53 protein-coding genes, 3 tRNA genes and 1 pseudogene (2 of these 57 running past the window's edge) are annotated in these 57455 nt (G+C 41.5%); 33 read left to right on the forward strand and 24 right to left on the reverse strand.

The window, feature by feature from the left end:
• The 4 genes from oxyR to rubA form a co-directional block, all read right to left on the reverse strand.
• Positions 1–70, reverse strand: partial view of a LysR family transcriptional regulator OxyR gene (oxyR, locus tag AC4MBN_RS03945; RefSeq protein ID WP_491880709.1) — the 5' end (the start) only. Its footprint begins 839 nt before the window's first position; 70 of the gene's 909 nt are visible here — the first part of the coding sequence; its start codon is at positions 68–70; its stop codon lies beyond the left edge, outside the window.
• A gap of 13 nt (positions 71–83) precedes the next feature.
• On the reverse strand, positions 84–1022 hold the full coding sequence (estB, locus tag AC4MBN_RS03950; protein ID WP_034704187.1) for an esterase EstB: 939 nt from the start codon (positions 1020–1022) through the stop codon (positions 84–86).
• 57 nt (positions 1023–1079) lie between these two features.
• Complete coding sequence (gene rubB, locus AC4MBN_RS03955; RefSeq protein ID WP_491880710.1) at positions 1080–2258, reverse strand: rubredoxin reductase RubB; 1179 nt, start codon at positions 2256–2258, stop codon at positions 1080–1082.
• A gap of 88 nt (positions 2259–2346) precedes the next feature.
• Entirely contained in the window at positions 2347–2511 is a 165-nt protein-coding gene (gene rubA, locus AC4MBN_RS03960) for a rubredoxin RubA (protein WP_004783011.1), read from the reverse strand.
• A gap of 478 nt (positions 2512–2989) precedes the next feature.
• Here rubA and AC4MBN_RS03965 point away from each other — a divergent pair, with 478 nt between their 5' ends.
• On the forward strand, positions 2990–3532 hold the full coding sequence (locus AC4MBN_RS03965) for an adenine phosphoribosyltransferase (RefSeq protein ID WP_004783009.1): 543 nt from the start codon (positions 2990–2992) through the stop codon (positions 3530–3532).
• Between the two features lie 38 nt (positions 3533–3570).
• On the opposite strand, the gene AC4MBN_RS03970 is transcribed toward AC4MBN_RS03965, so the two are convergent.
• A complete protein-coding gene (locus tag AC4MBN_RS03970) occupies positions 3571–4065 on the reverse strand; it encodes a YqiA/YcfP family alpha/beta fold hydrolase (RefSeq protein ID WP_034704192.1) in 495 nt (164 codons plus the stop codon).
• A 387-nt stretch (positions 4066–4452) separates the two neighbouring features.
• Here AC4MBN_RS03970 and lysS point away from each other — a divergent pair, with 387 nt between their 5' ends.
• Positions 4453–5979, forward strand: a complete 1527-nt coding sequence (gene lysS, locus AC4MBN_RS03975; protein WP_034704199.1) for a lysine--tRNA ligase — start codon at positions 4453–4455, stop codon at positions 5977–5979.
• A gap of 273 nt (positions 5980–6252) precedes the next feature.
• Positions 6253–7705: pseudogene (locus tag AC4MBN_RS03980) on the forward strand (capsule assembly Wzi family protein).
• Positions 7706–8052: 347 nt separating this feature from the next.
• Here the strand turns inward: AC4MBN_RS03980 and trpS are convergent.
• Positions 8053–9066, reverse strand: a complete 1014-nt coding sequence (gene trpS, locus AC4MBN_RS03985; protein WP_005234596.1) for a tryptophan--tRNA ligase — start codon at positions 9064–9066, stop codon at positions 8053–8055.
• 190 nt (positions 9067–9256) lie between these two features.
• On the opposite strand from trpS, the gene AC4MBN_RS03990 reads away from it, so the two are divergent.
• Together AC4MBN_RS03990 and ypfJ are read left to right on the forward strand one after the other, a co-directional pair.
• Positions 9257–10183: a DUF808 domain-containing protein gene (locus tag AC4MBN_RS03990; RefSeq protein WP_491880711.1), complete on the forward strand. Its 927-nt coding sequence runs from the start codon at positions 9257–9259 to the stop codon at positions 10181–10183.
• Between the two features lie 48 nt (positions 10184–10231).
• The gene (gene ypfJ, locus AC4MBN_RS03995) at positions 10232–11134 is read left to right on the forward strand and encodes a KPN_02809 family neutral zinc metallopeptidase (RefSeq protein ID WP_284879837.1); all 903 of its coding nucleotides are present in this window, start codon (positions 10232–10234) and stop codon (positions 11132–11134) included.
• A 49-nt stretch (positions 11135–11183) separates the two neighbouring features.
• Here the strand turns inward: ypfJ and AC4MBN_RS04000 are convergent, their stop codons facing one another.
• Positions 11184–11738 (reverse strand): hypothetical protein, encoded by a 555-nt coding sequence (locus AC4MBN_RS04000; protein WP_419374365.1) that lies wholly within the window; start codon positions 11736–11738, stop codon positions 11184–11186.
• Positions 11739–11954: 216 nt separating this feature from the next.
• Between AC4MBN_RS04000 and AC4MBN_RS04005 the strand changes: the two genes are divergently transcribed.
• Positions 11955–13454: a cation:proton antiporter gene (locus AC4MBN_RS04005; RefSeq protein WP_179992115.1), complete on the forward strand. Its 1500-nt coding sequence runs from the start codon at positions 11955–11957 to the stop codon at positions 13452–13454.
• A gap of 65 nt (positions 13455–13519) precedes the next feature.
• Positions 13520–13816, forward strand: a complete 297-nt coding sequence (locus AC4MBN_RS04010) for an MGMT family protein (RefSeq protein WP_419363530.1) — start codon at positions 13520–13522, stop codon at positions 13814–13816.
• A gap of 40 nt (positions 13817–13856) precedes the next feature.
• On the opposite strand, the gene AC4MBN_RS04015 is transcribed toward AC4MBN_RS04010, so the two are convergent.
• A complete protein-coding gene (locus tag AC4MBN_RS04015; RefSeq protein WP_004782991.1) occupies positions 13857–14297 on the reverse strand; it encodes a universal stress protein in 441 nt (146 codons plus the stop codon).
• A 240-nt stretch (positions 14298–14537) separates the two neighbouring features.
• A complete protein-coding gene (locus AC4MBN_RS04020; protein WP_491880712.1) occupies positions 14538–14942 on the reverse strand; it encodes a hypothetical protein in 405 nt (134 codons plus the stop codon).
• Positions 14943–15118: 176 nt separating this feature from the next.
• Here AC4MBN_RS04020 and AC4MBN_RS04025 point away from each other — a divergent pair.
• Positions 15119–15195: transfer RNA gene (locus AC4MBN_RS04025), tRNA-Met, on the forward strand.
• A 204-nt stretch (positions 15196–15399) separates the two neighbouring features.
• Here AC4MBN_RS04025 and AC4MBN_RS04030 read toward each other — a convergent pair.
• From AC4MBN_RS04030 to gltA, 3 genes are all read right to left on the reverse strand, one after another.
• On the reverse strand, positions 15400–17025 hold the full coding sequence (locus tag AC4MBN_RS04030; protein ID WP_491880713.1) for an NAD+ synthase: 1626 nt from the start codon (positions 17023–17025) through the stop codon (positions 15400–15402).
• Between the two features lie 373 nt (positions 17026–17398).
• Positions 17399–17902, reverse strand: a complete 504-nt coding sequence (locus tag AC4MBN_RS04035; RefSeq protein ID WP_419363264.1) for a hypothetical protein — start codon at positions 17900–17902, stop codon at positions 17399–17401.
• 169 nt (positions 17903–18071) lie between these two features.
• Positions 18072–19346 carry a citrate synthase gene (gene gltA, locus AC4MBN_RS04040; protein WP_004782984.1) on the reverse strand — a complete coding sequence of 425 codons (1275 nt, stop codon included), beginning with the start codon at positions 19344–19346 and terminating at the stop codon, positions 18072–18074.
• Positions 19347–20349: 1003 nt separating this feature from the next.
• On the opposite strand from gltA, the gene sdhC reads away from it, so the two are divergent.
• From sdhC to sucD, 9 genes are all read left to right on the forward strand, one after another.
• Positions 20350–20748, forward strand: coding sequence for a succinate dehydrogenase, cytochrome b556 subunit (gene sdhC / locus AC4MBN_RS04045; protein WP_419363266.1), 399 nt, complete (start codon positions 20350–20352; stop codon positions 20746–20748).
• A complete protein-coding gene (gene sdhD / locus AC4MBN_RS04050) occupies positions 20748–21110 on the forward strand; it encodes a succinate dehydrogenase, hydrophobic membrane anchor protein (protein WP_067728971.1) in 363 nt (120 codons plus the stop codon). The genes sdhC and sdhD overlap by 1 nt, the downstream gene beginning before the upstream one ends.
• Before the next feature lie 12 nt (positions 21111–21122).
• Positions 21123–23021: an FAD-binding protein gene (locus AC4MBN_RS04055; RefSeq protein ID WP_419363269.1), complete on the forward strand. Its 1899-nt coding sequence runs from the start codon at positions 21123–21125 to the stop codon at positions 23019–23021.
• Positions 23022–23035: 14 nt separating this feature from the next.
• Positions 23036–23746 (forward strand): succinate dehydrogenase iron-sulfur subunit, encoded by a 711-nt coding sequence (locus AC4MBN_RS04060; protein ID WP_004782977.1) that lies wholly within the window; start codon positions 23036–23038, stop codon positions 23744–23746.
• Between the two features lie 822 nt (positions 23747–24568).
• Positions 24569–27391: a 2-oxoglutarate dehydrogenase E1 component gene (locus tag AC4MBN_RS04065; protein WP_005234618.1), complete on the forward strand. Its 2823-nt coding sequence runs from the start codon at positions 24569–24571 to the stop codon at positions 27389–27391.
• Positions 27392–27409: 18 nt separating this feature from the next.
• Positions 27410–28630: a 2-oxoglutarate dehydrogenase complex dihydrolipoyllysine-residue succinyltransferase gene (odhB, locus tag AC4MBN_RS04070; RefSeq protein WP_005234619.1), complete on the forward strand. Its 1221-nt coding sequence runs from the start codon at positions 27410–27412 to the stop codon at positions 28628–28630.
• 60 nt (positions 28631–28690) lie between these two features.
• Positions 28691–30124: a dihydrolipoyl dehydrogenase gene (lpdA, locus tag AC4MBN_RS04075; protein WP_419374367.1), complete on the forward strand. Its 1434-nt coding sequence runs from the start codon at positions 28691–28693 to the stop codon at positions 30122–30124.
• Positions 30125–30308: 184 nt separating this feature from the next.
• Complete coding sequence (sucC, locus tag AC4MBN_RS04080) at positions 30309–31475, forward strand: ADP-forming succinate--CoA ligase subunit beta (protein WP_004782971.1); 1167 nt, start codon at positions 30309–30311, stop codon at positions 31473–31475.
• Between the two features lie 11 nt (positions 31476–31486).
• Positions 31487–32377: a succinate--CoA ligase subunit alpha gene (gene sucD, locus AC4MBN_RS04085; protein WP_005234623.1), complete on the forward strand. Its 891-nt coding sequence runs from the start codon at positions 31487–31489 to the stop codon at positions 32375–32377.
• Positions 32378–32478: 101 nt separating this feature from the next.
• Here the strand turns inward: sucD and AC4MBN_RS04090 are convergent, their stop codons facing one another.
• The 4 genes from AC4MBN_RS04090 to AC4MBN_RS04105 all read right to left on the reverse strand — a co-directional run bounded on the left by AC4MBN_RS04090 (position 32479) and on the right by AC4MBN_RS04105 (position 36747).
• Positions 32479–34197, reverse strand: coding sequence for a flotillin family protein (locus tag AC4MBN_RS04090; RefSeq protein ID WP_034704966.1), 1719 nt, complete (start codon positions 34195–34197; stop codon positions 32479–32481).
• A gap of 51 nt (positions 34198–34248) precedes the next feature.
• Positions 34249–34884 carry a YqiJ family protein gene (locus tag AC4MBN_RS04095; protein ID WP_419363275.1) on the reverse strand — a complete coding sequence of 212 codons (636 nt, stop codon included), beginning with the start codon at positions 34882–34884 and terminating at the stop codon, positions 34249–34251.
• Between the two features lie 267 nt (positions 34885–35151).
• On the reverse strand, positions 35152–36084 hold the full coding sequence (locus AC4MBN_RS04100) for an IS5-like element IS17 family transposase (protein ID WP_491880714.1): 933 nt from the start codon (positions 36082–36084) through the stop codon (positions 35152–35154).
• A 120-nt stretch (positions 36085–36204) separates the two neighbouring features.
• Positions 36205–36747, reverse strand: coding sequence for a hypothetical protein (locus tag AC4MBN_RS04105; RefSeq protein WP_419363277.1), 543 nt, complete (start codon positions 36745–36747; stop codon positions 36205–36207).
• A gap of 317 nt (positions 36748–37064) precedes the next feature.
• Between AC4MBN_RS04105 and cysD the strand changes: the two genes are divergently transcribed.
• From cysD to AC4MBN_RS04135, 6 genes are all read left to right on the forward strand, one after another.
• Positions 37065–37979: a sulfate adenylyltransferase subunit CysD gene (cysD, locus tag AC4MBN_RS04110; RefSeq protein WP_491880715.1), complete on the forward strand. Its 915-nt coding sequence runs from the start codon at positions 37065–37067 to the stop codon at positions 37977–37979.
• Positions 37980–38094: 115 nt separating this feature from the next.
• Positions 38095–39708, forward strand: a complete 1614-nt coding sequence (gene cysN, locus AC4MBN_RS04115; RefSeq protein ID WP_491880716.1) for a sulfate adenylyltransferase subunit CysN — start codon at positions 38095–38097, stop codon at positions 39706–39708.
• 145 nt (positions 39709–39853) lie between these two features.
• Positions 39854–40120 carry a hypothetical protein gene (locus tag AC4MBN_RS04120; protein WP_419374371.1) on the forward strand — a complete coding sequence of 89 codons (267 nt, stop codon included), beginning with the start codon at positions 39854–39856 and terminating at the stop codon, positions 40118–40120.
• 255 nt (positions 40121–40375) lie between these two features.
• Positions 40376–40891 (forward strand): PadR family transcriptional regulator, encoded by a 516-nt coding sequence (locus AC4MBN_RS04125; protein ID WP_419374372.1) that lies wholly within the window; start codon positions 40376–40378, stop codon positions 40889–40891.
• A 9-nt stretch (positions 40892–40900) separates the two neighbouring features.
• Positions 40901–41212, forward strand: coding sequence for a DUF3861 domain-containing protein (locus tag AC4MBN_RS04130; protein ID WP_491880717.1), 312 nt, complete (start codon positions 40901–40903; stop codon positions 41210–41212).
• 18 nt (positions 41213–41230) lie between these two features.
• The gene (locus AC4MBN_RS04135) at positions 41231–41491 is read left to right on the forward strand and encodes a DUF2798 domain-containing protein (RefSeq protein ID WP_312332494.1); all 261 of its coding nucleotides are present in this window, start codon (positions 41231–41233) and stop codon (positions 41489–41491) included.
• A gap of 18 nt (positions 41492–41509) precedes the next feature.
• On the opposite strand, the gene AC4MBN_RS04140 is transcribed toward AC4MBN_RS04135, so the two are convergent.
• Together AC4MBN_RS04140 and AC4MBN_RS04145 are read right to left on the reverse strand one after the other, a co-directional pair.
• The gene (locus AC4MBN_RS04140; protein ID WP_491880718.1) at positions 41510–41854 is read right to left on the reverse strand and encodes a thioredoxin family protein; all 345 of its coding nucleotides are present in this window, start codon (positions 41852–41854) and stop codon (positions 41510–41512) included.
• Between the two features lie 24 nt (positions 41855–41878).
• On the reverse strand, positions 41879–42319 hold the full coding sequence (locus AC4MBN_RS04145; protein WP_491880939.1) for an N-acetyltransferase: 441 nt from the start codon (positions 42317–42319) through the stop codon (positions 41879–41881).
• Positions 42320–42448: 129 nt separating this feature from the next.
• Between AC4MBN_RS04145 and AC4MBN_RS04150 the strand changes: the two genes are divergently transcribed.
• From AC4MBN_RS04150 to AC4MBN_RS04160, 3 genes are all read left to right on the forward strand, one after another.
• Positions 42449–43441 (forward strand): NAD(P)H-quinone oxidoreductase, encoded by a 993-nt coding sequence (locus AC4MBN_RS04150; RefSeq protein WP_419363293.1) that lies wholly within the window; start codon positions 42449–42451, stop codon positions 43439–43441.
• Positions 43442–43678: 237 nt separating this feature from the next.
• Entirely contained in the window at positions 43679–43879 is a 201-nt protein-coding gene (locus tag AC4MBN_RS04155; RefSeq protein ID WP_491876035.1) for a hypothetical protein, read from the forward strand.
• A 139-nt stretch (positions 43880–44018) separates the two neighbouring features.
• On the forward strand, positions 44019–44924 hold the full coding sequence (locus tag AC4MBN_RS04160) for a helix-turn-helix transcriptional regulator (RefSeq protein ID WP_491876034.1): 906 nt from the start codon (positions 44019–44021) through the stop codon (positions 44922–44924).
• Positions 44925–45055: 131 nt separating this feature from the next.
• Here the strand turns inward: AC4MBN_RS04160 and AC4MBN_RS04165 are convergent.
• Positions 45056–45141: transfer RNA gene (locus AC4MBN_RS04165), tRNA-Leu, on the reverse strand.
• A gap of 11 nt (positions 45142–45152) precedes the next feature.
• A tRNA-Cys gene (locus AC4MBN_RS04170) sits at positions 45153–45226 on the reverse strand.
• 153 nt (positions 45227–45379) lie between these two features.
• Here AC4MBN_RS04170 and folD point away from each other — a divergent pair.
• On the forward strand, positions 45380–46228 hold the full coding sequence (folD, locus tag AC4MBN_RS04175) for a bifunctional methylenetetrahydrofolate dehydrogenase/methenyltetrahydrofolate cyclohydrolase FolD (protein ID WP_004782941.1): 849 nt from the start codon (positions 45380–45382) through the stop codon (positions 46226–46228).
• 161 nt (positions 46229–46389) lie between these two features.
• Positions 46390–47058 (forward strand): class I SAM-dependent methyltransferase, encoded by a 669-nt coding sequence (locus AC4MBN_RS04180; protein WP_491880719.1) that lies wholly within the window; start codon positions 46390–46392, stop codon positions 47056–47058.
• Positions 47059–47114: 56 nt separating this feature from the next.
• On the opposite strand, the gene AC4MBN_RS04185 is transcribed toward AC4MBN_RS04180, so the two are convergent.
• The 3 genes from AC4MBN_RS04185 to AC4MBN_RS04195 form a co-directional block, all read right to left on the reverse strand.
• A complete protein-coding gene (locus AC4MBN_RS04185; protein ID WP_171431238.1) occupies positions 47115–47537 on the reverse strand; it encodes a hypothetical protein in 423 nt (140 codons plus the stop codon).
• Positions 47538–47673: 136 nt separating this feature from the next.
• Positions 47674–49026 (reverse strand): MFS transporter, encoded by a 1353-nt coding sequence (locus tag AC4MBN_RS04190; RefSeq protein ID WP_491880720.1) that lies wholly within the window; start codon positions 49024–49026, stop codon positions 47674–47676.
• Between the two features lie 356 nt (positions 49027–49382).
• Positions 49383–51212 (reverse strand): phosphoenolpyruvate carboxykinase (GTP), encoded by a 1830-nt coding sequence (locus tag AC4MBN_RS04195; protein WP_034706283.1) that lies wholly within the window; start codon positions 51210–51212, stop codon positions 49383–49385.
• A gap of 414 nt (positions 51213–51626) precedes the next feature.
• Here AC4MBN_RS04195 and AC4MBN_RS04200 point away from each other — a divergent pair, with 414 nt between their 5' ends.
• The 4 genes from AC4MBN_RS04200 to groL all read left to right on the forward strand — a co-directional run bounded on the left by AC4MBN_RS04200 (position 51627) and on the right by groL (position 55495).
• Positions 51627–52565: a diacylglycerol/lipid kinase family protein gene (locus AC4MBN_RS04200; protein ID WP_419374381.1), complete on the forward strand. Its 939-nt coding sequence runs from the start codon at positions 51627–51629 to the stop codon at positions 52563–52565.
• The gene (locus tag AC4MBN_RS04205) at positions 52546–53322 is read left to right on the forward strand and encodes a metallophosphoesterase family protein (RefSeq protein ID WP_491880721.1); all 777 of its coding nucleotides are present in this window, start codon (positions 52546–52548) and stop codon (positions 53320–53322) included. The genes AC4MBN_RS04200 and AC4MBN_RS04205 overlap by 20 nt, the downstream gene beginning before the upstream one ends.
• A gap of 178 nt (positions 53323–53500) precedes the next feature.
• Entirely contained in the window at positions 53501–53791 is a 291-nt protein-coding gene (locus AC4MBN_RS04210) for a co-chaperone GroES (protein WP_004646315.1), read from the forward strand.
• Positions 53792–53860: 69 nt separating this feature from the next.
• Positions 53861–55495, forward strand: coding sequence for a chaperonin GroEL (groL, locus tag AC4MBN_RS04215; RefSeq protein WP_005234685.1), 1635 nt, complete (start codon positions 53861–53863; stop codon positions 55493–55495).
• 70 nt (positions 55496–55565) lie between these two features.
• On the opposite strand, the gene AC4MBN_RS04220 is transcribed toward groL, so the two are convergent.
• Complete coding sequence (locus tag AC4MBN_RS04220; RefSeq protein ID WP_491876031.1) at positions 55566–56072, reverse strand: copper resistance protein NlpE; 507 nt, start codon at positions 56070–56072, stop codon at positions 55566–55568.
• 230 nt (positions 56073–56302) lie between these two features.
• Between AC4MBN_RS04220 and AC4MBN_RS04225 the strand changes: the two genes are divergently transcribed.
• Positions 56303–57455 carry the 5' portion of a helix-turn-helix transcriptional regulator gene (locus tag AC4MBN_RS04225; RefSeq protein ID WP_419363314.1) on the forward strand. It continues 2 nt past the right edge of the window, so the window shows 1153 of its 1155 coding nt (coding positions 1–1153); it begins with the start codon at positions 56303–56305; its stop codon straddles the right edge of the window (only 1 of its three bases is visible, at position 57455).

A 57455-nucleotide genomic window follows, 5' to 3' on the forward strand; every position in this document is an offset into this window, starting at 1 on the left:
CTGTAAAATGCAGCGTCTCAGACAGTGTTACGAGGTATGACAGCTGTCTTAGGGATGGTAATGCAGCCATAGTGTCCTAATGTTTATGATTTAAAATGATCAGCAAATAATTCGCTAAGATATGGAATAAAATGCGGAGGGATATCATGCCCCATTCCATCAATTAATTCAAATTTAGCCCCTGAAATTGCTTTTGCAACAGCCTTACCATGACTAGGAGGCAGCAATCTGTCACGAGCACCATGAACCACCAGGGTCTCTTGTTGGATTTGCTTGTCCAGTTGCAGCAATGAACCCGTACATAATATTGCTAAAAACTGTTGAAGTACACCCGCTGGATGGTAACTTCGCTTATATAACTTACGGGCGGTCTGAATCGCTTCCAGATGATTCACATAACCCGGCGAGCCAATAATATTAAACAGCTTCAAGCTATGATCGACAATGCCATCTTCATCTGTGGAAGCGGGTTTGTCAATTAAACTAAAGAGTTGCTTTGGAAAAGGCGGAGGTAACAGTGGCTGGTTATTACTGGTAAACAGTAAACCCATTTTTTTAACTTTGTCAGGATAACGTGCGGCCAGAATCTGGGCAATCATGCCGCCCATAGAGGCACCGAGCACATAGACCTGACCTAATCCCATTTTTTCAATCAGAAGATGTACATCATCTGCCATATCGTACAGCGTATAAGGCGCGCCCTGATTGCCTAAACCCAGTACAAAACGGCTCATCATTTTTAAGGTGTTTAAGCGAGGCCCTTTATGGTGAATCTTGGAAGATAAACCAATATCCCGGTTATCAAAACGCACCAGATGATAGCCCTGATCAATGAGTGATTTACAGAAGAAGTCCGGCCAGTACAGCATCTGTGCCCCAAGCCCCATAATCAGCAGAATAGTCGGGTGTTCAGGATTTCCGCCGACTTCTACGTGCAATTCGATGCCATTGCCAAGATCGACCTTGGTTTCACGCATGAAAGCGGTATACGGAGAATGATTGAACTGCAGGGCACTATGCATGATGTATTTCCTGATTAAAGGACATTTCGCTTAAAAAATGTCCTTTGTATTAAACATCTAAACTGTAGCTGGAATCAAGTCAGGAACCTGCTTGGTCAATGCCAGACGTTGTTTGGCAGCAGTGGCCCCGAGTAAGACAAAACCACGTAAAGTACCGCTAGCATCAAAGGCTTTGGCCAGCATACCGTCATCAAACTCTTCATTTTCCCAAGTTACTTCGACATTAACCGGAGCGGGAAGGACAGTCAATGGCGCAGCTGGGGTTTTGACCGCTACAGGCATCGCTGGATAGTGGACTGCAGTATGTTCGCCATTTAATGTTTTAGACAGAGCGCGAGCCTGCTGCATGATTGGCATGACATATGGCAAAAGCATGCCATTTACTTCCGCACAGTCGCCTACTGCATAAATGTCTGGTTGATTGGTTTCTAGTTTTGTATTGGTCAGAATCCCACGACTGGTATGGATATCGGCTTCTTTTGCGACAGAAATATTTGGTTGTAAGCCCACAGCAGACAGCACCACATCAGCCACTACCGACTGGCCATTGGCAAGTGTGACCAGATAAACACCATTTTCAACTTTAGAGACTTTTTCGACTGTTGTCCTCAGTACAAAATGAATGCCTGTCTCTTCAAGATTTTGCTGGAAAGCATCTGCGACATGAGCTGGTAATAAGCGACCCAACGGTTGAGGTGCCAGATCAATCACGGTGACCTGATGATTGGTATGCTGCAAGTCATTGGCAAATTCACAGCCGATCAGGCCTGCGCCTAGAATCACCACACGTTTATCTTCACGGGCTGCCAGATTATGACGGAAAGCTTTATAGTCAGTCAGGTTATTGACCATATGAATGTCATCGCTCGCATCACCAGCAATGGCAAGACGGACCGGATTGGCACCCACAGCCAACACCAATTTAGAATAATCCTGTGTGCTTTCCTCACCATCTTTTTCTAAAGTGAGCTGATGCTGTTCAGGATGAATCGTTTTGACCCAGGTATTTTTTTCGATGCGCATTTTCAGCTGCGCTGACATTTTTTCTGCATCACCCAAAGGGATGTGTTCTGGTGCTTTGTTTCCTGCTAAAGCATTAGAAAGCGTAGGTTTTGCATAATTAGTCGCATCATCAGCACAAATCATAACAAGTTCATGGTCTGGGTTGAGTTTGCGAAACTCACGAGCAACAGCATAACCCGCCATGCCCGAACCAATGATGACGATAGGATGCATACGATTCTCCATGCTTTTTTAAATTAGTTTTTTTCAGGTATAAAGGACATAAAAAAGACCATTCAATATGGTCTTTAAAAGAACATGATTAGATTTCAATCATTTCAAAATCGACTTTAGAAACACCACAATCCGGACAAGTCCAGTCATCAGGAATATCTTCCCATTTGGTTCCAGGAACGATTCCGTCCTGAGGCCAACCTTCTGCCTCGTCATAAATCCATCCACAAACGATGCATTGATATTTTTTCATATAACTCTCCAAAACTGACCAACTGTAGCTGTCAGCTTAAAATCCACAAATGGCAAGACCCTAAAGAATATGACTTTTAATAGTAAACATATTTGGCTAAATTTTTACGCAGTTCTATTCATAAAGTAAAGCGAATAAAAGTTTAATCAGTGAAATTAACAGCAGAAAGGTCAGTCTCTAGATATTTCATTACTAGAAATATATTTAAGGTTAGGCAAAGAGTTGTATTTTTAGTTTTATAAAATACGCTTCTGGCTTAGATTTTAAGTTGTAGACCAAAGTCGGGCAGAAAAAATGATTAAAATCAGTTAACTTAGACTTAGCAAAGTCTTTATTAAATATTTTTTAAAATAAATTTATATATTTAAATCAATTGGTTATTATTATTTTCTGCTTTAATATTGCACAGTCGCTGTTGTTACACATTGTTAATTTAGTTTAAAATTCACCTATTCCTTTCCTTGTTTAAAGATCTCCCATGAGCAATTTGTCTACTTCTCTGTGGTCTCACATTCGTACTGTCCAGAATTTTCCAAAACCAGGCATTTGTTTCTTCGATTTGACTCCATTATTCATGAATAATCTGGGGCCATTAACTGATGCTTTGATTGCCAGCATTCCTGAAGAAAAGCTTGCTGAAGTAGACAGCTTTGTGGCAGTGGAAGCACGTGGTTTTGTGCTGGCAAGCCTGTTGGCGCAGCGTACTGGCAAAGGCTTATTACTGGTTCGTAAAGCAGGTAAATTGCCGCCTCCAGTCGTAGGGGTAGGTTATAGCCTTGAATATGGTCTGGACCGTCTGGAAATGTCTGCAGAAGTTCAGGGACAAAAAGTGATTATTGTGGATGATGTACTGGCAACTGGTGGTACATTGAAAGCAGTTCATGAATTGGCTGAAAAATGTCAGCATCAGGTTCTAGGTGCGAGTATCTTCCTTGACTTGCCAGATTTACACGGTGAATTAGGTTTAGATATCTGGTCAGTACTTGATGATAAATCTCAGCCTGAAGCTGCAGTTGCTTAAGTCTGGATGATCAAAAAGCCCCAACTATTGGGGCTTTTTTATTGCCGGATAAAATGATATTCAATTTCCTGAATCAGGTCGTTAATCTGTTCGGGGTGTTCCAGACGATGATGTCCACCTTCAATGGCATGAATTTGCATATAGTCTTCAAGCTGAGCTTGTGCCGCATGCATATCCAGAATTTCATCACCTAATTCCAGGTAGGCCATTTGCGGAATATCATGCTGCAAATCACTGTCACAAATCGCAGGATAATCATCGCGGAAATTCGGTTGCAAGCTAGGATTTGCGATCACACAAGGGATCTGATGAGCTTGTGACATTTTTAGCGCCCAATAACCGCCCAGACTGTGTCCGACCAGAATATCCGGTTTAATGGTTTCAACCATTTCGTGGTAGAAATCGGCTACCGACTGGTAGCTCAGATTACGATAATCCACATCTATACAATATTTATGCATTGCATCAATTGCATGAAATTTCGTGGACTGTTTTGACGAATCCAAGCCATGAAAAAACAATATTTTAGACATATTTTTACTCATTTTTATCGGACATGGCAAAGTCGTGGTCAGGGTGTTAAGACACCACCTTCTAATATGGTCATTATTGTAAAACGTCTATTTCGAGGAGGCAGTTAGCTATTGGTCTAAGCTGATACTGGATATAAAGGCATAATTTGTGCAGAAGGTTGGGATCTTGGACTTTCATCTAATAAAAGTTTGGCAATATTTTTAAAAAACCAATCATAAAATTCGAAACTGAAAATAATGCAAAGCATTTGCCTTTAAGAATTTCATATATCCAGAAATTTTTCTCAAGAAAAGCCACGTGTGGGAAGTCTTTACGCTACGATTTGATGCAGATTTCTGCTATTCTATGCAACTTCTATTTTTTAACTAATCTTATCCGAGGCAGAGATGACGCAAAATAACGCTCAATCGACTTCTGAACAAATCATTTCCGAAAACGATTTAATTGCACAGCGTCATGCCAAGTTAAAGCAGATTCAAGACCACGCAAAAGAAACTGGTGTTAGCCCATGGCCAAACACATTTAAACGTGAACATTATGCGCAAGATTTACAAGACCAGTTTGCTGATAAATCTAAAGAAGAAATTGAAGCTGGCGAACACGTTCATGTAAAAGTAGCAGGTCGTGTGATGTTGAACCGCGGTTCATTCATCGTGATTCAGGATATGACCGGTCGTATTCAGCTTTATGTTCCACGTAAAGAGCTTGAGCCAGAAGTACTTGCAACGATCAAAGGCTTGGATCTGGGCGATATCATTGCAGTTGAAGGTTATATCGGTCGTTCTGGTAAAGGTGACCTGTATGTTCATATCGAACATTTTGAATTACTGACAAAATCATTACGTCCACTTCCAGACAAGTTCCATGGTTTAACTGATACTGAAGTGAAGTATCGTAAACGTTATCTTGATCTGATCGTAAATGAAGAAACCCGTAAAACTTTTGAAGTTCGTGCCAAAGTTGTTGCCGGTATTCGTAGCTTCCTGAACGACAAACGTTTTATGGAAGTTGAAACCCCGATGATGCACGTAATTCCTGGTGGAGCATCTGCGCGTCCATTTGAAACGCATCATAATGCGCTTGATATGCCATTGTTCTTGCGTATTGCACCTGAGCTTTATTTGAAACGTCTGGTTGTGGGTGGTTTTGAACGTGTGTTCGAAATTAACCGTAACTTCCGTAACGAAGGTGTTTCAACTCGTCATAACCCTGAATTCACCATGATTGAATTCTACCAGGCGTATGCAGATTACAAAGACCTGATGGAATTGACTGAGCAAATGCTGGAAAAATTGGCAATTGATATTCTGGGTACCACTGATGTGCCTTATGGCGATGAAGTCTTTAGCTTCAAAGGACCATTCAAAAAGATCTCAATGTTTGATGCCATTCTTGAGCACAATCCACAGTTCACTCCAGAAAATGTCAATGACCGTGAGTTCCTAGCGAAATTCATTCAGGAAGAACTGAAAGAACAGGTAAAACCAGGTTTTGGTCTGGGTAAACTGCAAACGATCGTGTTTGAAGAAACGGTAGAAACTCAACTACGTCAGCCTACATTCGTGACTGAATATCCAGCAGAAACTTCCCCATTAGCACGTCGTAATGATCAAAACCCGCATATTACAGACCGTTTTGAATTCTTTATCGGTGGTCGTGAACTGGCAAATGGATTCTCGGAATTAAATGACCCGATTGATCAGGCTGAACGCTTCCAGGCGCAGGTCGCTGAGAAAGATGCGGGTGATGATGAAGCAATGCACTATGATGCTGACTTTATTGAAGCCCTGGAATATGGTCTGCCTCCTACAGCAGGTGAAGGGATTGGTATTGACCGCCTAGTAATGATCTTTGCGAATGCACCAAGTATCCGTGATGTAATTTTATTCCCGCATATGCGTCATAAACACTAATGACTTATTCGAAAAAAGGCAGTTTTTAAAACTGCCTTTTTATGTGTTCAGTATTTATCTTAAATAAAATTAAAACCCAGCACTATTTAGATCTATTTTTTTTATATTAGTGATTTCATTTTTTGTATTTCTATCTCATTTTTCGAAGCGATTTATTATTTTAAAAGTCAATTAAATCTAGGGTTTCATATTATACTGATACAGTTTCGCCATTGAATATTGTTTTTGAAATATCTATGGTTAGGCAAAAATAAACTTGAGAATATTGATCCCATGTTTCTAAAAAAACCATTATTAAGTGTACTTCTTACGACACTTTCACTTCCTGTTTTTGCTCAAGGGCTGGTTCTGAATGATGCAAATCTTCGTACTGACTTGAACTGGTTAAACCAGCAAGGGGTGATCCAGATCAGTACCTCGACCTGGCCGCTCAGTGGTGATGAAATTCAACGAGCTCTATCCAATGCACAAGTGAGTAACAAAGTACAACAACGTGTTATTGATTCAGTTCTGGCAAAATTAACAGCAGACAATCAGCAGCTCAAAGTAGGCTTATTTGCGGAAAGTGATCCAAAAGATATTCCTCAAGCCTTTGGCGATCAGCAAAAGGCACAATTTCAGGCAGCTTTAGAGTTTAATGCAGGTGGCGAAAACTGGGATGCCAAGCTCCGGGTTAATGCCGAAAAAGATCGACAAATTGAGAATGATCAGGATGTGAATCTGGAAGGATCTTATCTAGCAGGGGAAACTCTGGAATCAATGGCTGATTGCCGGCCAAATTCCGACCTATTGGGGTCCAGGACATGATGGCAGCTTGATTCGTGGCGATGCTAGCCGCCCAGTATATGGCTTTATGGCACAGCGTGCAGAACAAACAGCTTTTGAAACTAAATGGCTGTCCTGGATTGGACCGTGGCAATATCAGGCTTTTGCAGGCCAATTGGATGATTATACTGCCGTTCCAGATGTCAAACTTATTGGTCTTCGTGTAACAGCACAACCTTTATCTTACCTGGAGCTAGGTGCTTCTCGTGCGATTCAATGGGGTGGGGAAGGACGTCCTGAAAGCTTAAGTTCACTATGGGATGCTTTTGTCGGGAATAAAGATAACGGTGGTACGGGTAAACCTGACCCATCGAACCAGATCGCGGGTTTTGATGCACGCCTGAACCTGTTTCCTTTGACACAGGTGCCTATGGGCTTCTATGGACAATATATCGGTGAAGATGAAGCAGGTGGTCTGCCTGCGAAGAAAATGTATCTGGCTGGGATAGACTATTCTGCAACTGTAAGAAATATGCCATATCAACTTTATACAGAATGGGCAGATACACGTACTAACGGCAAGGTGCGAGGTATTTCTTATAACCATACCAATTACACTTATGGTTTTTATCAGCATGGTTATCCGCTGGCACATGCTTTAGGTGGCGATGCACAGATGGTTTCAGTAGGTGGTGATATCCGTTTTGATCCGATGAACCGTTTATCTGGGCGGGTATTGTTTGCTGAAGTGAATCAGTCCGAACGTGCAAGTGCAAATAATGCTGGTTTTGCTTTTGATGATGAAATTAAAGCATTAGATGTCACCTGGTCGCATTATATTCGACCAGAAATGCCACTTAAAATTAATGCCTGGATAAGTGACTCAGATGTAAATGGTCAGGATGGCGGTGCCTCTATTGGAATTGAAATTCCATTAGAAAAAGGCTTGTTCAAATATTAATATTCAAGACACAATAAAATCCTGCTCATCTGGCAGGATTTTTTATTTTTTCAAAAATTTCAGACAAAAAAAACGCAATGATTGGGGTTGTCATTGCGTAGAAAAAGGAAGTTTCTTTCAAAACTAAATCAAGATTAACTGTGGAGAGAGTTAAATTTGATTCCTTACTGTATGTAAGTATAGTAGGACTCATTCTCATGTGACTCATCAGTATTCATGTTAATAGATGTTAAGTAAGGTTAAAACTATGAAGAATCTGTGTGGAAACTTGCCTTATTTTTGCGCATTTTGGCCTTAAATAAAAAAAGCCCTTCATATGAAGGGCTTTTTTTTAAATATTGTCTAGCTTAGAAATGGAAAACACCTAAGCCTGTTTTCACTTCATCTAAAGTGGCCTGTGTAATATCACGGCATTTGTCTGTACCCGTTTTCAAAATATCCATGATGTAATCTGGATCTTTGGCCAGTTCCATACGACGTTCACGAATCGGACCGATCAGCTCTTTCAGAATACCTTCCAGACGTTTTTTCACCGTACCATCACCCAAACCACCACGGCGATAATGTGCTTTCAGTTCTTCCAGTTCTTCTTTATTGGTGTCGAATGCATCAAGGTAAGTAAATACCACATTGCCCTCAACCTGGCCAGGATCTTCGATGCGCAGGTGATTCGGATCGGTATACATCGCATTGACAGCTTTTTTGATGTCTTTATCAGAAGCATCCAACACAATGGTATTGCCTAGAGATTTAGACATTTTTGCTTTGCCGTCAAAACCTGGTAAGCGTCCCACATTAGAAAGCAGCGCCTTACATTCAGGCAGTAATTCACGGCCAATCTGACGGTTAAGGCGACGTACGATTTCGTTGGTTTGTTCGATCATTGGAATCTGATCTTCGCCCACCGGAACTACAGTTGCTTTAAAGGCTGTGATATCTGCTGCTTGAGCCACTGGATAGCATAAGAAACCTGCAGGAATATCACGCTCAAAACCACGCATCTGAATTTCTGATTTAATAGTCGGGTTGCGCTCTAGACGTGAAACTGTCACAAAGTTCAGATAGAGCATAGTCAGTTCGTTTAAGGCTGGCAGGCAAGACTGAACACAGATAGTAGTTTTGGTTGGATCAATACCGACAGCCAGATAATCTGTTGCTACTTCAATAATATTGCGACGTACTTTTTCAAAGTTGTCTGCATTATCTGTCAAGGCTTGAGCATCAGCGAGTAACAAATGTTGATGGTGAGAATCTTGTAAACCTACGCGAGAGCGTAATGAACCGACAAAATGGCCAAGGTGAAGCTGTCCGGTAGGACGGTCGCCAGTCAAGATTACTGGACGATTATCTTGATTACTCATTATCTATTCCAAAAAGTAGTCTGTACTACATCAATATTTTAACGAATGGCCACATTGTACGGCATTCTGTTTTTGAATGTCAGCCAGAAAAAAAAGCCGTAGTAAAAAATCTTATTAATTAAACAAGTGAATACAATATTTTTTTAATATTTTCATTAAAATATGTCTAAAGGTGATAAGGATAACAAGAATGGCGAGCAGCTTATTAATATTATTGGATGATATTGCGACTGTTTTAGACGATGTTGCCGTGATGAGTAAGATGGCTGCAAAAAAGACAGCAGGTGTCTTGGGGGATGACTTGGCATTAAATGCCCAGCAAGTCAGCGGTGTACGGGCAGAACGTGAACTTCCTGTGGTGTGGGGAGTAGCCAAAGGTTCTTTTATTAATAAGCTGATTCTTGTTCCTTTGGCTTTACTTATTAGTGTGGTTGCACCCTGGTTAATTAATCCTTTACTGATGATTGGTGGTCTATTTCTCTGTTATGAAGGCGTAGAAAAAGTCCTGCATAGCTTAAAGCATAAGAAAGCTAAGACTGAAGAAGATGCTGAGGCTGAATTCACTACGATCGAAACCGATTTGGCTACATTTGAAAAAGAGAAAATTAAGGGTGCGATCCGAACTGATTTCATTCTGTCAGCGGAAATTGTAGTGATTTCTTTGGGCACCGTGGCAGCCGCAGCTTTTACCACCAAGGTCATCGTACTGGCAGGGATTGCCATATTAATGACAGTCGGGGTGTACGGCTTCGTTGCCATGATTGTTAAAATTGATGATCTAGGTTTGTACCTGACTAAGCAGGCATCCAGCTTCAAGCAAAGTATAGGCCGTGGATTACTGGCTTTTGCTCCTAAATTAATGAAAACCCTGACGATTGTAGGTACGATTGCGATGTTTCTGGTCGGTGGCGGGATTATTGCCCATACCATTCCATGGTTTCATCATTTTACTGAAGATTCGGTTGAGTATGTAGAGCATATTCCTAGCCTAGGAAGTATTGTAGGGGCTGTTACGCCTACACTGATTAATCTGATGATTGGTTTTGTGGCAGGGTTAATTGTATTTATCTTGATTGGCTTTATTCAAAAAATCAGATCGAAACCAAAGCAAGCATAAATCAGGCTCGTTAAAATAAGCTGAATTTAAACTATAAGGAATCTCACTATGCGCTGGAAAGGACGTCGTGTTAGTAGCAATGTAGAAGACCGTCGTGGCGGTGGTGCCAAAGCCGGTGGAATCAGTATTCTCGGGTTAATTATTGCTTTCGTGGCCTGGAAATTTTTTGGTGTTGATCCACAGCAAGCCTATCAAACTACCAAGCAGGTCACGCAAGGTGTTTCTAGTGCAGAAACACGAGGTCTGGAAAATCCAACGCCAGAGCAGCAAGAAGCGATCGATTTTGTAGGAACTGTCCTTGCCGATACAGAAGATACCTGGTCTCAAGTATTTCAGCAGCAGCTGAACCAGCAATATACTCCGCCTAAACTGGTTCTATTTAGTGGGGTAGTAAATTCTGGTTGTGGTACAGCGCAATCGGCCATGGGACCTTTCTACTGTCCGGCAGACCAGAAAGTTTATATTGATACGGCATTCTTTAAAGATATGCGTACTCAAATGGGAATCAGCGGGGAACAGAACTCAACCGAGTTATCTCGCAATGATCAGGCAGGCGATTTTGCTCAAGCCTATGTGGTAGCACATGAGGTGGGTCATCATATCCAGACCATTTTAGGTATTTCTTCAGAGGTACAGCAGGCACGTCAACAAGCCACTCAAGCTCAGGGCAATCAGCTTTCTGTACGTCAAGAACTACAGGCGGATTGTCTGGCTGGGGTATGGGCTTATCATAACCATGAGCGTACGCAGTTCCTGGAGCAGGGTGATGTACAAGAAGCTATGGATGCGGCACACAAGATCGGTGATGACTATCTGCAGAAAAAGGCACAAGGCCATGTCGTGCCGGACAGCTTTACGCATGGTACCAGTGCACAGCGGGTAAAATGGTTTAATACCGGTCTGAAATCAGGTCAAATGTCTGCTTGTGATACTTTTAATCAAAATATCTAAAACTAAAGATCAAAAAAGGGGAGCAAATGCTCCCCTAATGATTGAATAGTTATTTTTCCAGAAAACGACGGAAGTTTTTCAAAATCTTGATACTGACAAATAAGGCAGCCAAGGCAAATAGCGAAATCGCAAAGAGAATATATTTTAAATTGCTGATGTCATTATTATAAAATTGCTTCAGTTCATTTCTGGAATAGCTGAGTTTAGTGATCTGACCAGTTCGACTATCTTGGAACTGAATATTTTCAATATAAAAATAATTTCTCACTTTTACTAAATTAACATTCTGAATCTGCCGGGTATGTGATTGATTATAGTCATCAGTACATAGGGCTGCATAATGCTCACAGCTGATTTTTGCTACATAACCATTTCCAGCAATCAGGATAAACATTGCGTTGTCTGGACGTTGATTATTAGACACCAGTACATATTGTGCTTTGGCACTGCTTTTTAAAGGAATGCTCACGGCTTGCTGATAATATTGATCTGCTTTCAGAATTTCCTGAACTTTGGCAACACAGGTAAATATCAAGGAGAGTGTGACCAGAAAAATGACAGCAGCGAGACACAGACGGAATATGGTTTTGACAGTTTGATGCATGGGAGAAAATTTCTAAATATAAAGAAGAGGTGAGCAATAAAGTGCTTTAAGGCTGTATGTTAAATCATCAGTTGTGAATATTGAAAAGAAACTTAACTTAATTCGAAAAAAAATGGGACTAAACTTGATCCGCTAAAATATACTGTTTTTTTAAATTTATATTTCAAGTAAATCTTTCAGCTCACGGCTGCAAATTGCCAAATCTTAGGAAACCTAATGGGAAGTTTCTTTTTTTTACAACTGTTGACAGTGGTCTTTGCTCTGTCAATTGCCACTACCATGTTCAACAAACGTGTTCTAAGTTTTCCTCAAGCCATTGGTGTGCCGATTGTTTCCGCTATTTTTGTTTTTATCCTGCAATGGTGTGCAAGTCTGCTACAGGGTAATCCATTTTTTAGCATCAATATTGATAATATTGAGAAAGCAGTCCGCCATGTCGATTTTTATGACTTCCTGATTAATGGGGTGATCTGTTTCATTCTGACATCATCCGCATTGAAGTTTAAGGTTTCAGATTTACGCAATCACTGGCGGCCGATTGGTATTCTGGCCAGTCTGGCATTAGTTTTCTGTGCAGTTTTCTTTGGTATTGCGCTATACGGTTATCAGTTCCTGATTGGTAACCACGTCGATATATTGGTCCTACTATTGCTGGGTGCTGCGCTCGGAGCAACGGATCCAATTGGGATTAAAGGTGTACTCAGTTCGGTACGCGCACCCCATCATTTGATCGTGAAGCTGGAAGGTGAGTCGCTGTTTAATGATGCGATGTGTATTGCATTATTTATGACCTTACTGAATGTACTGCAAGGTGAAAACTTTACCGTACTCGCCGTCCTGCAAACATTGCTTTATGAAATTGTCGTGGCAGTCTTGATCGGGATCGGTTTTGGTCTGGCGATTCTACGTATTCTGCGCGGTAAACATGAAATGGAATCACTGATATTAACTACTGCACTGTTGGCTTGTGGTTCATATCTGATTGCTTTACTGGCGCATGCTTCTGCACCAATTGCCTGTGTAATTGGCGGCTTGATCGTCGGTAATAAATGGAAAGAAATTCTGGCTGATGCAGACATCGGTGATGTAAACCATTTCTGGCATACGGTAGAGGGGATTATCAATTCCTTCCTGTTCACCTTGATTGGTCTGGAACTGTTCATTATTGATCTAAGTACCAGTCTGGTTCTAGGCGGAATTGTTGCTTTCATAATTCTGCATTTGGCGCGATTCCTGGCCAATCATCTGTCTTTTGCATTATTCCCTAGAATGCGCAAGAAGAGTTATAACGGCAGTTTAACCATTCTGTCTTGGGGTGGGGTACGTGGCGGGATTTCCTTAGCCCTGATTCTGGCAGTGGCCAATATTCCACAACTGGAAGCGTATAGCAGTATTCTGATTGGATATACCTTCATTGTGGTACTTCTTTCCGGGGTGGTTTGTGGCCTAGGTTTGCCAGCCGTAATGAATGCCTTTTATTACAACCCGAATGAAGAAACCCAAGGCTTTAAAGGCTGGTATCAGCGGATGTGCCACAAGATGAACCGTCGCGGTTTTCAGTATATTGTAGGAGAGGATGCAAATGGAAATGAAACCATCACCATCTTCCAGCCAGAAATGCTGATTGATAAGAAGGATGCAGATGGTGTAGCAACGGTGCATCATCCTGACAAAGTACAGGAAGTAAAACGTTTAGAAAATCCAGAGAATTTCTAATTTTTAGATTTTTCTATCAAGATTGAAAGCCTATGACATCAAGTGCAAGCCAGGAAATGGCACAAATGATTCTGAGTGTGGTCAGTCAGATTCCTTATGCGAAGGTAACGACCTATGGACAGATCGCTAAACTGGCTGGCTTACCCAAACATGCGCGTCTGGTGGGTAGGGTTTTAAGTCAGCTTGATACAGAAACCGATTTGCCTTGGCATCGTGTCCTGAACGCTCAAGGTAAGATCAGTCTCAATAAACTGGATGAATATGGACATAATATTCAACAGCAAAAATTAGGCGCAGAAGGGATCCTATGTGCTGGAAATCGGGTCAGCTTAAAGCAGTATCAATGGGATGGATTTGTTTGAAAGAGAAATCCCCACTTGATTGAAGTGGGGATTTTTTTTATTACTTACGGATGACCATTACAGGAACATTGGCCTGTCCCAAGATGCTTTGCGCAACACTTCCCAAGAACAGTTTCTTGAAGCCAGTACGGCCATGTGAACCAATCACAATCAGATCAGTATTCAATGATTCAGCTGCCTTGACAATTTCGCTATAAATCACCTGACCTTCGAGTAGCTGAGTCTCTGCATCAATACCTGCCGCAGCAAATTTTGCTTTTGCTTCGTCAAGTGTCTTCAGAATCGCAGTACGGGCACGTTCAACCAGGTCATTGGTTTGAGCTGCTGTGATGTATTCAGCTGCGATATAGGGATCAAGTGCCAGCACCTGAACCACTGTCACTTTACTGTTAAATGCTTTGGCAATTTCGACGGCTTTATCGACTGCAGCGTAGGAAGTTTCTGAACCGTCAACAGGTACTAAAATATGTTCAAATGACATTAGAATTCTCCTTATCGGAAATAAGTTTTATAAAAATATGACGCGTTAAAATCGTGTACGAATTGTTGTTTATACTTTGATCATAGCCTGTATTGTATAAAAATAAAACCAAGTAAATACATAGGTATAATGTCTAATAGATTAAACAGTTAAACGCAGGTTTCTGAGTTTTAAGTTTCATGGTTTATTGATTTTAAATAATTGAATTATATGGATTTACAGAAATATTCAAGCTGATTGTCAATCACATTGAATGGATGCCGGGTCCAATTTGATTTGTGGTACCAGTTGTTCATATTGATTTAAAATCGCCTGCGTCTCAGGTGCGAAAATTTGTTGTTGCAGTTGCTGGATTTTATGTTCGTTCACATGCAAACGTGCACAATAGAATGCAATCTGATTTTCTTTGGCAATGGCCAGTCGTTGAGTCTGATCATATTCCGGATAACGCTTGATTTGCTGTTGAGCCCGACTTAATTGCGCCAAGGTGCGTTTCTGTTGCATGCTCATGAATTGTTGATGATTAATCCACTGTGCCACATCGCGACGTACTCCATTGTAGTTGACAAAAATAGGAGAAATCACCTGGCAGGCGGTGATTGCTAAAGTGCTAAGCAAAAGAATCAGTATGTTAATTTTGTACATCGGTGAAAGCTCCAATCATTAAAGTTCTTCATAAGAATATGTGAAATACCAAATAAAAAATCTAATATTGTTTAAAGTTTAAGAGTTTATTCTTCATTTGCATAAAGACTGAACATTTGTGGTTTAAAATGCTTGACGATACAACCTGAAATTACGATAATGCGCACACAGTTTACGGCTATGTAGCTCAGTTGGTTAGAGCACCGCACTCATAATGCGGGGGTCACAGGTTCAAGTCCCGTCATAGCCACCATTTTAAAAGACCAAGCTCTCAGCTTGGTCTCTTTTTTTGTGCCATAAAAATATCAATAAAAAATTAAGAGAAAGTTCTTCTAAATATCTGTCTGTTTAAATTTTTGAATCTTCTTTTAATTTCTTAACTCTATTTATTGCTTAAAGATAAAAAAATGCCCAAGCATTTACTTGGGCATTATAGCTAATCTAGTTTTGTTAAAACTTAGATACCTGCTTTCCAACCATTAACGACCGGATACCGACGTTCACGACCATAAGAACGCGAGCTGATACGTGGACCAATCGCACCCTGACGACGTTTGTATTCGTTAATATCCACCAAACGAATCACTTTTTTCACAACTTCAGCTTCAAAGCCTTTGGCAATGATGTCATCTTGACTCAGATCTTCTTCAATATAAGCATAAAGAATCGCATCAAGTACTTCATAAGCTGGTAATGAATCCTGATCGACCTGATCTGGACGAAGTTCTGCAGATGGTGGACGGGTAATTACACGCTCAGGAATCACTGGAGTTTCGGCGATGCTATTACGGTATTTTGCCAGTTCAAACACAATGGTTTTATAAACATCTTTTAATACCGCGAAGCCGCCGACCATATCGCCGTATAGCGTACAGTAGCCAACGGCAAGTTCGGATTTATTACCGGTTGCCAGAACCAGATTACCGAACTTGTTAGACAGCGCCATTAATAGCGTACCGCGTGCACGTGCTTGCAGGTTTTCTTCAGTGGCATCTACAGGGGCATTGCCAAAGAAGGGATACAGGGTTTGCAAGAAGCCATTTACAATCGGGTTAATCTCGGCAATACCGAAAGTTACACCCATGGTTTTTGCCTGTTCAGTGGCATCTTCTACACTGATCTGAGCAGTATAGGTATAAGGCATCATCACTGCTTGAACTTTGTCAGGGCCAATCGCATCTGCTGCGATGGCAAGAGTCAGGGCAGAGTCAATACCACCAGACAGACCCAGAATTACACCTGGGAAACCTGAACGCTGTACATAATCACGGGTTGCCATCACCAGACTTTGATAAATCTCGGCCATAGTTTCTAGGGCTGGAGTAATCGTGCCTTTGCTGAACTCTAATTTTTCTGCATCATATTCAGCGATATACAGGCCTTTTTCAAAGCTAGGTGCTTGCAGAGCCACTTCGCCTGATTTATTGAGTACAAAGCTGGTACCATCAAAGATTAGATCATCTTGGCCACCTACCTGGTTACAGTACACTAGATTGATATTCAACTGTTTGACCAGCGCAGCCATGGCATAGATACGGTGTTGCGGTTTGCCGACTTCATATGGAGAAGCATTCAGAACCAGTGCAGTATCAATATTCAATTGAGCCAGCTGTTGAACCGTAGATAATGACCAGACATCTTCACAGATCAGAACACCAAACTTGTGTCCCAGATATTCGAAGACCAGATGCTGATGTCCTTCACCAAAATAGCGTTTCTCATCAAATACACCATAGTTTGGCAGAGTCTGCTTATTATAAACCCCTAAAACTTCACCATCTTTCATGACGGCTGCTGAGTTATAACGTTCACCATCTTCAGTCTGATTGACAAAACCGAAGACCATGACGATATCTTTTACTTCAGTCAGTTTCTCAAACGCCAGTTTTGTACGTTTAGCCAGACTTGGACGAATTAATAAATCTTCAGCCGGATAACCTAAAGTTGAAAGTTCAGGGAAAATAATAAGATCAGCATTATCTTTTTTGGCCTGATTTGCCAAATCTATCATTGTCTGCGTATTTGCATCTAAATTGCCCACATGTGGAGAGAATTGAGCAATCGCAATTTTAAAACTTTTCATTCCAATTAAGTCCTATTCCTATAGGTGAATACACTAAATCACTGATTTTTAAAATTCTAATTATCCAGCTGAGTGCAGTTTGATACGAACAAAATGCCAAATGGCCAAAATTAAAAAAGTCATGACCGCATGATCATTAAATCTTGATTTGCGAGCTAAAAATATCATACTTGGCTTATTTTATCGAAATTTGAGGCAGATGCTAGAGCTGTTTCAGGAGAATTGAAACAGATACACAAAGATATGATCAGAAATGACTTATTATGGTGCTTTTTTATTCTGGTAAATGCACAAAAATACTCAATTGGATTTAAATGAGTTTATTTTCCAAAAATATAAATCAACAGAATACTTGAGTGAAAAATATTCAATATCATCTGCTTAACTGATTTTTTAAAATAATATTGGGGATTTTTTTTAGAAAAATATCGCGTGCAATATCTCCCTGTTGTTCAATGTTATAGTCTAAAAAGGATTTGTTGGGATTAAATTGATATTTGTAAGGATTATATTTTCCCATAGTTAAAAAATAAGCGGCCTGCAAAAAAGCACCCTTAAACAACACATTAATATTTCGCTGATATTGATAAATATGTGCCATTTCATGAATGAAAAGCGCCTGATAAGAACGGCTTTCTTTAGAATAATCAGCCCGATAATTCAGGTTACGCACATGAATATAACCACTTGGTGCCATGATCACATGCTTGGATTGCCAGGGCAGGAAAGGGTGATTCATGACGCGGACTGTTGAATAGTCAATCAGGTCAGCAAAGACTTGCTGGCAAAGCTTGATTTCCCCTGAAGTCAAATTCCGGCTTTTAAATTGATCAAAACGAACCATTCTCAGGATAAAAGGAAGCAGGTAAAACAGCATTAAAACTCAATCCTTAACGATATAAGAGTACTTTCTAGAAATTTGCAGAAATGGAAAATTCTTCAGGCTTGCTATTTTAATTTTTTCACATCTTTATTGTGTTAGTTTTTGTCAGTTATAAAAAAACCACCCAGAAGGGTGGTTTTTACGTCTTTCAACGCTAACCGAATTAACGGTTGATGTCGCGTTGAACTTCGCCAGTGTAAAGCTGACGAGGACGACCGATCTTATAAGGACCGCTGTGCATTTCTAACCAGTGGCTGATCCAACCAACTGTACGTGCAAGCGCGAAGATCACAGTAAACATTTCTGTTGGGATACCAATCGCTTTAAGGATGATGCCTGAGTAGAAGTCTACGTTAGGGTAAAGGTTACGTTTGATGAAGTATTCGTCAGAAAGCGCGATACGTTCAAGTTCCATAGCAAGAGCAAGCTGTGGATCGTTGATGCCAAGAGCACCAAGAACTTCGTCACAAGTTTCTTTCATTACTTTCGCACGTGGATCGAAGTTTTTGTACACACGGTGACCGAAGCCCATGAGTTTAACTTCTTTAGTTTTCACTTTTTCCATGAAGCCAGCAACGTTTTCTACAGTGCCGATTTCATCAAGCATCTTAAGAACAGCTTCGTTCGCACCACCGTGAGCAGGACCCCAAAGTGCAGAGATACCAGCAGCGATACATGCATATGGGTTAGCGCCAGTAGAACCAGCTAAACGTACTGTAGACGTAGAAGCATTTTGTTCGTGGTCAGCGTGAAGTGTGAAGATACGGTCCATTGCTTTCGCAAGAATTGGATCTACTTTGTAGTCACGGTCTGCTGGAGTAGCAAACATCATGTACAGGAAGTTTTCAGCGTAAGTCAAATCGTTACGTGGGTAAACGAATGGTTGACCAACAGTGTATTTGTAGCTCCAAGCTGCCAAAGTAGGAATCTTAGCGATTAAACGAATCGCAGTGATTTCACGATGGTTAACATCTTCGATGTCCAGATTGTTGTGATAGAATGCAGACAACGCACCAACAACACCAACCATGATTGCCATAGGGTGAGCATCACGACGGAAACCGTTATAGAAGCGGCTTACTTGATCGTGAACCATAGTGTGGTTACGAACTTTAGCGTCGAATTCTTCTTTTTGCTCAGCTGTTGGAAGCTCGCCATTAAGAAGTAAGTAGCAAGTTTCTAGGTAATCAGCTTTAGTTGCTAACTGGTCAATTGGGTAGCCACGGTGTAAAAGAACACCTTTATTACCATCGATGAAAGTGATTTTAGACTCGCATGCAGCTGTTGCCATAAAACCAGGATCAAAAGTAAAGTGACCTGCAGCCAACACATCTTTAACGTCGATTACATCTGGGCCCAATGTGCCGCTGTAAATTGGTAATTCAATTTCTTTGCCATCAAGCTGTAAAACGGCTTTCTTGCCAGTTGCTTCAGACATTCAATAGATCTCCTGTCCTGGTGAATGTATATCCGAGTTGCCTATCAATCTTTTAATGCACAAAACGGACGGATCAAAAATTTGCTATAAGATTAGTGGCTACTGAAATTTTGTCAATTATACTTATGGATGAAAAATGACATTCTCACAGTGGTTTAGTCATTTATCTTGGTATAAAAAGTTTAATAAAATCACAGTACCAAACCTCTATAATAAGTCAAATTGAACAGAAGGTGCAGAAAAAAATATGGTCTTTGCCGTATTTGTAAGCGTTTTTTCCTAGCAAAAAATAAAGGAGAAATTGAGAAAATATTCTAAGGCTGCAACTTAAAATTATATAAATCTCGTAACTTACATCGATTTCCTTAAGTTTTTACTTCAAACTTGAATTATAAATAAAAGCAATAAATTTTCTTTTTGGCTCTGTTTAATCGGCTAAAAAATAGCTCGTAAATTTGCTTCACTTTGTTTAATACAACTTAAACAAAAATAAATAAGTGTTTTTTTGAATATAAAATGTCTAAAAAAATCAAAAAAACTATGATCTACAAAGAGATAAGTAGGTTTTAGTATAAAAATTCTAAATTGAGATGCCTTTATATAAATAGTCATTATTTATTTGTGAAATATATCCTTATGATTTTACTTGGAATTAATAAGGACTTAGAGGCGAAATTACATTTTTGCTGTTCATCTTTAGTCTAAATCTACTTAGTCGAAGCTTGGCTAGATAACAGACTAAATTAATCAAGTTAATTATTAAAAAACAAATATCTAGAATGAAAATATAAAGATAAAGCAAGTAGGGGGGGGTTAAAGTTGTTGTTAATGATTCTTATTTAAAGGTTTTTTATTTAAAAAGCCAAATACAGTTGTTTGTATTTTAATAGTTCACGTTTTATAATTCAGTGTCGTTTTATGTTTAGGCATGTATTTGCCTGATAATGCCAGCTTTCCTTCGAATTAATTCCAACAAACTCCGGATGGAGTTTTTAACTACAGGATGCCCGCTGTGAAAAGCAACAGACCTGTCAATTTGTCCATGGGTCAAGTTTTAGAAGTAAACTTAAAATCACCCGTGGCTATTGCATCAATTCTACACCGTCTTTCAGGTGTCATCGTATTTTTACTCGTACCGGTACTTCTATGGATTTTGGACAAGTCATTGTCTTCTCCAGAAGGTTTTGCGCAAGTGCAAGAAATCATGAATGGTTTCATTGTTCGCTTCATCGTATGGGTATTTGTCGCTGGTTTAATCTACCACTTCATCGCTGGTGTTAAGCATTTACTTGCTGACGTTGGTGTAGCAGAAGAACTGCAAAGTGGTCGTACTGCAGCTACTATCGCATTAATCTTGTCAGCAATCGGTATCGTTGCGTCATTTGTATGGATCGTACTCTAATGAAAAGTGCTACTGGTTTAACGGGTTCAGGTTCTCGCGATTGGTTTCTTCAACGTGTGAGTGCAGTTGTATTGGCTGTATATACTGTTGTTGTTTTTGGTTGGATCCTTTGTAATGGTGGTTTCAACTTCGAACAGTGGTATGGCTTTATGATGACAACTCCAATGAAGATTATGTCTTTATTGGCAGTTTTCTCTCTTGTTGCACATGCATGGATTGGTATGTGGCAAGTATTCACTGACTATGTGACTACTCGTCAAATGGGTCCATCAGCATCAGGTTTACGCATTGTATTGACTTCGGCAGTGATTATCGCTGTATTAGCATACGCAATCTGGGCAATCCAGATTTTCTGGGCTTGATAGGAAGAGATCATGGGCGCAATTAACCCTAAAGAAGATTACACAAATATTCCACACGAAACTTTCGATGCTGTCATCGTTGGTGGTGGTGGTTCAGGTATGCGTGCATCTTACCAACTTGCTCAAGCTGGTTTAAAAGTTGCTGTACTGACTAAAGTATTCCCAACACGTTCACACACTGTTGCTGCACAGGGTGGTATTGGTGCATCTCTTGGTAACATGCAAGAAGATAATTGGCACTACCACTTTTATGACACAGTGAAAGGTTCTGACTGGTTAGGTGACCAAGACGCGATCGAGTTCATGACTCGCGAAGCGCCACAAGTCGTTTACGAACTTGAACACCTAGGTATGCCATTCGACCGTAACGCAGACGGTACAATTTACCAACGTCCATTCGGTGGTCACTCTGCGAACTACGGTGAAAAAGCTGTTCCTCGTGCTTGTGCTGCTGCCGACCGTACAGGTCATGCACTTCTTCACACGCTTTATCAAAGCAACGTGAAAATGGGTACTCAATTCTTCGTAGAATGGATCGCACTTGATCTTATTCGTAACGAAGCAGGCGATGTCCTTGGTGTAACAGCAATTGACCAAGAAACAGGTAAAATTGCCGTATTCCAAGCAAAAGCAACATTGTTCGCTACAGGTGGTGCTGGTCGTGTTTACCGTGCATCGACTAACGCATATATCAACACTGGTGACGGTCTTGGTATGGCTGCTCGTGCGGGTATTCCATTACAAGATATGGAATTCTGGCAATTCCACCCGACAGGTGTTGCGGGCGCAGGCGTATTGTTAACTGAAGGTTGTCGTGGTGAAGGCGCAATCCTTCGTAACAAAGACGGCGAACCATTCATGGAACGTTATGCACCGACTCTGAAAGACTTGGCTCCTCGTGACTTCGTATCACGTTCTATGGACCAGGAAATCAAAGAAGGTCGTGGTTGTGGTCCTAAAGGTGATTATATCCTTCTTGATATGACTCACTTGGGTGCTGACACCATCATGAAACGTCTGCCATCTGTATTCGAGATTGGCAAGAAATTCGCGAACGTTGACATTACTAAAGAGCCAATTCCTGTAGTACCTACAATCCATTACCAAATGGGTGGTATTCCTACAAATATTCATGGTCAGGTAGTTGTTCCTGAGTCTCCAGAATCTGAAGCTCTAGTAACGAACTACGACAAGAATACTGATACCTATTCTACTAACCAAGAAGGTCGCAACTTCACTAAACCAGTGAAAGGCTTCTATGCGATCGGTGAATGTTCATGTGTATCTGTACACGGTGCAAACCGTTTAGGTACAAACTCACTGCTTGATTTGGTTGTATTTGGTAAGGCTGCTGGTCAGCACATCATCGACTACGTGACTAAACACCACGGTGATGAATATGAACCGCTTCCTACAACTGTGCTTGAAAACACAATTAAACGTGTTCGTAAGCTGGATGAATCAACAACTGGTGAGAATGCTCAAGAAGTTGCCGATGCAATCCGTGACATCGTTCAAGACCACGCGGGTGTATTCCGTACAACTGCGCTGCTTGAAGAAGGTGTAAAACAAATTCTTGCAATTGAGCCGCGTGTTCGCAACATTCACTTGAAAGACAAATCTAAAGTATTCAATACTGCACGTATTGAAGCTCTAGAAGTTGAAAACCTGTATGAAGTTGCTAAAGCGACCTTGATTTCAGCTGCTGCACGTAAAGAATGTCGTGGTGCTCACACTGTGGTAGATTTTGAATTACCACCAGATCACCCAGAGTATCCATATGGCCGTCGTGACGATGAGTGGATGAAGCACACTTTGTGGTTCTCTGCTGACAACCGTCTTGAGTACAAGCCAGTGCGTTACAAACCGCTTTCGGTTGATGCAATTCCACCGAAACCACGTACATTCTAATCAGGAGATTAAAGATGAGTAGAGGTACTCGTACATTTCATATCTACCGCTACGATCCTGATAAGGATAAAGCACCGTATATGCAAACTTTTAAGCTTGAACTGACTGATAAGCACCGTATGTTGCTTGATGCGCTTCTTGCATTAAAAGTACAGGACGAATCTTTGACATTCCGTCGTTCATGCCGTGAAGGGATCTGTGGTTCTGATGGTGTGAACATCAATGGTAAAAACGGTTTGGCGTGTCTTTGGAACCTGAACGATTTACCAAATGAAATCACGATTCGTCCACTACCTGGTCTTCCAGTAATCAAAGACCTTGTAGTTGACATGAACCAGTTCTACGATCAGTACAACAAGATTCATCCGTTCTTGATCAACAACCAGCCTGCACCTCCTAAAGAGCGTCTGCAGTCTCCTGAAGAACGTGAACACTTGAACGGTCTGTATGAATGTATTCTTTGTGCATGTTGTTCAACTTCATGTCCATCATTCTGGTGGAACCCAGACAAGTTCTTGGGTCCTTCAGCATTGTTGAATGCATACCGTTTCATCATTGATTCGCGTGATACAGGTACTCAAGAGCGTCTGGCTCGTCTTGACGATCCGTTCTCTCTGTTCCGTTGTAAAGGTATTATGAACTGTGTATCTGTATGTCCTAAAGGCTTGAACCCTACTAAAGCAATCGGTCACATCCGTAACATGCTTCTAGATATGGCTGGCTAATTTAGACTGCAATAGACAGTTTTTCAAAAAGCACACCACTTGGTGTGCTTTTTGCTTTATAGGGCTCCATAAACGAACAGTGGTAGTGAAAACTGCTGTTATTGGGGCTGTATCTCATGTGATCAAATCGGGTGATGAATCATTGCAGAGCATTCTGGTCGGATTTATGCACTATTATGATGTTGTTTGAGGTATTTATGATTTTTAGATGTAATTCTGGACTGAAAAAGATTTTCAATAATGTTATTATATAACGCAAAGTTGCAAAGGGAGTGGATTGGAAGATTTACTCTCTTTTTGTTTATCAAAAAGATGTAGGACTTTAGTCTACGCTGAATGTGTTTTTCATTTAAAGCTCCCTATGTTAGAGTAATTTCTGACGGAAGTATTTGACTAAAAAACATGCGTTCCTCGTCAAAAAAATCAATTGATTAGTCGAGATCGTGATAGCATTTAGCACAAGACTATATTTAAAAAATGTGTGGGCCGATGTACATTTTTTAAACACGGAAAAAGTAGAAACTGGTATATAAATGTAAGTCAAAGTCGCTTTAGAAAAAATATAGTTTAAATCTTTGTTTTTTCTAAGTCGATTTGCAAAAAATTGCTCGGTCACGATCGGGTATTCAATGAGTGATGATGCCGCTGAGGGGCGTTATTGTTCATTAAACATATCAAGAATTTTCTTGGTGTGGTGATAACGCCTCATGGCTTATGCCTTATGGGGGACTAATGTTGAATTATCAATTTGACATTACTAATCCTGGGTTTTGCTTAAAAAGCATCCTGAAAATGTTTTTGCAATAGGAAATGGGTCCACAAATGCAAGAAGTTGCTGACGCTCTGCGTCTTGACACTGAACTTTCCGCTGATAGTGCAGCGTATATTGAAGAACTTTATGAGCAGTACCTCACTGCTCCAGACTCAGTGGGTGCTGACTGGAGAGCGTACTTCGATAAATTCCCAAAAGGTGATCAACCACACAGCAATGTACGTGAGCAATTCCTACTTTTAGGTCGCAATTCAAGCCGTATTCAGCCTGTTATCCAATCGACAGTAAGTTCAGAGCATGAACGTCGTCAAATTGGCGTTTTACAGCTGATTGCTGCGTACCGTAACCGTGGCCACCAAAAAGCAAAATTGGATCCATTAGGTCTGGCTAAACGTGAAGTTGTGCCAGATCTTGATCTTTCTGCGCACGGTTTAACTCAGTCTGATCTGGACACTATATTCAATACCGGTAACCTTGCGATTGGTAAGGAAGCAGCGACTTTGGGCGAAATGGTCCAAGCGATGGAAGCGACTTACTGTAGCTCTATCGGTGCTGAATACATGCACATCGTGGATACCAAAGAAAAACGCTGGATCCAGCAACGTCTTGAAAGCGCACGTGGTCAATATGGCCTGAGTGCTGATCAGAAAAAACATGTTCTTGAACGTTTAACTGCGGCTGAAGGTCTGGAAAAATACCTCGGTAATAAATTCGTAGGTGCAAAACGTTTTGGTGTTGAAGGTGGTGAGTCTTTCATTCCTATGGTGAATGAATTGATCCAGCGTGCCGGTTCTGTAGGCTGTAAAGAAGTGGTGATCGGTATGCCACACCGTGGTCGTCTGAACCTTCTGGTTAACATCATGGGTAAAAACCCGGCTGACCTGTTTGGTGAGTTCGAAGGCAAATCACTACACAAGAAAGGTTCTGGTGACGTTAAGTATCACCAAGGTTTCTCTTCTAACGTAATGACTCCAGGTGGTGAAGTTCACTTGGCATTGGCGTTTAACCCATCTCACCTTGAAATCGTTGGACCTGTAGTTGAAGGTTCTGTACGTGCACGTCAAGTACGTCGTAAAGACATTGGCGGTGATGACGTGTTACCAGTGATTGTTCACGGTGATGCTGCATTTGCAGGTCAGGGCGTAAACCAAGAAACTTTCCAGATGTCACAGACTCGTGGTTACACAGTAGGTGGTACAGTTCATATCGTAGTGAACAACCAGGTTGGTTTCACCACATCTGATCCACGTGATGCACGTTCTACAGAATACTGTACTGATATCGCGAAAATGATTCAGGCACCGATCTTCCATGTAAATGGTGACGATCCTGAAGCTGTGTTGTTTGTTGCTCAGCTTGCACATGACTTCCGTCATACTTTCCGTAAAGACGTTGTGATTGATATGTTCTGTTACCGTCGTCGTGGTCATAACGAAGCGGACGAACCAGCTGCAACTCAGCCAATGATGTACCAAGTGATCAACAAAAAAGCGACAACTCGTACGCTTTATGCTGACAAACTGGTTCAAGAAGGTGTGCTTGATCGCGCTACTGCAGATCAAATGGTTGAACAATACCGTTCTGATCTTGAAGCAGGTAAACATGTAGCCAATGCACTGGTTCTAGAGCCGAACAAGAAAATGTTCGTAGACTGGACACCGTACCTGGGTCATGAATACACAGACGAGTGGGATACTACTTGTGATCTAGAACGTCTTAAAGAGCTTGGCCGCAAAATGCGTGAGCTTCCAGAAGGCTTCGTGATGCAGCGTCAGGTATCTAAAGTGATTGACGACCGTCTGAAAATGCAAACTGGTGAAATGCCACTGAACTGGGGTGCTGCTGAAACTCTAGCCTATGCATCACTGCTAGATGATGGTTATCTGGTTCGTTTAACTGGTGAAGACGTGGGTCGTGGTACATTCTCACACCGTCATGCAAAACTGCATAACCAGGTAGATGGTTCAACTTATATCCCGCTTTGCCATATCAAAGAGAACCAACCGCGTGTTGCGATCTATGACTCTTTATTGTCTGAAATGGCAGTACTGGCATTTGAATACGGTTATGCAACGACTCTTCCTAAGAGCCTGATCATCTGGGAAGCTCAGTTCGGTGACTTTGCAAACTGTGCACAGGTGGTGATCGACCAGTTCATCTCATCTGGTGAAACCAAATGGGAACGTGTATGTGGTCTGACTATGCTTCTACCACACGGTTTCGAAGGTCAAGGTCCTGAGCACTCATCTGCACGTCTGGAACGTTTCTTGCAACTATGTGCTGAAGACAACATGCAAGTGATGACTCCAACTACACCTGCACAGATCTTCCACGCGTTACGTCGTCAGGCAATCCGCCCGATCCGTAAACCAATGATCATTATGTCACCTAAATCATTGCTTCGTCACAAGTTAGCGGTGTCTAACCTGGAAGAACTGGCAAACGGTACATTCCAGACTGTGATCGACGAAGTAGATAACATCAACAAAGCAGACGTAACCCGTCTGGTACTGTGTGGTGGTAAGGTTTACTACGATCTGGTTGAAAAACGTCGTGAAAAAGAATTGAACAACACTGCAATTGTACGTATTGAACAATTGTATCCGTACCCAGAAGCACGTCTTGCAGAAGTTCTTGCTCAGTATCCAAACGTGAAAGAACTGGTTTGGGCACAAGAAGAACCGAAAAACCAAGGTGCTTGGTTGTTCATCGCGCCTCGTTTATATGACGATGTGATGAAAGCGGGCAAACAAATCCGTATTAGTTACGCAGGCCGTGAAGCTTCAGCTGCACCGGCGTGTGGTTCACCATACTTGCATGCAAAACAACAAGCTCAGCTCGTTAACGACGCTCTAGCGATCGATGCTGAATAATCCAGGAGATTCTAAATAATGGCAACCGAAATTAAAGCACCGGTATTTCCAGAGTCAGTTGCGGACGGTACGATCGCAACTTGGCACAAACAACCAGGTGAAGCAGTATCACGTGATGAAGTGATCTGTGATATTGAAACTGATAAAGTTGTTTTAGAAGTTGTTGCTCCTGCAGACGGTACAATTGCATCAATCGTTAAAAATGAAGGCGATACAGTGCTTTCTGCTGAAGTGATTGCACAGTTTGAAGAAGGTGCCGTATCTGGCGCAACTCAAACTCAAGCAGTTCAATCTGAAACTGAAGCATCAGTAGAGCAAGCTGCTGCAAAAACTGAAGCGGGTAATGCACCGATCGTTGAGCGTCAACAGGTTCAAGACCAGGCTCCAGCAGTACGTAAAGCATTAACCGAATCTGGTATCAATGCTGCTGACGTATCTGGTACAGGTCGTGGCGGTCGCATCACTAAAGAAGATGTTGCGAACCATCAATCTAAACCTGCAGCGCCTGCTGCTGCACCGCTTAGCGTTGCAGTCGGTGAACGTATCGAAAAACGCGTTCCAATGACTCGTCTGCGTAAACGTGTTGCTGAACGTCTGCTTGCTGCAACTCAAGAAACAGCAATGTTGACGACGTTCAACGAAGTAAACATGAAACCGATCATGGAAATGCGTAACCAGTACAAAGAGGCGTTTGAAAAACGTCATGGTGCGCGTCTAGGCTTCATGTCATTCTTCGTTAAAGCGGCGACTGAAGCACTGAAACGCTATCCAGCAGTGAATGCGTCTATCGATGGCGACGATATCGTTTACCATGGTTACTATGACATCGGTGTAGCGGTTTCTTCTGACCGTGGTCTGGTGGTTCCTGTTCTTCGTGATACAGACCGCATGAACTATGCTGAAGTTGAAAACGGCATCCGTGCATATGCTGGTAAAGCGCGTGAAGGCAAACTGGCAATCGAAGACATGACTGGTGGTACTTTCACAATTACCAACGGTGGTACTTTCGGTTCATTACTTTCAACTCCAATCTTGAACACTCCACAAACTGCGATTCTGGGTATGCATAAAATTCAGGAACGTCCTATGGCAGTGAATGGTCAAGTTGAAATCTTGCCAATGATGTACCTAGCGCTTTCTTATGACCACCGTCTAATCGATGGTAAAGAAGCTGTAGGTTTCCTTGTAACAATCAAAGAATTGTTAGAAGAACCAGCTCGTCTGATCCTTGATCTTTAATTCTAAAGAATAAATCCATGGGCTTAGGGTGATCCTCTAGGCCCATTTTTGGAGAGAATAATGTCTCAACAATTCGATTTAGTTGTAATTGGTGGTGGCCCAGGTGGCTACGAAGCTGCAATTCGTGCTGCGCAACTTGGTTTCAAAGTTGCGTGTATCGAAAAACGTATTCATAAAGGTAAACCTTCTTTAGGCGGTACTTGCCTAAACGTCGGTTGTATTCCTTCCAAAGCACTTCTAGATTCTTCTCACCGTTATGAAGATACTGTTAAGCATTTAGATGACCACGGTATTACAACGGGTGAAGTGAAGTTTGATCTTGCAAAACTTCTTGCACGTAAAGACAAAATCGTAAACCAATTGACCATGGGTATCGACGGCCTGCTGAAAGGTAATGGCGTTGAATGGTTAAAAGGTACTGGTAAATTGCTTGCTGGTAAAAAAGTTGAGTTCGTTTCACACGAAGGCGAAACTCAAGTTTTAGAACCTAAATACGTGATTCTTGCGACTGGTTCTGTACCTGTAAATATTCCTGTTGCTCCTGTAGATCAAGACATCATTGTTGACTCTACTGGCGCGCTTGAATTCCAGGAAGTACCTAAACGTCTTGGTGTCATCGGTGCAGGTGTCATCGGTCTTGAACTTGGTTCAGTATGGCGTCGTCTTGGTGCTGAAGTTGTTGTATTTGAAGCAATGGACGCATTCTTACCAATGGCTGATAAGGCATTGGCGAAAGACTACCAAAAAGTATTGACTAAACAAGGTCTGGATATCCGCGTTGGTGCGAAAGTATCTGGTACTGAAGTGAACGGTCGTGAAGTTACTGTTCAGTACACTCAAGGTGGTGAAGACAAAACTCAAACTTTCGACAAGTTGATCGTTTGTGTTGGTCGTCGTGCTTATGCTGAAGGCCTATTGGCTGAAGATTCAGGCATTAAACTCACTGAACGTGGTCTGGTTGAAGTAAACGATTGGTGTGCAACTTCTGTTGAAGGCGTATACGCAATTGGTGACTTGGTACGTGGTCCAATGCTTGCCCATAAAGCAATGGAAGAAGGTGTAATGGCAGTTGAACGTATTCACGGTCATGCTGCACAAGTCAACTACGATACGATCATTTCTGTAATTTACACACACCCAGAAGCGGCGTGGGTAGGTTTAACAGAAGAGCAGGCGAAAGAAAAAGGCCACGAAGTTAAAACGGGTCAATTCGGTTTCGCTGCGAATGGTCGTGCAATGGCTGCGGGCGAAAATGCTGGTTTCGTGAAGTTTGTTGCTGATGCAAAAACTGACCGTCTACTGGGTATGCACGTGATTGGACCTGCTGCGTCTGATATCGTACACCAAGGTATGATCGCTCTTGAATTTGTTTCTTCAGTAGAGGACCTACAGTTGATGACTTTCGGTCACCCAACGTTCTCTGAAGTCGTACATGAAGCTGCTCTTGCAGTTGATGGTCGTGCGATTCACGCGATCCAACGTAAGCGTAAGTAATTCTTCGAAGAGCGGCTCCGGCCGCTCTTTTTACATTTGGTGGTTGTTTTTGAATGAATAATCATCTAAAAATAAAGATAAGTAAAATTTAAGATCCAAAAATACCAATATTGATTGATGTGAACCAAGAAATATTGGGAATACGTGTAATAACAAAGTCAAATAAGTAGTAAAAGGTTAATCAATGAATTTACATGAGTATCAAGCAAAAGCGTTATTAAAAAAATATGGGATGCCTGTACAAGAAGGTATTCTTGCTACCAATGCTGAGGAAACAGTACATGCTTTTGAGCAGCTTGGTGGGAAGTTTGCGGTATTAAAAGCGCAGGTTCACGCAGGTGGTCGTGGCAAAGCGGGTGGGGTAAAAGTGGTAAAGTCGGCTGAAGAAGCAGCTGAATATGCCAATCAGATTATTGGTTCACGTTTAGTGACCTATCAAACCGATGCAAACGGTCAGCCAGTCAATAGCATTCTGGTGTCTGAAGATGTGTATCCGGTTGAGCGTGAATTGTATTTGGGTGCGGTGGTTGACCGTTCTAGCCGTCGTATTACCTTTATGGCATCCACAGAAGGCGGTGTCGAAATTGAAAAAGTTGCAGAAGAAAATCCTGAAAAAATCATTAAAGTAGAAGTTGATCCTTTGGTGGGTTTATTGCCATTCCAAGCACGTGAAGTGGCATTTGCACTTAAGTTAAAAGATAGCCAGATCAATCAATTTGTTAAAGTCATGACAGCTGCTTATCAAGCTTTTGTTGAAAATGATTTTGCTTTATTTGAAATTAACCCACTCTCTGTACGTGAAAATGGTGACATTCTCTGTGTCGATGCCAAAGTCGGTATTGATTCGAATGCACTGTACCGCCTGCCTGAAGTTGCTGCTTTACGTGATAAATCACAAGAAAATGAGCGTGAACTGAAAGCATCTGAATTTGACCTGAACTACGTTGCTTTAGAGGGCAATATTGGTTGTATGGTCAATGGTGCCGGTCTTGCGATGGCAACTATGGACATTATCAAACTGTATGGTGGCCAGCCAGCCAACTTCCTGGATGTGGGCGGTGGTGCAACCAAAGAGCGTGTAATTGAAGCGTTTAAAATTATCTTGGCAGATTCTTCTGTACAAGGTGTCTTGATTAATATTTTTGGTGGAATTGTACGTTGTGACATGATTGCTGAGGCAATTATTGCAGCGGTTCAGGAAGTGAATGTCACTGTGCCTGTAGTTGTTCGCCTTGAAGGGAACAATGCCGAGCTTGGTGCCAAGTTACTGGATGAATCTGGTTTGAAATTGATTTCTGCAAATGGCCTGGCCGATGCTGCAGAAAAAATTGTTGCTGCAGTAAAAGCTTAAGGAGTATCACAATGAGCGTATTAATTAATAAAGACACCAAAGTTTTAGTCCAAGGCTTTACAGGCAAGAACGGTACATTTCACTCTGAACAGGCTATTGCCTATGGCACTAAAGTGGTTGGTGGAGTAACACCGGGCAAAGGCGGTCAATCACATCTGGATTTGCCAGTATTTAATACCATGCGTGAAGCGGTGCAAGAAACTCAAGCTGATGCTTCTGTGATTTATGTGCCTGCACCTTTTGTCCTCGATTCTATTGTAGAAGCTGTTGACTCAGGTATTGAACTGATCGTGGTGATTACTGAAGGCGTACCAACACTGGATATGCTGAAAGCCAAACGTTATCTGGAGACCAATGGTAATGGCACGCGTCTGATTGGTCCAAACTGTCCGGGCATCATTACGCCAGGTGAATGTAAGATCGGCATCATGCCGGGTCATATTCACCAGCCAGGTAAGATCGGTATTATCTCACGTTCAGGTACTTTGACTTATGAAGCGGTTGCACAAACCACAAAACTTGGTTTAGGTCAGTCTACCTGTATCGGGATCGGTGGTGATCCGATTCCAGGCATGAACCAGATTGATTGCTTGAAACTGTTCCAGGAAGATCCGCAAACTGAAGCCATTATCATGATTGGTGAAATTGGCGGTACTGCGGAAGAAGAAGCAGCTGAGTATATTCAGTCACATGTGACCAAGCCAGTGGTAGGGTATATCGCTGGTGTAACAGCGCCGAAAGGTAAGCGTATGGGTCACGCAGGTGCCATTATTTCTGGCGGTAAAGGAACTGCTGAAGAGAAATTTGCAGCTTTTGAACGCGCGGGAATGGCGTATACACGTAGTCCTGCAGAGTTGGGTTCAACCATGCTCCAGGTATTGAAAGAAAAAGGTTTGGCTTAATTTGTTGAGCTGATAAAAAGCCCTCATTATTGAGGGCTTTTTTATAATTGCTACAAAAGAAAATTAAAATCTAACTAGATGATAACTCGAAAATTGAGTATTTAGTTATCTACACCAGCTTTAGCTTTCAGGCTTTGGGTCATGCCATTGATGTCACCGCCCTGAATGCCTAATTCATTCATCAGACTATCAATTAAAGGTGCCTGGCTACGATAACGCAAAGCACTATTCACCACCTGATCGGAGAGGGCAACATTGCTGCCTTCATGATGGGCATCTGCCTGACAAGAACCCGCATGTGTGCCATGTAAACCATTGACTTGCAAAATCTTGATGTCATCAATGTTTTCCATAGGCTTAACACTTTCACGAATGATTTCAGGCAAGTATTTCAGCATGGCTAGGCGGATTTGCATTTCCACCTGTTCAGATGACAGTACATTATTTGCTTCATTCACAGCGCGAGTACCTTCAGCATCGACCTGATACTGTTTCTCCATCGCTTGAGCAAGTAAGACTTTTGCATCCGCTTCACCTTTGGCTTTCAAGCGAACTTTTTCAGCTTCGGCCTCAGCGGCAATACGAACTGCTTCCGCATCATCAGCTGCTGCCTGTTTGCCAGCCTCTGCTGCGACGGTAATAGCAATCGCATCTTTCTCAGCCTGTTCTTTAGCTGCAACCAGTTCAACCGCTTTTTGACGTTCAGCCTGCTGGATCTGACGGACAGTGACGACTTCTTCTTCCGCTTTAACCGCTTGAGCACGTGCCTGATCAGCTAAAGCTTTGGCTTCAGATTCAGCACGGGATTTTTCTGCAATCGCAATCGCACGATCCTGTTCAGCCAGTTCAATGGTTTTCTTCTGTTCAACTTGAGCTTTTTGAATGAGCTGGGCTTTCTGGATGTTTTCATTTTCAACATCACGAGCCGCCAAAATACGTTTCAGTTCTACTTCACGTTCAGCAGCAATACGGGCTTCTTCCGCCTCACGCTTTTTTGCAGCTTCCTGAGCGGCAATTTCGGCTAACTGTTCAGCACGGCGAATTGAAATTTCACGTTCCTGTTGCAGTTTGGCATATTCTTCTTCACGGATAATTTGCAGACGTGCTTGTTCAGCTTCCAGATTTTTGGCTTTAATGGCCAGATCTGTATCCTGTTCAATATGGTTACGCTTACGGCGACGATCTTCAATGGTTTCAGTGAGTTTGGTCAAACCTTCAGCATCGAACGCATTTTGCGGATTGAAGTATTTAAAGCCGGTTTGATCCAGACCTGTTAAAGAAACAGTTTCAAGCTCCAGACCATTTTTATGTAGATCTTCAGATACCACTTGCTGTACTTTTTGTACGAAGTCGACGCGTTTCTCATGCAATTCTTCCATCGCCATTTCAGCGGCAACGGCGCGTAAAGAGTCGACAAATTTACCTTCCACAAGATTTTTCAGTTCATTTGGTGACATGGTCTTTTGACCAAGCGTTTGTGCAGCAGTGGCAATCGAATCTGCAGTAGGCTTTACGCGCACATAGAATTCAGCCATTACATCGACACGCATGCGATCACGGGTAATCAGCGCCTGATCATCGGCACGACGGACTTCCAGACGCAGAGTATTCATATTCACTGGAATGATTTCATGTAGCACCGGTAGCACCAAAGCTCCGCCGCCTAGAATCACTTTTTCACCACCCCAACCGGTACGCACAAAAGAAATTTCTTTACTGGAACGACGGTATAAACGTGCAATGATTAATCCGAAGGTGACAAGGCCAACGAATATAATCCCCGCAATAATCAAAACATTATATAAATCAAAATTTAGCATTATTATAAAGTCTCTTTGGGCAAGCTTAGTTTTTATAGGAAATTGGTTTAATTAAAGTTCAATAGCCTGAAAGCCATTTTTAGTTTTTTGAGTCAGAACTACTGTCTGACCCTGATTAAATATTTCATTGCGTTCAGGTTCGACCAGCACATAATGGGTCTTACCATGCTGATCCTGAACTTTGGCCTGAGCAGGGGAGTTAGCTTTGGCATCTCCCAGAATAATCGTGGCGGTTCGTCCGATCAGTTCATCGCTATAGATCGCGATGGTTTCATCTTGGGGTAGAATCTTGGCAGCGAGCACGGACAGCCCACGTACAATCGGCATGCATAAAAATAAACAGGCAGGGGAAATAATCCATGCATTTAAAAGCTGACTGGTAAATCGTTCGAACAGGCCTTGGATCAATAGTCCGCTCAGACCATAACTGGTCAGGAAAATAATGAGCCAGATAAAGAGAGGCAGGCGACCCAGATAAAGCCAGTCGAATACTTTATTGAACAGGCCAGTATGCTGATCAACACCTACTTCCGGGTGAAGCGGTTCTTCAGGCAGAAATTGTTCGAACATATTCTGGGAGCCACCTCCCAGCATCAGCAAGACACATTCCAAGGCAGCAAACATCAGCATCAGACTTAAACTGATACTAAATACAATGTTGGAAGGATGAGTGAACAGTTCCCACATGAGTTTCTGTCTCTAATTATGGTTTTATAGAAATTTTATGACCCTGTTAAAGATAACAGTTATTAATAAAATTGTAAGCAAAAAACAACAAAATTCCCTATTGGGATAGCTTGATAAAATCTAAAATTTAACAATATGTGATGAGCTTTTCTTAGCTACAAATAAATGTCGACTATTTATATAGGTAGGGCGAATCTGAGGTTTTATCTAAAGAAGGCTTTGTTGCACAAAGATTTGAAATGCAAAGCGCCCCTAATTGAGCCAAATTTAAGGCGTAATTGGGGTAAGTGGTCGACCTAATTCCGTAAATCGGTTGAGGACTGCTACACGTGCATGAATTTCATTCACCTGACTAGGAAAGCTTCTTGCCATTAATTTATCGCCTAATAATTTGATGCAATGCATCTTGGTTTCCACCAAACTGCGGCGATGATAGCCTGACCATTTTTTCCATAATGTCCTGCCTAAACGTTTAACTGTTCGAAGTAATTCATTTCGCTCTAGCGAGCTACTCTTTCTATCTTTCCATGGTTTCGCATTTTTTCTAGGTGGAATCACCGCATGTGCTTGCCGATCTGCAATGACCTGACGGCATTGCTTGGTGTCATAAGCTCCATCGGTATAAACAGAGTCAATCTGCTCATCTTGTGGAATCTGATTAAGTAAATCACCAAGCACCTGTGAATCACTGACATTATTGGTTGTGAGCTGAATAGCGCGTATTTGTAGGGTTTTGGCATCTATACCAATATGTAGTTTACGCCATTGGCGACGATATTCAGCTCCATGTTTCTTGCGTTTCCATTCGCCCTCACCTAGAAACTTCATGCCTGTAGAGTCTACAAGTAGATGCAGCCCCTCGCTACTTTTTTGGTAGCTGATTGCAATATCAATATGCTTTTGTCTTCTACAAAGCGTACTGTAATCTGGTGCGGTCCAATTTAATCCGCAAAGTTCAATCAGACTTTGCACAAAGCCAGTGACCATACGTAAAGATAGACGGAATAAGGATTTAATCATTAAGCAGCATTGGATAGCTGCGTCGGAGTAGGTTTGATTTCGCCCTTGTTTGCCTTTTGATGGAGCATACCATTGCGTAGCAGGATCAAACCAAATGGCAATATTTCCGCGACTCATGAGTACTCGGTTATATGCGGGCCAATTGGTTGTGCGGTAGATTTTATGTGTAGGCTTCTTCATTTGAAAATTATATCGCTGAAAAAGCCTTTACAGATAGGTTTGTGCAACAAAGCCTCTAAAGAATAGAAAAGCAATTGATGGACGTCTGCTTTTCTATCTCTATTTATATGTATAAAAGTATTAAAGGATGGCGGTCTGGATACGGACTTTCATTTCTAGGGCTTGTTGCAGAATATAGTTTTTCATCCATTGCACCTGTTCGCCCATTGGATTGGTTTTTACTGCAGCCTCCAGAAATTTAAGTTCAGGCTGATTAAATAGTTGTTCGTCAAGAGCCTGTTCCAATGCCTGAGTATTTGCAGACAAAGGTAAGGCCACCAAGAAGAAGGCTTTAGGATAGTTATAGAAAGCATAAAGCAGGTTAAAAGCTTTTTGATCGCCTCTCAGATTGCCGACACCTATTTCGTAACCTGCCTGCTGGTTGCTATAAGTCATACCGAGCAGGTATTCCCATTGATTATTCAGCTTACGCAGGCCAAACTGCAGGCCAATCTGATCCGCTGTCAGTTCATGCTGGATATAAATATTTAATGGACTGCCATCTTCAGTATAAGGTTCCTGAAGAACCAAAATATGTTGTTGGTGCTGGTAAATAAAACCGGCAAGTTTTGCCTGTTTCAGACGGGATTTTAAAGTATCTAAATCAAATTCATTATAAGGCATACATAGTTTTTAAATTGGAGGAACTAATCCTACTCTAATTTTTTTTGGCCGAGATGTGAACTGTGCATTTAGATGATTAATATATCATTTCATTGCTGAAAGTAATCTTCCAGAGTGCTTTTACTAAACAATCAATTGTCTTTATTTAGCTGAACTGTCAGATTCATAAAAACTGATAGTTGATATTAGTGAATTTTTATATGACGTTTTAATATATGAATATCACAAAACAAGCAATCGTTATGAAAAGTTAATCACTATAATGAATATAAATTTTATAAAGTGTAATAAGTACACGTGTAATACGCAGGTTGTCCATGTCATTAAATGAGGAAAGACTTACTCATCTTAAACAGCTTGAAGCTGAGAGTATTCACATCATTCGCGAAGTTGCTGCCGAGTTTGAAAATCCGGTTATGCTTTATTCAATCGGTAAAGATTCAGCAGTTATGCTGCATTTAGCACTGAAAGCGTTTTATCCTGCAAAACTTCCATTCCCGCTACTTCATGTAGATACCGGCTGGAAATTCAAAGACATGATCAAGTTCCGTGATAACATGGCCAAAGAACATGGCTTTGATCTGATCGTGCATCAGAACAAAGAAGGTCGTGATGCGGACGTAAACCCATTCGACTATGGTAGCTCTAAATATACTGACATTATGAAAACCCAAGGTCTGAAACAGGCACTGGATAAATATCAGTTTGATGCTGCTTTCGGTGGTGCACGTCGTGACGAAGAAAAATCACGTGCCAAAGAACGTGTTTATTCATTCCGTGACTCTAAACACCGTTGGGATCCTAAAAACCAGCGTCCAGAACTTTGGAACCTTTACAATGGTAAAGTGAACAAAGGCGAAAGTATTCGTGTATTCCCATTGTCTAACTGGACTGAGCTAGACATCTGGCAATATATCTACCTTGAAAATATTAAACTTGTTCCATTGTACTTAGCTGCTGAACGTCCAGTCGTTGAGCGTCAAGGTACGCTGATCATGGTTGATGATGAGCGTATGCGCCTGAATCCAGGCGAAGTGCCACAAATGAAATCGGTTCGTTTCCGTACTTTAGGTTGTTACCCATTAACGGGTGCGGTTGAATCAACTGCAACAACTTTACCGGAAATTATCCAGGAAATGCTTTTAGCGACCACATCTGAACGTCAAGGCCGTATGATCGACCATGACGAAGCAGGTTCGATGGAAAAGAAAAAGCAGGAAGGTTACTTCTAATTTAATCTCTCCCGACCTCTCTTTAAGAAAGAGAGGAGATAATCCCCCTTTTACAAAGGGGGAAACAGGGGGATTAAAAGAAACCGATTTCAACGTATTTGTGGAGCTATGAGCAATGTCTCACCAATCAGAACTTATTAGCCAAGACATTTTGGCTTATTTGAAACAGCACGAAAATAAAGACTTATTGCGTTTCCTGACTTGCGGTAACGTGGATGATGGTAAATCTACTCTTATCGGTCGTCTGCTTTACGATTCAAAACTGATTTATGAAGATCAGCTGCAAGCCGTTACCCGTGACTCTAAAAAAGTGGGTACCACTGGCGATGCACCTGACTTGGCGCTGCTGGTCGATGGTCTGCAAGCTGAACGTGAGCAAGGTATTACCATTGACGTAGCTTACCGTTATTTCTCTACTGAAAAACGTAAGTTCATCATTGCCGACACTCCGGGACACGAACAGTACACCCGTAACATGGCAACTGGTGCGTCTACTGCGGATCTTGCCATCATCCTGATCGATGCGCGTTACGGTGTTCAGACTCAAACACGTCGTCACTCATTTATTGCGAGCCTGTTAGGTATTCGTAATATCGTGGTTGCAGTGAACAAAATGGACCTGGTTGAATTCTCTGAAGCACGCTTCAATGAAATTCAGGCTGAGTACAACAAGTTCGTGGACCAGTTAGGTGACCGTAAACCTGCCAACATCATCTTTACGCCGATCTCTGCGTTAAATGGTGATAACGTTGTCAACAAATCTCCAAATACACCTTGGTACCAAGGTGAAACCTTAATGGAGACTTTGGAAAACGTTGAAATTGCACACGATACCAGCAAGCACGAATTCCGTTTTCCAGTTCAATATGTCAACCGTCCGAACCTCGACTTCCGTGGTTTCTGCGGTACCATCGCACTGGGTGAAGTGAAAGTTGGCGATGAAATTGTTGCACTGCCATCTGGTAAGAAATCAACAGTGAAAGAAATCGTCACTTTTGATGGCAATCTGGATCATGCAATTGCAGGTCAGGCGATTACGATAACCCTGAATGACGAGATTGATATTTCACGTGGTAACGTGCTGGTTAAAGCAGGCCAGCAGCCTTTAATTTCACGTTCTGCCCGTGCATCTGTGGTTTGGATGAATGACCAGCCGCTTGTAGTGGGTAAGCTGTATAACGTTAAGTTCGGTACACAAACGATTCCTGCAAAAGTTGAAAAAATTCACTACCGTACCAATGTCAACACATTGGAAAAACTGGAAGTTGAACAGCTGGAACTGAATGCGATTGCAGACGTGACTATCGAATTTGATGCTCCAGTAGTATTTGACCGTTATCAAGAAAGCCGTTACACCGGTTCTTTCATCTTCATCGACCGTTTAAGCAATGTGACAGTCGGTGCGGGTATGGTTGAAGCAGCGATTGAATGGACTGCGCATGATGAACCTGTGACTGCTGAAGCACGTGCTGCACGTTTGGGTCAAAAACCTGCTGCGGTGACAGTAACTGCGAAAGCTCTGGAAAATGCTCAAGCACTTGAAAGCCTGTTGATTCAACAAGGTGTAGTTGCAATTGCGAAAGCGGGTCTGACTGCTGAACAGGTTGCACTTGTTCGTGAAGCTGGTGTAGTAGTCATTACTGACCTTGCAGAAGGTACAGATGTGACTTACGCACAAGAAGCCGTTGAAGAACTTGCTGAGAAAATTGTGGAATTAGTTCGTTTATAAGACTGAACTGATTTTTGAAAAAACCCGCTGTAAGGCGGGTTTTTTATTGCCTGAATTTTGATTGATGGAAAATTATCCGATCAATGAAAATGTGATCTTTCAATTTAGTTGAAGCTTTATACAATGCTCCGCAGGTGGGGGATGTATGAAAAAATTATTATTACTAGCTGGTTTGTGTGTAGCTTTTGGAGCAGAAGCCAAGCAGAGCAGCCAAAGTGCGGAAGCAATTAAACGGAAGATTATTCAACAGTCAATTGAAAGCTATCCGGGAAATTGTCCTTGTCCATATAATACAGCGCGTAATGGTAGTCGTTGCGGTAAACGAAGTGCTTATAATCGTGCTGGAGGTTATGCGCCACTTTGCTATCCGGAAGATGTCAGTGATCGGATGGTGCGAGAATATAAAAGTTAAAATTTAAGTTGAGGGACTAAGATTATAAAGCATCTATTTTTATACATTTAGATAAGACAGTAACTATACAAAAGGTTCCTAGTTAATTGTTGTAATCTCAACTGAGAAAATGGCTTTATAAGGAAGGATGTTTTTCACAAGTATTTCGTGCCTATTTTTCTTCTTAAATTTAACTTTTATTGCTTCACTTGAAATAAATTCAATATTATCTATGATAAGATATATCTTATATTAAATTTAAGATATATCTTTGCTATGTCTAGAACTTCTGATTTTGCATTAATAGAAGAGCGAGAAAACTCTCCAAAACCTCGCAAACGCCTCTTTGAAGTAGGCGAAATGAAACTGCTTGTGCTGCATTTTATTGCTCAAGCGCCCAAGTACAGCTATGACATTATTAAAGAAGTGGCTGCTTTGGTTGGTGGGAGCTATAAGCCGAGTACAGGCACGATCTGCCCGACGATTAACTATCTTGAAGAACAGCAATATACCCAAGTGATCATGAGTGTGGATGAACGTAAGCAATACCACATTACAGACAAAGGCCGTGAGCATCTTACAGATAGTCAGGAAACCCTACAAAAAGTGCTTAACCGTTTTGAAACCCGTCGCCGTATTCAAGAAGATGAACGCTATATCGATATCCATAATTCGATGGAAAGCCTGAAGGCTTCACTGCGATTCAAACTGCAAAATGAACTTCGTCCAGAGCAGATCAGTGATATTGCTGCCCAGATTGAACAGGCTGCAATTAATATCCGTCAACTGTAGGAGCAGGACATGAAACAACATCAATATGAAGTGACTGTTCAACATCTGGCTGATGCTCAAGGTAATCCATCCACCTATACTGAGGCGCTACAGTTTCAGGTGGGTAATCACGATGACATCTTTAAAATACTGGAAAAACTTCAAGCCAGTCAGTTGTTGGATGGGGAAAGTACCAAGGCATTTGCTGTTGGCTTAAAACTGTTTAGTGAAGTCATGCTGGAAAATAAAGAGTTGCCACTCTTCAAGGAATTCATGCCGCAATTTGCCCAGTTTATGAAATCCCTGAAACAGATAGTGAAAGCCCAAAGTGAAGAAAAGTAAGTATTCTAAAGGTCATTTATGAAAAACAATCTCCCAAAATTTCACCTAAAACATCTGAACTGGTTAATGCCCTTGATTCTTTCCGGCATTATGAGCGGTGCGATTTCCTGCTTTAATATGTTGCTGAATAAAGGCTGGAGCGATGCCTTTATCTCGTTATGGTTACATGCTTGGGGACTGTCGTGGCTGGTGGCATTTCCACTGATTCTGCTTGTCTTGCCGCTGGTACGTAAACTTCTGATGCAGTTTGTGCAGATGCCAGATCAATCTGCTAAATAGTGGATTGGTCTGGTTGGATTAGCCAGAGAAGTTATCTAGCACTTGAGACAAAATGTCTTTCATCTCGGTGAGGCTTTTAACACCGGCAATACGCTGAATGATCTGCCCATTTTTAAAAATCAGGGTAGAGGGCAGGCCATAAACGTTATAGCGTAAGGTTAAAATCGGTGATTGATCGACATTGACCTTGCCAAATTTAATTTCTGGCTTATGCCCAGCATAATGTGTTGCCAGTTCCTCAAAGACCGGAAAATTCTGCACACAGGGCTTGCACCAGTCAGCATAGAAACGGATCACAGCAAGGCCTTCAAACCATTCGAAGTCACTGTAATTATCTTCATTGTAGGTGATGACTGCTGACATGAATTTGCTCTCATCATTTCAAAATTAAGATTTAAACCAGCTCATAGTGAGTTCAGCTTGACCGGTATTCTCATCGATTCCTTGATTGATCATCTTAAAACCCTGCTTTTGGTAAAAATAAACTGCTGATGTGTTTGCAGCATAGACATTTAAATGCAGCTGATTACATTGCTGTTTTAAGAAATCAACTAAACGGCGGCCATAGCCCGCACCTTGCTGCTCTGGATCAATGAAAAGTGCAGCTAATACATTTTCCGATTTTAATAATGAAACAAAGCCAAGCACCGTATGATTTTCTTTAAGGACATAGTTTTCTGCTAAGGGTAAATATAAATCTCGCATTTGAAGCAGCTTTTTTTCCCAATAACTAGCAGGAATAAAATCATGTGCCTTTAAAGAAGCCTTGAACCAAATTTCAAGAATAGCGTCGATATCCTCTGTTTTCGCTTTTGTAATTATTGTCATCAATGGTCTTATATCAATTTACTAAATAGGCAGCTGATTATACATAAGTCCATGCTGCTTCAATCCATAGCATTTCTATGTTCAAATAAGTTCGAAAAATACGAAACGTGAATATTAGGGAAAGAATCCATGACGCAACACAGCATGCAACAAGTCATCATTACAGAACCGGGTGGTGTAGAGAAACTCGCTTATGAAACCGTTGCCATTCCAGAAGCAAAAGCAGATGAAGTTCTGGTTAAGGTTCATGCTTTTGGGATTAACCGTCCGGATATCTTGCAGCGTCAGGGTTTGTATCCAATGCCTAAGGGTGTGACTCCGGTACCGGGTCTGGAAGTTGCCGGTGAAGTGGTTGCAGTCGGAAGTGAAGTAAGTCAGTTTAAAGTGGGTGATAAGGTTTGTGGCCTGACCAATGGTGGTGGTTATGCAGAATATTGCGTTGTGCCAGAGAGTCAGACTTTAAACATTCCTGAAGGTGTGAGCTTTGTACAGGCTGCGGCGATTCCAGAAACCTTCTTTACTGTATGGGCAAATGTGTTCCAGATGGGTAAGGCTAAGGCAGGGGAAACGGTGCTGATTCATGGTGGTACCAGCGGGATTGGGACCACGGCCTTAATGCTGTGCAAATCATTAGGAATCAAAACCTTTGCGACAGCAGGTAGTGATGAAAAAATCCAGGCGATTTCACATCTGACCACAGGAATCAATTACAAGACCCAAGACTTTGAGCAGGTCATCAATGAAGCTACGGATAATGCTGGTGTAGATGTGATTCTGGATATGGTGGGTGCGCCATACCTGGAGAAAAACCTGAATCTGCTGCGTCGTGATGGCCGTCTGGTGTATATCGCATTCCTGGGCGGTGCTAAGGCTAAGGAGGTTAAACTGGGTCAAATCATGATGAAACGTTTGACCGTTACTGGTTCCACCATGCGTGCACGCAATACGGCTGAGAAAGCTGAAATTGCCCAAGGCCTGAAAGAGCATGTGGCACCACTCTGGGCAAAAGGCGAATGTTTACCGATGATCTATCAAACCTTCAAGTTTGACCAGATTCAGGATGCGCATGCAGCGATGGATACAGGTGAACATATCGGTAAGATTGTGGTGGAAATCATCTAATTATTCTTGTAATAGAAATAATAAAAGCCAACTTTTGTTGGCTTTTATTTTGCATAAAAAACGATAACTAATTTAAATTAATTGATTGAAATAGGGATATAAATTTTAAAAAACGGTAAAAAGTGTCGATTATTCGACACAACCTGTCAAAACCGAGGAGTAAATTAGCGCTTAAATATAATCTGACTAAATTGTTTGGTATTAGATGAAATGTCACGTATTAAAAGGAAGTATATTATGAAGATAGTGTCGAGCCCTTATACGCATGAACATGGCTTTCGTGCATTGAAGCGTTTGCATAAAGCAATTATCCGTAATCAGTTACTTCGTTCCGATTTACACAAGCTGTATCAAGCCATGTTGCATCTGGAACGCTATATGGAACGGCTGAGCCACTCAGCACCGAAACCACACTACAAACGTCGTAAAAAATCTTAAAAAACCCCTTGCCTATTAGCCTTAAGTTGAAGTGAATAACTCTAATCTCGTTTTTATTTGGCTGTATAATTTTCCCATAATTTAAAAATTCTAAGCAGATGATTCATTGTGCTGCACAAGCGGCACGAAGAGGGTATTTATGAAGGGCAATGCGTCAACGCATGAGCGCCTCGCAGACCGTTTGGCAAATATTTTAACCAAACTTAATATAGGGCATCAGTTGAGTGTACAGGAGCTGGCACGAGAATTTCAGGTCAGCACCCGTACCATTGAGCGTGATTTTGTTCGTCTGAATGCGTATTTACCGCTCATACAGGATGAAAATACCAAACGCTATTATCTTGAGCCTTCATATTTAGGGCGTTTCAAGTTACAGGATATCCAGAATTTTGCACAGTTGTCCGGAATCAGTGACTTGTATCCGGCATTGGATATGTCTTTTATTCGTGAATTGCTGGATGAGCGGGCAAATCAGGTATTTTCGGCAAAAGGCTATTATTTTGAAGATGCCAAACAGTTTGCCGAGCATTTCAAGCTGCTTGCAGGGGCGATCTATAAACGGCAGGAGATTGAGCTGCAATATTCCGATCAAACACGGATCATCCAGCCATATCGACTGATTCATCATCATGGCATCTGGTATCTGGCCGGTGTCACTGAAGCTGAGCTCAAAACCTATCGTTTAAGTCAGTTGCAGGAAGTCAAACTGGTTTTTGAAAATGAAAGCTTTGAGCATGATCCTGAAGTTTTGAAAATGCTGGCAGATGAAGACAGCATCTGGTTTGGCCAGCAAAAACAGCAGGTTTTGATGAAGGTGCAACCTGAAGTCACGGTATTTTTTAAAGAGCGCCGTTTATTTCCGGAACAGCAGATCGAACAGGAATCAGAGTCTGGAGAATTGTTGATTAGTTGTCAGATTCGTCATGAAATGCAGTTGCTGCCACTGGTACGTTACTGGCTACCACATGTAAAGATCATTGAGCCGATTCATTTTCAGGAAAAACTGGAACAGGATCTAGAAGGTTATTTACGCTCTGCTGGATGATATTTTGAAAGCAGAGTAGGTTGGCGAATGCTAATAAAATTCTATTGAGAACTAGATTTAGCAAATTACAGGCATAAAAAAACCAGCTTTCGCTGGGTTCTTTATTTACACCATCTTCAGTAGTAGAAGAATGGTGCCCGAGGCCAGACTCGAACTGGCACGCTTTGTGGGCGGGGGATTTTAAATCCCCTGTGTCTACCGATTTCACCACTCGGGCTTTAACAAGATTGGAGGCGGAGGTCGGAATCGAACCGGCGTCCACGGAGTTGCAGTCCGCTGCATGACCACTCTGCCACCCCGCCGCGTCTTGTTGATGCGTATATTATCAAGCTCTGAAAAAAAAACAATAGGATATTCATTTGTATGCGCATAAAAACAGCATATGACGGAAAATATTCAGAATTATCATGTAGAATGTGCAAAATTGATTCATATCAACACTTGGGAGAAGTGCCGTGGCATTAGTTCTAGACGGTCGTGCATTGGCGAAGCAAATTGAAGCTGACTTGTTAACTCGCGTAGAAGCGCTAAAAGCAAAATCAGGTCGTACTCCAATTCTTGCGACTATTTTGGTGGGTGACGATGGCGCATCTGCAACTTATGTACGTATGAAAGGTAATGCTTGCCGTCGTGTTGGTATGGATTCATTAAAAGTTGAGCTTCCAAAAGAAACGACTACTGAAGAATTGCTTGCTGAAATTGAAAAATTGAATGCAAATCCAGATGTTCACGGTATTCTGTTACAACATCCGGTTCCTGCACAAATTGATGAACGTGCTTGTTTTGATGCCATCTCACTGGAAAAAGATGTAGATGGTGTGACTTGCCTGGGTTATGGTCGTATGGCAATGGGTGAAGCGGCTTATGGTTCTGCAACGCCTGCAGGTATCATGACCATCCTGAAAGAAAACAATATCGAAATCGCAGGTAAACATGCGGTAGTGGTTGGTCGTTCTGCGATTTTAGGTAAACCGATGGCAGCAATGTTACTTGAAGCGAATGCTACTGTGACCATTTGCCATTCACGTACCCAAAACCTGCCTGAATTTGTAAAACAGGCTGACATCATTGTGGGTGCGGTGGGTAAAGCTGAACTGATCCAGAAAGACTGGATCAAACCAGGGGCTGTTGTTGTAGATGCTGGTTTCCACCCACGTGATGGCGGCGGTGTAGGCGATATTCAATTAGTTGGTATCGAAGAAGTTGCTTCTGCTTATACCCCAGTTCCGGGTGGTGTAGGTCCTATGACAATCACCACACTGATTCGTCAAACTGTGGAAGCTGCTGAGAAAGCTTTGGGTTAATGCTGTCTCTCTCTCCCTATGGGAGAGGGTTGGGGTGAGGGTTTTTTTAAAGTTAATCCTCTCCCTAGCCCTCTCCTTTAATAAAGGAGAGGGAACTTTCTTTATTAATTTGGGTTTCGTGTTTGAAACTAAAATTCTGAATATTCAAAAATAAAAATCCAATGAGCTGTACTTTCCAATTTCCTAAAGCCCCTAAGCATCTGCTTCAAGCCTTACACCAAGTCATTCCTAATTGTGAACTAACGGCACAACAACTGCCGGAAACACCGATTTCACTGTGGCTGATACCGCCAGTCTTTCCAACAGACAAGCTGGATGATGAGGTGATTCGCCGCATCTGGAATGATACGCCGTACTGGATCTTCTGCTGGGCATCTGGACTGGCCATGGCACAATGGCTGCTGACAGAGCCACATCATGTCAAAGACAAAGTGGTACTGGATTTTGGTGCGGGTTCGGGTGTAGTTGCGATTGCTGCGAAAATGGCAGGAGCCAAGCGGGTGATCTGTTGTGATATCGATCAGGTCAGTCTGGATGCCTGTCGTGCCAATGCTGAATTGAATAATGTCGAGCTGGAATATCTGGATGATCTGTATAAAGCAGAGCAGGTGGATATACTGCTAGCGGCTGATGTGCTCTATGATCAGTGTAACCGCTTCTTTCTGGATGAATTCCTGAAATTTGCACCCGAGGTCTGGGTTGCAGACAGCCGGGTTAAAAACTTTAGTCATCCACAATATCTTAAACTGGATGAACGCAGTGCGACCACCTGGCCAGATCTGGATGAATCACCAGAATTCCGCAATGTCAGCTTCTATCGAACTAAATAACATACAAGAATTGAAAAAGAAAAAAGGGCATCAAGCCCTTTTTTTATGCTCTGTTTTTATGAGCAGGTATAGCGAATCACACGTACAGTGGTAGGGCGGGCTTCTAATGCCTCTCGGGCACCCGGATTTTCACTGTTATATAAATCAGGTGTATTACTCAAGCTGATCTGGGTACGACTATCCCCGAGTTGACGGCCATACTGAACCTGTTCTGGAGTTGGGTTAACTATTTCCTGACTGTTGATAATCTGGATATTATAGCTTTTAGTGGTTCCAAGGACTTGTCTGCAAGCAGCCTGTAATCTGTTCTCATCCTGACTTGGTCGTCCAGCTAATGTATAGCTTAAGGTTGCAGAATTTTCTGAACGTTCCAGAATTTCATAACCGGTCTGACCGTTAAACTGTTGAGGTGCCGTCTGACATGCTGTCAGGCCCAAAGTGCCGATAGTTAAACCGAGTAAAAAAACTGTTTTTTTCATCATGATGATTTCCCGTATTTTTATCAGACAAGTATGCCATAGCAATGAAAGAGCGGAATGGCAGTAAACATAAAATTCCAATAAAAAAGCTTTCCGAATGTTTCCATCCGGAAAGCTCCTAAAGCAATACAGTTACTTAGTCATCAGTAATCATGCTGTGCTTTTTAGTGTCTTTCATAAAGACATAAGTCAGCAGTGACAGGCCAATCATGAAAGTAATGTAATAGAAGAAGTAATTTTCATGGCCGGCATTTTTAAAGCTTAAAGCCACCAGTTCTGCTGTACCACCAAACAGGGTGTTAGCAATTGCATAAGGCAAAGCTACGCCTAAGGCACGAATGTGTGCAGGGAATAGTTCAGCTTTTACCACTGCGTTAATTGCTGTATAGCCAGTCACAATCACCATACCACTCATACATAACATGAAAGCAGTGGTTGGGTTAGTAGTTGAGCCTAAGCCATTAAAGATGGGAATGGTAAATAGTACACCAAGCACACCAAAAGCAATCATGATTGGCTTGCGGCCAATTTTGTCAGAAAGTGCACCCACAACTGGTTGCAATAACATGAATACAAAGATCGCAAGGGTGGTAATTTCAGTCGCTGTAGTCTTTTCAAAACCTGAAGTGTTCACCAGATATTTCTGCAAATAGGTAGTGAATGTGTTGAAAGCTAAAGTACCACCTGCAGTTAGCATGATCACGGTAAACGCCTGTTTAGGGTATTTGGTGAATAATGCTAAGGCACCGGATTTAGGACCACCTTTTTTCGCCTGTTCAACAGCCTGTTTTGAAGATTGTGTTTCTACCAGACCGCGACGGATCCAGAACACTACAATTGCTAAGAATGCACCAATCAGGAAGGGAATACGCCAGCCCCATTCAGTGAGTTGTGCTTCAGTCAAAGTACGTTGTAGGAAAATCAATACACAGAGTGCTAATAGCTGACCTGAAATCAGGGTCACATACTGGAAGCTTGAGTAAAAACCACGGTGATTTTTACCTGCCATTTCAGTCAAGTAAGTGGCACTTGAACCGTATTCACCGCCCACACTCAAACCTTGTAACAACCGTGCAAATAACAGCAGCGCAGGGGCCAGCATACCCACTGAATCATAGGTAGGTGCACAGGCGATAATCAGGGAACCGACACACATCAAAGATACAGAAAGTGTTAAACCGGCTTTACGACCCTTGCGGTCAGCGTAAACCCCCATAATCCATGCGCCAATCGGACGCATCAAGAAACCAAGTGCGAATACAGCAGCAGCCTGAAGGAGCTTGACGGTATTGTCACCATCAGGGAAGAACTGTGAAGCGAAATATAAGGTAAAGGCTGCATAAACATACCAGTCGTACCATTCGACCAGGTTACCTGCAGAACCACCGAGAATAGATTTAACCCGTGTTTTACGGTCAAGCTGCGGTGTAGCAGCTTCAGGAAGTGGCTGATTCACAACATTGCTCCAAAGGAATGCTGTAAAACACATCTTTTTTAAATTTTCATTGCTATAAAATCTAAAAAGTTATGTTTTAGTGAGAGAGAAAGTGAGGAGATTTTATATACTTATACGCCTCCAAGTTTTCTCTTTTTATAGGACTTTAGTCTTAATAAATAATGGAATTTTCAAATATTTTTATAAAACATAAATTTACCATTTGTTTAGAGTAATTGCTTGATTTTTATATTGGATTAACTGGTTAAATGATGTTCTTTGAGGAGATTAATAAACAGTGAATGTGGTTTTTATTTAGATGTAAAACAGATTAAAAGATTGGCTTTAACCTTGCCTTAAAATAATAAAAAAAGGCCGCTTACGCGACCTTTTTAAAATTAAATCAGCAATTAAGCAGATTTGACCGCTTCAAGAAGTTCAGCTTGGCGTTTTTTCAACGCTTCTGGCAGACGATCACCCAATTTGTTGAACAATTCAGTGTGGCTTTCAAGTTCTTTGATCCATTGATCTTTGTCTTGAGAAGTTACCAGGTCAAACTGTTCTTTAGTGAAATCAGAACCAGTCCAGTTGAGCTGTTCGTAAGTAGGTACACGGCCGATTGGAGTTTCAACAGCATCAGCACGACCTTCACAACGATCGATGATCCACTCAAGAACACGCATGTTTTGACCGAAACCAGGCCATACGAAGTTACCTTCAGCATCACGACGGAACCAGTTCACGTTGTAGATCCCAGGAAGTTTGTTACCAGCAGCAGCAGCTTTTTCGCCAACTTTCTCACCCATTTCTAACCAGTGAGTGAAGTAGTCAGCCATGTTGTAGCCAGCAAATGGAAGCATCGCAAATGGGTCGCGACGAACGATACCTTGTTGACCAACAGCAGCAGCAGTCGTTTCAGAACCCATGGTTGCAGCTTTATAAACACCATCAACCCAGTCAAATGCTTCTGAAATTAGAGGCACTGTGTCTGCACGGCGACCACCGAAGATGAACGCTGAAATTGGAACACCCGCTGGATTTTCCCAATCAGCATCGATAGAAGGGCATTGACCAGCAGAAACTGTGAAACGAGCATTCGGATGAGCCGCTTTTTCTTCGCCAGTATGTGGTTGGCCTTTCCAGTTAGTCAGATTCGCAGGTGCTTCTTTAGTCAGACCTTCCCACCAAACTTCACCGTTGTCAGTTACAGCAACGTTTGTATAGATCACGTCTTTATGAAGCGTTGCCATACAGTTCGGATTCGTTTTGGTATTTGTACCAGGCGCTACACCGAAGAAACCAGCTTCAGGGTTAATTGCATATAAGCGGCCATCTTCACCTGGTTTGATCCAGGCAATATCGTCACCTACAGTTTCAATTTTCCAGCCTTCATAACCTGCTGGTGGAATCAGCATCGCGAAGTTTGTTTTACCACAAGCAGATGGGAATGCAGCTGCGATGTAGTGTTTTTCGCCTTTAGGGCTAGTCACGCCAAGAATCAGCATGTGTTCAGCTAACCAGCCTTGTTGACGACCCATATAAGATGCAATACGTAAAGCCAGGCATTTTTTACCTAACAATGCGTTACCACCGTAACCAGAACCAAATGACCAGATTTCACGAGTTTCTGGGTAGTGCACGATGTATTTTTCTTTGTTGCAAGGCCAAGCAACATCTTTTTGACCTTCTTCAAGTGGTGCACCCACAGTGTGTACGCAAGGAACAAATTCACCATCTGTACCTAGAACGTCATAAACAGCTTTACCCATACGAGCCATTTTAGACATGCTGACTGCCACATAAGGAGAGTCAGTTAATTCGATACCGATGTGCGCAATGTGTGAACCCAAAGGACCCATAGAGAATGGAACCACATATAGGGTACGACCTTTCATTGAACCATCAAACAGACCATTCAATTTTTCGCGCATAACTGCTGGATCTTCCCAGTTGTTAGTGGCGCCAGCATCTTCTTTATTTGCAGAACAGATAAAAGTACGGTCTTCAACACGAGCAACGTCAGAAGGATCAGAATTTGCAAGATAAGAACCAGGATGTTTCTCTTGGTTAAGCGCTTGCATTGTGCCGTTAGCGATCATCAAGTCGATATAACGTTGATATTCTTCTGCGCTACCGTCACACCATTCAATTTTTGCTGGTTTTGTTAATTTAGCAATTTCTTCCACCCATGCAATAAGCTTAGGGTGACGAACGAATTCTGGTGCGTTCACTTGGGTCATGGTGAGGCCTATCTCAAATGTGTACAAAATTTTGTACAAAGTACAATCTGGTCAATAAAATACTGGCCAGATGAAATATGAAAAAAAGTGGCTGTATTAAAGCATAAAATCATCAAAAAAATAAGACTAAAGAAGTGCTGGATTTTATTTGGAATATTATGCTATTTTCTGTTTAAATTTATATAAAACAATAGGATATAAATAAATTCAAAATCTTAAATATGTATTTATTAGCTTTATGTGTGGTATTTATTTTAATTATTTTTATTTAAATCAAACCTTTAAATAAAATTGTTCAGTTATATTTGTTATTGATTAAATAAATGGTCGCCATTCGAATTTTACATAAAGCAACTATTAATTGTTTATGAATTGAACAAAATGCCAATAGGTGTGCATCAATCTGTGTAAAAAATGTCTAATCAATCTAAACCCTTATCCATTATTTATAATCATAATTCTGGTTTCCGTCTATTCGACCAACAAGAAAAATATGAGCAATTACTAGATATTTTTGCAGCGCATGATTTTGAGACTAAAGCCTTTGAAATCAATGATCCAGAACAGTTCAAAAAAGTCATTGCTGAAGTGCTACAACGGCATCAACAATCGCCAGATCATGGTGTAGTCGTGGCAGCAGGAGGAGATGGAACGCTCAATTCAATCGCCAAACACCTGCTTGAAACTGATATTCCAGTCGGAATATTGCCTTTAGGTACTTTTAATTATGCGGCAAGATTACTGGATATTCCCTTAGATTTGGTCGAAGCTGCACAAGTCATTGCAACAGGTCAAACCAAACGTATCCATGTAGCGCGCATTAATCAGGAAATCTACCTGAACAATGCTAGTCTGGGCTTATATCCCTTATTTATTAAAAAACGTGAAGACTATAATCGCATATTTGGCCGTCTCCCTTTACATGCCTATACCTCAGCACTCGATGTTTTGATTCGTGACCGTAAAGAATTAAAACTGGAAATCTGGGTAGATCAGAAGAAATATCCGGTCAAAACTCCACTGATTTTCTTTGGCAATAATCCACTTCAACTGGCAGACATGAAAATGCGGATTGCCCAAGCTGCTGAGCAAGGGAAGGTAGCTGGGGTTGTAGTTTCCAAAAGTGACAAGCTGACGTTATTCAAGCTGGTATATCAGTTAATTCGGGGCAAGATTGATCAAGCCTCAGATGTTTATAGTTTTGCTGCAGATCAGGTGCGAATTGAGTCTAAACGTAAGAAATTAATGGTAGCTATAGATGGAGAAACGGTAGAAATGACACCACCTTTAAATATTTCAGTTTTAAAAAATAGTTTAAGTGTAATGGTGCCGCATGATTCTGCATCTCTCTGATCTGCATTTTGGTACAGAAAGACCTGAATGTTTGGAAGCCATCCAGCAATTTTGTCGGGATCATCCATTGGAAGCGGTGGTAGTCAGCGGCGATCTCACCCAGCGAGCACGTTTGGGGCAGTTTTTTGCCTGTAAACGGTTTCTGGATCAGTTGAATACGCCTTATCTTGTGATCCCAGGGAATCATGACATTCCACTTTATCATTTATGGAATCGGTTATTTACTCCATTTACCCGTTATCAATTATTTTTTGGTGAACTAGAGCCTGTTTTAGAAACCGAACATTTTTATCTGATCGGGGTAAATTCGATTAGACGTCGATATCATACTAAAGGTCATCTATCACTTGAGCAGATTCAAAGGATTGACCTGAAACTACAGCAGGCGCCTGCTTCCAAAATTAAGATTATTGTCAGTCATCAACCTTTTTATGTGCCATTTCAGAATAGGCGGGGTTTTAAGGATATTCCCCTGATGGCCAAAATTGCATTGGAGTCTTGGTCGCAACATGGTCTGTTTGCTGTATTGCATGGGCATTTGCATCGTACCGCAGTCTATGATTTGAACCGTATATTCGAATTGGGAGGAGATCATCCGGTTAATGACGTCCATGCCGGGACTTCTGCGTCGCATCGACTCCATAAGAATCAGCCGAATAGCTTTAATGCAATTGATGAAACAGGAAAAATTATTCAATATTGTTTTGATGAACAGTTAAAAACCTTTGTTCCACAGCCTGATCCCATAAATAAATAGACAAAAAATACGCAATCCATCAAAAAATTAAAAAAAAACCAATTTTTTTTCATTTTTGCCCTTGAAGCGTTTTATTCCATCTCCATAAAAAGGACATCAAAAAATTTTGATGATGACCAATGGAATAAATAAGTCGTCATCGGTGATCTAAAAAAGACTTAGTCTGATGGAGTTATTTATGAGCAACATTCGTCCATTACATGACCGCGTTGTTATTCGTCGTGTTGAAGAAGAAACAAAAACAGCTGGGGGCATTTTACTTCCAGGTTCTGCTGCTGAAAAACCTGCACAAGGTGAAATCATTGCAGTTGGTAATGGTCAAATCACTGACAATGGCGTACGCGCGTTAGACGTAAAAGTTGGCGACAAAGTATTGTTCGGCACTTATGCAGGTACAACTGTAAAAGTAAACGGCGAAGAACTTTTAATCATGAAAGAGTCTGACATTCTGGCAGTATTAGAAGCTTAATCTGCGCCAGATCGTTTTACTCATTCCAATTCAGATTTTGTAAAGATACAACAATATTCGGAGTCAAATATGTCAGCTAAAGACGTAAAATTTGGTGATTCAGCTCGTTCAAAAATGATCGCTGGTGTGAACATCCTTGCAGATGCGGTGAAAGTGACTTTAGGTCCTAAAGGCCGTAATGTTGTAATCGACCGTTCTTTCGGTGCACCGCACATCACTAAAGATGGTGTATCTGTTGCGAAAGAAATCACCCTGAAAGACAAATTTGAAAACATGGGTGCGCAACTGGTTCGTGAAGTTTCTTCAAAAACCAATGATATCGCAGGTGACGGTACAACAACTGCAACTGTATTGGCTCAAGCAATCCTAAACGAAGGGATCAAGTCAGTAACAGCGGGTATGAACCCAATGGATCTGAAACGCGGTATCGACCTTGCAGTGAAAACTGTTGTTGAAAATATTAAACAAACTGCAAAACCAGCTTCTGATTCTAAAGCGATTGAACAAGTCGGTTCGATCTCTGCAAACTCTGACACCACTGTTGGTTCTCTGATTGCACAAGCAATGGAAAAAGTGGGCAAAGAAGGCGTAATCACTGTTGAAGAAGGTTCAGGCTTTGAAGATTCGCTTGATGTTGTAGAAGGTATGCAGTTTGACCGTGGTTATATCTCTCCATACTTTGCAAACAAACAAGACACGTTGACTGCTGAACTTGAAAACCCATACATCCTGTTGGTTGACAAGAAAATTAGCAACATCCGTGAATTGATCACTGTTCTGGAAGCTGTTGCGAAAACTGGTAAGCCTCTTCTTATCATCGCTGAAGATGTTGAAGGCGAAGCGTTGGCTACACTTGTAGTAAATAACATGCGCGGCATTATCAAAGTATGTGCGGTTAAAGCACCTGGCTTCGGTGACCGTCGTAAAGCAATGCTTCAAGATATCGCGATCCTGACTGGCGGTACTGTGATTTCTGAAGAAATCGGTATGCAGTTAGATCAAACTTCACTTGAACACTTAGGTACTGCACACAAAGTAACTGTATCTAAAGAAAATACAGTGATTGTTGATGGTGCTGGTGATGCAAATCAGATTTCTGAACGTGTACAGCAAATCCGTGCGCAAATCGAAGAATCTACTTCTGAATACGACAAAGAAAAACTTCAAGAACGCGTTGCTAAATTGGCAGGCGGTGTAGCAGTCATCAAAATCGGTGCTGCAACTGAAGTTGAAATGAAAGAAAAGAAAGACCGTGTAGACGACGCACTTCATGCAACTCGTGCTGCAGTTGAAGAAGGTGTTGTTGCAGGTGGTGGTGTTGCACTGGTACGTGCTGCATCTGCACTTGATGGTTTGACTGGTGCTAACGATGACCAAAACGTAGGTATCAACATTCTTCGTCGTGCAATCGAAGCTCCTCTTCGTCAAATCGTAGCCAATGCTGGTGATGAGCCATCTGTAGTGATCAATGCTGTGAAGAACGGTGAAGGTAACTATGGCTATAACGCTGCGACAGGCGAATACGGTGACATGCTGGAAATGGGTATTCTTGACCCTGCTAAAGTAACTCGTTCTGCACTTGAGCATGCAGCTTCTGTTGCTGGCTTGATGTTAACAACAGAATGTATGATTACTGAAATTCCAGAAGAAAAACCAGCTATGCCTGATATGGGCGGCATGGGTGGTATGGGCGGTATGATGTAATTCATCGTTCGATCATATGATGTAAAAAATCCCCGCAATTGCGGGGATTTTTTATTAAGTTACAAAATGATTAAGGGGATTTTTTAACTAATTTATAATTCAGATTACTCTGTATTTCCTTACCTGTTTCTATATCACGAGCTTCAACGAAATTATCACCTACATAAAACTTCCGGTTTTCAGCTTTTCCATCTAGGACGATAATAGAAGGTTGTTGAGGATCGAAAGTGAAGCTACCTTTGGTTTCAGTTTCATTATTTCCAGTTTTACCTAAATATTCCTCACTTAATTCATAAGTTTTGTCAGGATTAAGATCTAGTTCAACTTTAATCCCTTCGCAGTCAGCACACGGGAAAACACCTTCATATTCACCTACCCAGTTTGAGTTAACAGTAGCATTACTGGTCATCTCAGTACTCATGTTGCTTTGACTATTTGTAGTCTCTGTAGTAACAGGAGCATTTGTGGTATTAGATTGAGTATCTGCACTGGCCATATCGCGGTCATTCTGTTTAGAACATGCACTTAAACTAGTAACCGTTACTACCAATAAAGCAGGCCATAGTATTTTTTTCATTGAAGATCATCCTCTTGTTCTTCTGTTCTAGAGTTTACATTAGAAGTATGAGCTATCAATATACAGAGAGATCTTGTTAAAAATTGATTCGTTAAGTGAAACGGATTAAATATATGTAGATGAGAAACTAAGATAATTAAAATACAAAATAAGCGATTGGTTTTCTTTAGTTTTATTTTATAAACCTTAAGGTTATGATTTGATAGAAATAATTATTAAAAAGAGCGGTCATGAAAGCAGAACAGGAAAATAATATCATCGCGAAAATTTATGATGCTGCTTTATTGCCTGCTTTATGGCTGGAGGTCATCCAGGATATTGTGCAATATACCCAGAGTCATAGTGCTATTTTTACCGGTCTTGATCAATTCAATCCTGCCTATGACTTTGTTTATACTTACAATATTCCGGAAGAAAGTCTGGCTGCTTATCAGGATGAACGAATTCGGGTCATTGACATGAAGCTGCATATGCCTTTATGGAATGAAATTGATATGGGGAAGGCACTTAATCAGGACTGCCGTCATTATGCAGATCAACCTGGAACAGAACAGTATATCTTTTATGAAAAATGCCTTAAGCCTACAGGGATAGGGTATATGGCGGGAGTATTACTGGACAGAGGAAATTATCGCTGGGCAGTCATGGGACTACATCGTGCTCCGCATACTCAAGGTTTTGAAGCGACTGAACTGAATTTTCTCAAACGGATCGGTATACATTTGCGTCGCTCTTTACAGATTCATCGGCAAATCAGTTTAGTACAACAAGACAATATCAGCTTATATACCGTATTGGACTGTTTAAAAATCGGTATTATTTTGCTGGATCAGGATCTCAAGTTGTCTTATTCAAATCCACTCGCACAAAGCATGATTGAAGCTTCAACATGTCTGGAAATGGATATGCATAACCGCCTGAAAACTCCGGTAGGTGATCAGGAACGTCTGGAAAGATTGCTATCCAGTGCTTTGCTGGAAGATACCAGTATGTCGAGTGAAATAGGCGGAGTCTTGGCTTTGCAGGATTCTAAAGGACAGCAATTGATGCTCACTGTTGTGCCTTTTAAAAGATTAAAAAAGATGCAGCAATTTTCTGAAGCTCAGCATCAGATTGCTGTATTTATGACAGACAAAAACCGGCATTATTCATTATCTAGAGCTTATTTGCAGCAAGCATATCAACTGTCGAAACGTGAATTTGATTTGTGTGAGCTTTTAATCAATGGCTACAAATTAGAAGAAATTGCGACAAAGTGTGGGATCACTTTAAGTTCAGTACGAACTTATTTTAAGAATATTTATGAGAAAACTGATTGCACTTCACAAATTGAGCTAATGCACTTATTGATGGGATGTACGATTCATTTTGAACATATTAATT

Source organism: Acinetobacter sp. CAU_H_60, assembly GCF_058599385.1.

What these genes read in the sequence shown, in the direction of transcription:
- estB (WP_034704187.1), bottom strand. Translation starts at nt 1,022, where the DNA reads ATGCATAGTGCCCTGCAGTTCAATCATTCTCCGTATACCGCTTTCATG.
- rubB (WP_491880710.1), bottom strand. Translation starts at nt 2,258, where the DNA reads ATGCATCCTATCGTCATCATTGGTTCGGGCATGGCGGGTTATGCTGTT.
- rubA (WP_004783011.1), bottom strand. Translation starts at nt 2,511, where the DNA reads ATGAAAAAATATCAATGCATCGTTTGTGGATGGATTTATGACGAGGCA.
- AC4MBN_RS03965 (WP_004783009.1), top strand. Translation starts at nt 2,990, where the DNA reads ATGAGCAATTTGTCTACTTCTCTGTGGTCTCACATTCGTACTGTCCAG.
- AC4MBN_RS03970 (WP_034704192.1), bottom strand. Translation starts at nt 4,065, where the DNA reads ATGTCTAAAATATTGTTTTTTCATGGCTTGGATTCGTCAAAACAGTCC.
- lysS (WP_034704199.1), top strand. Translation starts at nt 4,453, where the DNA reads ATGACGCAAAATAACGCTCAATCGACTTCTGAACAAATCATTTCCGAA.
- trpS (WP_005234596.1), bottom strand. Translation starts at nt 9,066, where the DNA reads ATGAGTAATCAAGATAATCGTCCAGTAATCTTGACTGGCGACCGTCCT.
- AC4MBN_RS03990 (WP_491880711.1), top strand. Translation starts at nt 9,257, where the DNA reads ATGGCGAGCAGCTTATTAATATTATTGGATGATATTGCGACTGTTTTA.
- ypfJ (WP_284879837.1), top strand. Translation starts at nt 10,232, where the DNA reads ATGCGCTGGAAAGGACGTCGTGTTAGTAGCAATGTAGAAGACCGTCGT.
- AC4MBN_RS04000 (WP_419374365.1), bottom strand. Translation starts at nt 11,738, where the DNA reads ATGCATCAAACTGTCAAAACCATATTCCGTCTGTGTCTCGCTGCTGTC.
- AC4MBN_RS04005 (WP_179992115.1), top strand. Translation starts at nt 11,955, where the DNA reads ATGGGAAGTTTCTTTTTTTTACAACTGTTGACAGTGGTCTTTGCTCTG.
- AC4MBN_RS04010 (WP_419363530.1), top strand. Translation starts at nt 13,520, where the DNA reads ATGATTCTGAGTGTGGTCAGTCAGATTCCTTATGCGAAGGTAACGACC.
- AC4MBN_RS04015 (WP_004782991.1), bottom strand. Translation starts at nt 14,297, where the DNA reads ATGTCATTTGAACATATTTTAGTACCTGTTGACGGTTCAGAAACTTCC.
- AC4MBN_RS04020 (WP_491880712.1), bottom strand. Translation starts at nt 14,942, where the DNA reads ATGTACAAAATTAACATACTGATTCTTTTGCTTAGCACTTTAGCAATC.
- AC4MBN_RS04030 (WP_491880713.1), bottom strand. Translation starts at nt 17,025, where the DNA reads ATGAAAAGTTTTAAAATTGCGATTGCTCAATTCTCTCCACATGTGGGC.
- AC4MBN_RS04035 (WP_419363264.1), bottom strand. Translation starts at nt 17,902, where the DNA reads ATGCTGTTTTACCTGCTTCCTTTTATCCTGAGAATGGTTCGTTTTGAT.
- gltA (WP_004782984.1), bottom strand. Translation starts at nt 19,346, where the DNA reads ATGTCTGAAGCAACTGGCAAGAAAGCCGTTTTACAGCTTGATGGCAAA.
- sdhC (WP_419363266.1), top strand. Translation starts at nt 20,350, where the DNA reads ATGCCCGCTGTGAAAAGCAACAGACCTGTCAATTTGTCCATGGGTCAA.
- sdhD (WP_067728971.1), top strand. Translation starts at nt 20,748, where the DNA reads ATGAAAAGTGCTACTGGTTTAACGGGTTCAGGTTCTCGCGATTGGTTT.
- AC4MBN_RS04055 (WP_419363269.1), top strand. Translation starts at nt 21,123, where the DNA reads ATGGGCGCAATTAACCCTAAAGAAGATTACACAAATATTCCACACGAA.
- AC4MBN_RS04060 (WP_004782977.1), top strand. Translation starts at nt 23,036, where the DNA reads ATGAGTAGAGGTACTCGTACATTTCATATCTACCGCTACGATCCTGAT.
- AC4MBN_RS04065 (WP_005234618.1), top strand. Translation starts at nt 24,569, where the DNA reads ATGCAAGAAGTTGCTGACGCTCTGCGTCTTGACACTGAACTTTCCGCT.
- odhB (WP_005234619.1), top strand. Translation starts at nt 27,410, where the DNA reads ATGGCAACCGAAATTAAAGCACCGGTATTTCCAGAGTCAGTTGCGGAC.
- lpdA (WP_419374367.1), top strand. Translation starts at nt 28,691, where the DNA reads ATGTCTCAACAATTCGATTTAGTTGTAATTGGTGGTGGCCCAGGTGGC.
- sucC (WP_004782971.1), top strand. Translation starts at nt 30,309, where the DNA reads ATGAATTTACATGAGTATCAAGCAAAAGCGTTATTAAAAAAATATGGG.
- sucD (WP_005234623.1), top strand. Translation starts at nt 31,487, where the DNA reads ATGAGCGTATTAATTAATAAAGACACCAAAGTTTTAGTCCAAGGCTTT.
- AC4MBN_RS04090 (WP_034704966.1), bottom strand. Translation starts at nt 34,197, where the DNA reads ATGCTAAATTTTGATTTATATAATGTTTTGATTATTGCGGGGATTATA.
- AC4MBN_RS04095 (WP_419363275.1), bottom strand. Translation starts at nt 34,884, where the DNA reads ATGTGGGAACTGTTCACTCATCCTTCCAACATTGTATTTAGTATCAGT.
- AC4MBN_RS04100 (WP_491880714.1), bottom strand. Translation starts at nt 36,084, where the DNA reads ATGAAGAAGCCTACACATAAAATCTACCGCACAACCAATTGGCCCGCA.
- AC4MBN_RS04105 (WP_419363277.1), bottom strand. Translation starts at nt 36,747, where the DNA reads ATGCCTTATAATGAATTTGATTTAGATACTTTAAAATCCCGTCTGAAA.
- cysD (WP_491880715.1), top strand. Translation starts at nt 37,065, where the DNA reads ATGTCATTAAATGAGGAAAGACTTACTCATCTTAAACAGCTTGAAGCT.
- cysN (WP_491880716.1), top strand. Translation starts at nt 38,095, where the DNA reads ATGTCTCACCAATCAGAACTTATTAGCCAAGACATTTTGGCTTATTTG.
- AC4MBN_RS04120 (WP_419374371.1), top strand. Translation starts at nt 39,854, where the DNA reads ATGAAAAAATTATTATTACTAGCTGGTTTGTGTGTAGCTTTTGGAGCA.
- AC4MBN_RS04125 (WP_419374372.1), top strand. Translation starts at nt 40,376, where the DNA reads ATGTCTAGAACTTCTGATTTTGCATTAATAGAAGAGCGAGAAAACTCT.
- AC4MBN_RS04130 (WP_491880717.1), top strand. Translation starts at nt 40,901, where the DNA reads ATGAAACAACATCAATATGAAGTGACTGTTCAACATCTGGCTGATGCT.
- AC4MBN_RS04135 (WP_312332494.1), top strand. Translation starts at nt 41,231, where the DNA reads ATGAAAAACAATCTCCCAAAATTTCACCTAAAACATCTGAACTGGTTA.
- AC4MBN_RS04140 (WP_491880718.1), bottom strand. Translation starts at nt 41,854, where the DNA reads ATGTCAGCAGTCATCACCTACAATGAAGATAATTACAGTGACTTCGAA.
- AC4MBN_RS04145 (WP_491880939.1), bottom strand. Translation starts at nt 42,319, where the DNA reads ATGACAATAATTACAAAAGCGAAAACAGAGGATATCGACGCTATTCTT.
- AC4MBN_RS04150 (WP_419363293.1), top strand. Translation starts at nt 42,449, where the DNA reads ATGACGCAACACAGCATGCAACAAGTCATCATTACAGAACCGGGTGGT.
- AC4MBN_RS04155 (WP_491876035.1), top strand. Translation starts at nt 43,679, where the DNA reads ATGAAGATAGTGTCGAGCCCTTATACGCATGAACATGGCTTTCGTGCA.
- AC4MBN_RS04160 (WP_491876034.1), top strand. Translation starts at nt 44,019, where the DNA reads ATGAAGGGCAATGCGTCAACGCATGAGCGCCTCGCAGACCGTTTGGCA.
- AC4MBN_RS04180 (WP_491880719.1), top strand. Translation starts at nt 46,390, where the DNA reads ATGAGCTGTACTTTCCAATTTCCTAAAGCCCCTAAGCATCTGCTTCAA.
- AC4MBN_RS04185 (WP_171431238.1), bottom strand. Translation starts at nt 47,537, where the DNA reads ATGAAAAAAACAGTTTTTTTACTCGGTTTAACTATCGGCACTTTGGGC.
- AC4MBN_RS04190 (WP_491880720.1), bottom strand. Translation starts at nt 49,026, where the DNA reads ATGTGTTTTACAGCATTCCTTTGGAGCAATGTTGTGAATCAGCCACTT.
- AC4MBN_RS04195 (WP_034706283.1), bottom strand. Translation starts at nt 51,212, where the DNA reads ATGACCCAAGTGAACGCACCAGAATTCGTTCGTCACCCTAAGCTTATT.
- AC4MBN_RS04200 (WP_419374381.1), top strand. Translation starts at nt 51,627, where the DNA reads ATGTCTAATCAATCTAAACCCTTATCCATTATTTATAATCATAATTCT.
- AC4MBN_RS04205 (WP_491880721.1), top strand. Translation starts at nt 52,546, where the DNA reads ATGATTCTGCATCTCTCTGATCTGCATTTTGGTACAGAAAGACCTGAA.
- AC4MBN_RS04210 (WP_004646315.1), top strand. Translation starts at nt 53,501, where the DNA reads ATGAGCAACATTCGTCCATTACATGACCGCGTTGTTATTCGTCGTGTT.
- groL (WP_005234685.1), top strand. Translation starts at nt 53,861, where the DNA reads ATGTCAGCTAAAGACGTAAAATTTGGTGATTCAGCTCGTTCAAAAATG.
- AC4MBN_RS04220 (WP_491876031.1), bottom strand. Translation starts at nt 56,072, where the DNA reads ATGAAAAAAATACTATGGCCTGCTTTATTGGTAGTAACGGTTACTAGT.